Source organism: Ruegeria sp. BG8, assembly GCF_056538325.1.
Genome location: NZ_JBQFSZ010000015.1, coordinates 56,664 through 99,385, shown reverse-complemented (window position 1 = coordinate 99,385; position 42,722 = coordinate 56,664). Strand labels below are relative to the sequence as shown.

At 53.7% G+C, this 42,722-nt stretch carries 49 protein-coding genes, 2 tRNA genes and 1 pseudogene (1 of these 52 only partly in view); 26 read left to right on the top strand and 26 right to left on the bottom strand.

The window, feature by feature from the left end; all coding sequences use genetic code 11:
• The coding region (locus ACR0DG_RS20670; RefSeq protein ID WP_480707313.1) for a hypothetical protein at window positions 1–212 on the bottom strand (212 nt) is incomplete at its 3' end.
• Between ACR0DG_RS20670 and ACR0DG_RS20665 the strand changes: the two genes are divergently transcribed.
• A complete protein-coding gene (locus ACR0DG_RS20665) occupies window positions 205–1,752 on the top strand; it encodes a trimethylamine methyltransferase family protein (protein ID WP_480700244.1) in 1,548 nt (515 codons plus the stop codon). The two genes, ACR0DG_RS20670 and ACR0DG_RS20665, sit on opposite strands and share 8 nt — an antisense overlap.
• Before the next feature lie 161 nt (window positions 1,753–1,913).
• On the opposite strand, the gene ACR0DG_RS20660 is transcribed toward ACR0DG_RS20665, so the two are convergent.
• Genes ACR0DG_RS20660 through ACR0DG_RS20645 form a run of 4 tightly spaced genes read right to left on the bottom strand, consistent with a single transcriptional unit; the run spans window position 1,914 to window position 6,386 of the window.
• Window positions 1,914–3,254 carry an NAD(P)/FAD-dependent oxidoreductase gene (locus ACR0DG_RS20660; RefSeq protein ID WP_480700243.1) on the bottom strand — a complete coding sequence of 447 codons (1,341 nt, stop codon included), beginning with the start codon at window positions 3,252–3,254 and terminating at the stop codon, window positions 1,914–1,916.
• Window positions 3,251–4,747: an aldehyde dehydrogenase gene (locus ACR0DG_RS20655; protein WP_480700242.1), complete on the bottom strand. Its 1,497-nt coding sequence runs from the start codon at window positions 4,745–4,747 to the stop codon at window positions 3,251–3,253. The genes ACR0DG_RS20660 and ACR0DG_RS20655 overlap by 4 nt, the downstream gene beginning before the upstream one ends.
• Window positions 4,748–4,750: 3 nt before the next feature.
• On the bottom strand, window positions 4,751–5,668 hold the full coding sequence (locus ACR0DG_RS20650; RefSeq protein WP_480700241.1) for a dihydrodipicolinate synthase family protein: 918 nt from the start codon (window positions 5,666–5,668) through the stop codon (window positions 4,751–4,753).
• A gap of 7 nt (window positions 5,669–5,675) precedes the next feature.
• Window positions 5,676–6,386, bottom strand: coding sequence for a GntR family transcriptional regulator (locus ACR0DG_RS20645; protein ID WP_480700240.1), 711 nt, complete (start codon window positions 6,384–6,386; stop codon window positions 5,676–5,678).
• Window positions 6,387–6,540: 154 nt separating this feature from the next.
• Between ACR0DG_RS20645 and ACR0DG_RS20640 the strand changes: the two genes are divergently transcribed.
• From ACR0DG_RS20640 to ACR0DG_RS20630, 3 genes are all read left to right on the top strand, one after another.
• The gene (locus ACR0DG_RS20640) at window positions 6,541–7,491 is read left to right on the top strand and encodes a GlxA family transcriptional regulator (RefSeq protein ID WP_480700239.1); all 951 of its coding nucleotides are present in this window, start codon (window positions 6,541–6,543) and stop codon (window positions 7,489–7,491) included.
• A 410-nt stretch (window positions 7,492–7,901) separates the two neighbouring features.
• On the top strand, window positions 7,902–8,408 hold the full coding sequence (locus ACR0DG_RS20635) for a hypothetical protein (RefSeq protein ID WP_480700238.1): 507 nt from the start codon (window positions 7,902–7,904) through the stop codon (window positions 8,406–8,408).
• Window positions 8,409–8,519: 111 nt separating this feature from the next.
• A complete protein-coding gene (locus tag ACR0DG_RS20630) occupies window positions 8,520–10,157 on the top strand; it encodes a bifunctional aspartate transaminase/aspartate 4-decarboxylase (RefSeq protein WP_480700237.1) in 1,638 nt (545 codons plus the stop codon).
• A gap of 47 nt (window positions 10,158–10,204) precedes the next feature.
• Here the strand turns inward: ACR0DG_RS20630 and aspT are convergent, their stop codons facing one another.
• Both aspT and ACR0DG_RS20620 read right to left on the bottom strand, forming a co-directional pair.
• The gene (gene aspT, locus ACR0DG_RS20625; protein ID WP_480700236.1) at window positions 10,205–11,905 is read right to left on the bottom strand and encodes an aspartate-alanine antiporter; all 1,701 of its coding nucleotides are present in this window, start codon (window positions 11,903–11,905) and stop codon (window positions 10,205–10,207) included.
• 207 nt (window positions 11,906–12,112) lie between these two features.
• Window positions 12,113–12,187 (bottom strand) — tRNA-Thr (locus ACR0DG_RS20620).
• Window positions 12,188–12,270: 83 nt separating this feature from the next.
• Between ACR0DG_RS20620 and ACR0DG_RS20615 the strand changes: the two genes are divergently transcribed.
• From ACR0DG_RS20615 to ACR0DG_RS20570, 10 genes are all read left to right on the top strand, one after another.
• Complete coding sequence (locus ACR0DG_RS20615; protein WP_480700235.1) at window positions 12,271–12,426, top strand: hypothetical protein; 156 nt, start codon at window positions 12,271–12,273, stop codon at window positions 12,424–12,426.
• 6 nt (window positions 12,427–12,432) lie between these two features.
• On the top strand, window positions 12,433–13,701 hold the full coding sequence (murA, locus tag ACR0DG_RS20610) for a UDP-N-acetylglucosamine 1-carboxyvinyltransferase (RefSeq protein WP_480700234.1): 1,269 nt from the start codon (window positions 12,433–12,435) through the stop codon (window positions 13,699–13,701).
• Window positions 13,698–14,174: a DUF2948 family protein gene (locus tag ACR0DG_RS20605; protein ID WP_480700233.1), complete on the top strand. Its 477-nt coding sequence runs from the start codon at window positions 13,698–13,700 to the stop codon at window positions 14,172–14,174. Before murA ends, ACR0DG_RS20605 begins: the two co-directional genes overlap by 4 nt.
• 43 nt (window positions 14,175–14,217) lie before the next feature.
• Entirely contained in the window at window positions 14,218–14,724 is a 507-nt protein-coding gene (locus tag ACR0DG_RS20600) for a GNAT family N-acetyltransferase (protein ID WP_480700232.1), read from the top strand.
• 20 nt (window positions 14,725–14,744) lie between these two features.
• Window positions 14,745–16,046: a histidinol dehydrogenase gene (gene hisD / locus ACR0DG_RS20595; protein WP_480700231.1), complete on the top strand. Its 1,302-nt coding sequence runs from the start codon at window positions 14,745–14,747 to the stop codon at window positions 16,044–16,046.
• Window positions 16,047–16,137: 91 nt separating this feature from the next.
• On the top strand, window positions 16,138–16,971 hold the full coding sequence (locus tag ACR0DG_RS20590; protein ID WP_480707311.1) for a hypothetical protein: 834 nt from the start codon (window positions 16,138–16,140) through the stop codon (window positions 16,969–16,971).
• A gap of 69 nt (window positions 16,972–17,040) precedes the next feature.
• Window positions 17,041–17,520 (top strand): UPF0262 family protein, encoded by a 480-nt coding sequence (locus ACR0DG_RS20585; protein WP_480700229.1) that lies wholly within the window; start codon window positions 17,041–17,043, stop codon window positions 17,518–17,520.
• A 3-nt stretch (window positions 17,521–17,523) separates the two neighbouring features.
• Window positions 17,524–17,976, top strand: a complete 453-nt coding sequence (locus tag ACR0DG_RS20580) for an arsenate-mycothiol transferase ArsC (protein ID WP_480700228.1) — start codon at window positions 17,524–17,526, stop codon at window positions 17,974–17,976.
• A gap of 2 nt (window positions 17,977–17,978) precedes the next feature.
• Window positions 17,979–18,377 carry a ketosteroid isomerase-related protein gene (locus ACR0DG_RS20575; RefSeq protein ID WP_480700227.1) on the top strand — a complete coding sequence of 133 codons (399 nt, stop codon included), beginning with the start codon at window positions 17,979–17,981 and terminating at the stop codon, window positions 18,375–18,377.
• The gene (locus ACR0DG_RS20570) at window positions 18,370–18,963 is read left to right on the top strand and encodes a GNAT family N-acetyltransferase (protein ID WP_480700226.1); all 594 of its coding nucleotides are present in this window, start codon (window positions 18,370–18,372) and stop codon (window positions 18,961–18,963) included. Before ACR0DG_RS20575 ends, ACR0DG_RS20570 begins: the two co-directional genes overlap by 8 nt.
• Window positions 18,964–19,019: 56 nt before the next feature.
• Here ACR0DG_RS20570 and ACR0DG_RS20565 read toward each other — a convergent pair whose 3' ends face one another.
• Window positions 19,020–19,229, bottom strand: a complete 210-nt coding sequence (locus ACR0DG_RS20565; RefSeq protein ID WP_480700225.1) for a hypothetical protein — start codon at window positions 19,227–19,229, stop codon at window positions 19,020–19,022.
• A gap of 144 nt (window positions 19,230–19,373) precedes the next feature.
• Between ACR0DG_RS20565 and ACR0DG_RS20560 the strand changes: the two genes are divergently transcribed.
• The 6 genes from ACR0DG_RS20560 (at window position 19,374) to ACR0DG_RS20535 (ending at window position 22,500) form a co-directional block, all read left to right on the top strand.
• Entirely contained in the window at window positions 19,374–20,252 is an 879-nt protein-coding gene (locus ACR0DG_RS20560; RefSeq protein WP_480700224.1) for a carbon-nitrogen hydrolase family protein, read from the top strand.
• A gap of 87 nt (window positions 20,253–20,339) precedes the next feature.
• The gene (gene infA, locus ACR0DG_RS20555; protein ID WP_005978431.1) at window positions 20,340–20,558 is read left to right on the top strand and encodes a translation initiation factor IF-1; all 219 of its coding nucleotides are present in this window, start codon (window positions 20,340–20,342) and stop codon (window positions 20,556–20,558) included.
• An 11-nt stretch (window positions 20,559–20,569) separates the two neighbouring features.
• Window positions 20,570–21,148, top strand: coding sequence for a Maf family protein (locus tag ACR0DG_RS20550; RefSeq protein WP_480700223.1), 579 nt, complete (start codon window positions 20,570–20,572; stop codon window positions 21,146–21,148).
• Window positions 21,145–22,167 carry a ribonuclease E/G gene (locus ACR0DG_RS20545; protein ID WP_480700222.1) on the top strand — a complete coding sequence of 341 codons (1,023 nt, stop codon included), beginning with the start codon at window positions 21,145–21,147 and terminating at the stop codon, window positions 22,165–22,167. The genes ACR0DG_RS20550 and ACR0DG_RS20545 overlap by 4 nt, the downstream gene beginning before the upstream one ends.
• Window positions 22,164–22,346 (top strand): DNA gyrase inhibitor YacG, encoded by a 183-nt coding sequence (locus ACR0DG_RS20540; RefSeq protein ID WP_480700221.1) that lies wholly within the window; start codon window positions 22,164–22,166, stop codon window positions 22,344–22,346. Before ACR0DG_RS20545 ends, ACR0DG_RS20540 begins: the two co-directional genes overlap by 4 nt.
• Window positions 22,347–22,425: 79 nt before the next feature.
• Window positions 22,426–22,500: transfer RNA gene (locus tag ACR0DG_RS20535), tRNA-Phe, on the top strand.
• A 490-nt stretch (window positions 22,501–22,990) separates the two neighbouring features.
• On the opposite strand, the pseudogene ACR0DG_RS20530 reads toward ACR0DG_RS20535, so the two are convergent.
• The 12 genes and pseudogenes from ACR0DG_RS20530 to ACR0DG_RS20475 form a co-directional block, all read right to left on the bottom strand.
• Window positions 22,991–23,986: pseudogene (locus ACR0DG_RS20530) on the bottom strand (recombinase family protein); the annotation flags it as partial.
• A 20-nt stretch (window positions 23,987–24,006) separates the two neighbouring features.
• A complete protein-coding gene (locus ACR0DG_RS20525; RefSeq protein ID WP_480700220.1) occupies window positions 24,007–24,330 on the bottom strand; it encodes a hypothetical protein in 324 nt (107 codons plus the stop codon).
• Between the two features lie 127 nt (window positions 24,331–24,457).
• Window positions 24,458–24,745, bottom strand: a complete 288-nt coding sequence (locus ACR0DG_RS20520; RefSeq protein WP_480700219.1) for a hypothetical protein — start codon at window positions 24,743–24,745, stop codon at window positions 24,458–24,460.
• A 121-nt stretch (window positions 24,746–24,866) separates the two neighbouring features.
• The gene (locus tag ACR0DG_RS20515; protein WP_480707309.1) at window positions 24,867–25,115 is read right to left on the bottom strand and encodes a hypothetical protein; all 249 of its coding nucleotides are present in this window, start codon (window positions 25,113–25,115) and stop codon (window positions 24,867–24,869) included.
• Between the two features lie 55 nt (window positions 25,116–25,170).
• Window positions 25,171–25,449, bottom strand: coding sequence for a hypothetical protein (locus ACR0DG_RS20510; RefSeq protein WP_480700217.1), 279 nt, complete (start codon window positions 25,447–25,449; stop codon window positions 25,171–25,173).
• A 71-nt stretch (window positions 25,450–25,520) separates the two neighbouring features.
• Window positions 25,521–27,152, bottom strand: a complete 1,632-nt coding sequence (locus ACR0DG_RS20505) for a type IV secretory system conjugative DNA transfer family protein (protein WP_480700216.1) — start codon at window positions 27,150–27,152, stop codon at window positions 25,521–25,523.
• Window positions 27,149–27,625: a hypothetical protein gene (locus ACR0DG_RS20500; protein WP_480700215.1), complete on the bottom strand. Its 477-nt coding sequence runs from the start codon at window positions 27,623–27,625 to the stop codon at window positions 27,149–27,151. Before ACR0DG_RS20500 ends, ACR0DG_RS20505 begins: the two co-directional genes overlap by 4 nt.
• A gap of 4 nt (window positions 27,626–27,629) precedes the next feature.
• Window positions 27,630–27,899, bottom strand: coding sequence for a hypothetical protein (locus ACR0DG_RS20495; protein ID WP_480700214.1), 270 nt, complete (start codon window positions 27,897–27,899; stop codon window positions 27,630–27,632).
• Window positions 27,900–27,901: 2 nt separating this feature from the next.
• Window positions 27,902–28,126: a hypothetical protein gene (locus tag ACR0DG_RS20490; protein WP_480700213.1), complete on the bottom strand. Its 225-nt coding sequence runs from the start codon at window positions 28,124–28,126 to the stop codon at window positions 27,902–27,904.
• Window positions 28,127–28,226: 100 nt separating this feature from the next.
• The gene (locus ACR0DG_RS20485) at window positions 28,227–29,087 is read right to left on the bottom strand and encodes a helix-turn-helix domain-containing protein (protein ID WP_480700212.1); all 861 of its coding nucleotides are present in this window, start codon (window positions 29,085–29,087) and stop codon (window positions 28,227–28,229) included.
• Window positions 29,088–29,098: 11 nt separating this feature from the next.
• Window positions 29,099–29,644 (bottom strand): recombinase family protein, encoded by a 546-nt coding sequence (locus ACR0DG_RS20480; RefSeq protein ID WP_480700211.1) that lies wholly within the window; start codon window positions 29,642–29,644, stop codon window positions 29,099–29,101.
• A gap of 106 nt (window positions 29,645–29,750) precedes the next feature.
• Window positions 29,751–30,209 (bottom strand): recombinase family protein, encoded by a 459-nt coding sequence (locus ACR0DG_RS20475; protein WP_480700210.1) that lies wholly within the window; start codon window positions 30,207–30,209, stop codon window positions 29,751–29,753.
• A 295-nt stretch (window positions 30,210–30,504) separates the two neighbouring features.
• Here ACR0DG_RS20475 and ACR0DG_RS20470 point away from each other — a divergent pair, with 295 nt between their 5' ends.
• Window positions 30,505–31,026, top strand: a complete 522-nt coding sequence (locus ACR0DG_RS20470; protein WP_480700209.1) for a hypothetical protein — start codon at window positions 30,505–30,507, stop codon at window positions 31,024–31,026.
• Here ACR0DG_RS20470 and ACR0DG_RS20465 read toward each other — a convergent pair.
• The 4 genes from ACR0DG_RS20465 to ACR0DG_RS20450 form a co-directional block, all read right to left on the bottom strand.
• Window positions 31,023–31,964 (bottom strand): hypothetical protein, encoded by a 942-nt coding sequence (locus ACR0DG_RS20465; protein ID WP_480700208.1) that lies wholly within the window; start codon window positions 31,962–31,964, stop codon window positions 31,023–31,025. The genes ACR0DG_RS20470 and ACR0DG_RS20465 overlap by 4 nt on opposite strands.
• Window positions 31,965–32,212: 248 nt before the next feature.
• Window positions 32,213–32,650: a hypothetical protein gene (locus ACR0DG_RS20460; protein ID WP_480700207.1), complete on the bottom strand. Its 438-nt coding sequence runs from the start codon at window positions 32,648–32,650 to the stop codon at window positions 32,213–32,215.
• A 574-nt stretch (window positions 32,651–33,224) separates the two neighbouring features.
• On the bottom strand, window positions 33,225–33,944 hold the full coding sequence (locus ACR0DG_RS20455) for a hypothetical protein (RefSeq protein ID WP_480700206.1): 720 nt from the start codon (window positions 33,942–33,944) through the stop codon (window positions 33,225–33,227).
• A 348-nt stretch (window positions 33,945–34,292) separates the two neighbouring features.
• Window positions 34,293–36,026, bottom strand: a complete 1,734-nt coding sequence (locus ACR0DG_RS20450; protein ID WP_480700205.1) for a hypothetical protein — start codon at window positions 36,024–36,026, stop codon at window positions 34,293–34,295.
• Window positions 36,027–36,214: 188 nt separating this feature from the next.
• On the opposite strand from ACR0DG_RS20450, the gene dcm reads away from it, so the two are divergent.
• The 5 genes from dcm (at window position 36,215) to ACR0DG_RS20425 (ending at window position 41,097) form a co-directional block, all read left to right on the top strand.
• The gene (gene dcm, locus ACR0DG_RS20445) at window positions 36,215–37,459 is read left to right on the top strand and encodes a DNA (cytosine-5-)-methyltransferase (RefSeq protein WP_480700204.1); all 1,245 of its coding nucleotides are present in this window, start codon (window positions 36,215–36,217) and stop codon (window positions 37,457–37,459) included.
• Window positions 37,452–37,904: a very short patch repair endonuclease gene (locus ACR0DG_RS20440; RefSeq protein WP_480700203.1), complete on the top strand. Its 453-nt coding sequence runs from the start codon at window positions 37,452–37,454 to the stop codon at window positions 37,902–37,904. The genes dcm and ACR0DG_RS20440 overlap by 8 nt, the downstream gene beginning before the upstream one ends.
• A complete protein-coding gene (locus ACR0DG_RS20435) occupies window positions 37,901–39,145 on the top strand; it encodes a type II restriction endonuclease (protein ID WP_480700202.1) in 1,245 nt (414 codons plus the stop codon). Before ACR0DG_RS20440 ends, ACR0DG_RS20435 begins: the two co-directional genes overlap by 4 nt.
• Before the next feature lie 429 nt (window positions 39,146–39,574).
• Window positions 39,575–40,027, top strand: coding sequence for an antirestriction protein ArdA (locus ACR0DG_RS20430; RefSeq protein WP_480700247.1), 453 nt, complete (start codon window positions 39,575–39,577; stop codon window positions 40,025–40,027).
• A gap of 161 nt (window positions 40,028–40,188) precedes the next feature.
• Complete coding sequence (locus tag ACR0DG_RS20425) at window positions 40,189–41,097, top strand: Abi-alpha family protein (RefSeq protein WP_480700201.1); 909 nt, start codon at window positions 40,189–40,191, stop codon at window positions 41,095–41,097.
• Between the two features lie 166 nt (window positions 41,098–41,263).
• On the opposite strand, the gene ACR0DG_RS20420 is transcribed toward ACR0DG_RS20425, so the two are convergent.
• Both ACR0DG_RS20420 and ACR0DG_RS20415 read right to left on the bottom strand, forming a co-directional pair.
• Complete coding sequence (locus ACR0DG_RS20420; protein ID WP_480707307.1) at window positions 41,264–42,154, bottom strand: hypothetical protein; 891 nt, start codon at window positions 42,152–42,154, stop codon at window positions 41,264–41,266.
• Window positions 42,155–42,263: 109 nt separating this feature from the next.
• A protein-coding gene (locus ACR0DG_RS20415) for a relaxase/mobilization nuclease domain-containing protein (RefSeq protein ID WP_480700199.1) crosses the window boundary here: on the bottom strand, window positions 42,264–42,722 show its end. It continues 849 nt past the right edge of the window; 459 of the gene's 1,308 nt are visible here — the last part of the coding sequence; its start codon lies beyond the right edge, outside the window — the gene reads right to left on this strand; it ends in the stop codon at window positions 42,264–42,266.

The following is a 42,722-nucleotide window of genomic DNA, read 5'->3' as shown; positions in this document are numbered from 1 at the left end:
CTGCGCGACAAGCAGGGCGAAGGCGCCACACAAGCCGCCGAATAACCCAAAGCCAAAACAGCAATAAAACAACAAACGCCGCCCAAACCGGGCGGCGTTTCAACGTCGGGAAGGGGTGTCGCTTCCTGCAAGCAGATATCGCAATCAGTGCGGTGAAAGCTCTGCGAATCCTTCAAGGTTAATACAACAATGGAGGACTGCCCCATGAGCACCAGAACTGCGTCCCGCTCGGGCGGGCGCTCAGCCCGCCGCGCTCTGCGCACTGCACCGAATTTTGAAATGCTGCCCGGTCTGACCCGTGGCATCCCTCTGTGCGAGGTGATGGACGGGGCGCAAGTTGAACTTATCGACAACGCCGCGATGGATATTCTTGAAAACGTGGGCGTTCAGTTCCGCGATCCCATCGCTTTGGAAGACTGGAAAAAGGCCGGTGCAAAGGTCGTGGGCGAGCTGGTCTATCTTGACCGAAACATGGTGCGCGAACTGATTTCGACAATTCCGGCCCAGTTCACCTATCACGCTCGGAACCCGGCGAATAATGTCAAACTGGGTGGCAAGCATTCGGTCTTTGTGCCGATGACCGGTGCGCCCTTCTTGCGTGATCTGGACGATGTTCGGCGCAATCCGCTGCTGGAAGATCTGGCGATGTTCCACAAGCTGTCGCACATGATGCCGGCGCTGCACAGTTCGGCCCACCACATCGTCGAGCCGTACGATCACCCGATCAGCCAGCGACATCTTCGCATTACCTATTCGTCGATGAAGTATTCGGACAAAATGTTCATGGGTATGACGACGTCGCCCAAGAACGCCGAAGATGTGATGGACATGTGCGATATCCTGTTCGGAGAAGATTTTATCGACGAACATCCCGTGACCACAGGCAACTGTAACGGTAACAGCCCGCTGGTCTGGGATGAAACCATGCTGGGCGCGATGCGTGCCTTCTGCCGCCGCAATCAACCGGTGCTGTGCTCGCCCTTTGTTCTGGGTGGTGCGAACACGCCTGCCAGCGTACCCGCCACGGTAGCCCAGTTGACGGCTGAGGCGCTGTCGGCGCTGGCGTACACACAGGTGATCCGCAAAGGGTGTCCGGCGATCTGGGGCCACTACTTGTCGACCGTTTCAATGAAATCGGGCGCCCCAATGGCGGGCACTCCCGAGATCAGCCTTATGAACTTTATGATCGGTCAGATGGCACGGTATTACGATGTGCCATGGCGCACATCGAACACCTTGGGTGGTGCCAAGACATTCGACGCGCAAGCCGGGTACGAATCCGCAACAACGCTCAGCGCGGTGATGCATGCGGGTGCGAACTATATCTGGCACTCGGCGGGCTGGAACGAGGCTGGTATGCATTGTTCCGTTGCCAAGTTCGTGGTGGACGCCGAGCAATGCGCCATGGCCTACCGAATGGCCGAGGGGCCCAAATGGCATGATTTCGACCAGGCGCTGGCAGCGGTTCCAGACGTGGGTCCAGGTGGTCACTATCTGGGTCACCCACACACACAAGATAACTTCCAGCAGGCGTTCTTTATGCCCGAGCTATTCGACAACAACTCGATCGAACAGTGGCAAGCCGAAGGAAGCGTGGAAATCACCGCGCGCGCACTGAAACACGCCAAAAAGCTGTTGGGCGAATACCAAGAGCCAAAGCTGGATGAGGCTAAGAACGAACAGCTTCTAGACTATATCGCCCGTCGCGAGCGTGAAATTCCTGCAGCCGATGAGTTGAACCAGAGCTACTGATAATCTCCCCCGGAACTTACCCGCCCGAATGATCGGGCGGGTTTTTTTGTGGGTTCACGATCCGATACCCCGAAAGATAAAACGGGATTTTTATTAGCCGACTTGGTTCAGTCTGGGAAAGATGATCAGGTCTTGGGCGTATATGTTGGAAACCGACCTGATCATTCGTCCCGCGCGCGCCATTCCTTCCATCGCAAAACGGCGTTGGCTCCGATTTCCCGAAAGGGCTGAGGGGGCAGACGTTTCGGTTTGTCTTCGGCGGCAAAGTGTTGCGTGATGTCTGAGGTGTGACCGCAGGCGCGTTCGGCCGCCGCGATCCCGGTGAGCGTTCCTCTGGCCGTGCCTAGCCCGTTTTGGACGCAACCCGAGTAGACACCCGCTTCGACCTCGCCCGCAACCGCAACGCCGTTGAGGCTGAGGCACAGATGCCCGGCCCAGCGATACTCCATGCCCAAACCCGCCAGCTGGGGAAACCGCTGATCGAACTTGCGCTGCATAACCAGTGAGGCCCGCGCCAGATCGCGTGCGGTTGCTACCATGCCGGGACGCAGGGCCGCACAGGTGCGGGTTATGACCCTATTGCCACCTTGCCCGGAATCTATCCGCCGCATGGTAGTTCCCATGGGATCTGACGGCGTGACACCCCAGCGGGACTGGCCGCCCAGAACGCGCATTTGATCAACGGTCAACTCTGGTGACATCGAGGCGAACAAGAACAGCTGCATCAGCCGATCACGTTCGATACCAAAGCTTTCCAAATGTCCGTTGACCGTCAGGATAACCTTTCCGGTGCTGACCGTGCCGCGATCGGTGGTGACTTTCCAAGAACTTCCCTGTTTCGAAAACCCGGTGACAGCCGAGTTTTCGAAAAGGTCTACCCCTTCTCCCATCAACCCTGCAGCAAGGCCGCGAATATAGCCCGCGGGTTGCAACATCACCGTTCCCGGCGTGTAAAGCCCTGAGATATAGTGGCGCGATCCTGTCAGTTCCTGCATGTGTTGCGGGTCCAGCTTTTCGCTGGTCTCACCCAGCGAGGCCAGATGTTCGGCATAGCTTTCGTTATGCGCGTTTCCGGCTTCGCTGGCGGCCCCGTTCACTTTGCCCGACTGATCAAAGTAATTTGGGTCGATCTGGTATTGCTCAACGGCCTGTCGCGCAAAGGCTATCGCCTGCCGGTTCAGCGCAATCATTTTCTTGTCGTCGCCCGCGCCCGAGTAATCGTCGGAGGCCAGATCATGTGGCAGGTCGATCATGAACCCCGAATTTCGCCCGGCGGCCCCCTCGGCAACGCGCCCGGCATCCAGCACAACCACCTTTGCTGTGGGTTGCAATTGAAGCAGCCGACGTGCCGCCGTAAGCCCGGCAAAACCCGCACCGATGACGGTGAAGTCCGCCGTTATGTCGCCTGTCAGTTCCCGGAATGGGGCCTGCGCGCCAAGGATGTCATTCCACGCTGCAGGCCCACGATGTACCGGAAGAGTTTTGGCAGAGTAGGCGCTCAATCGACCGCCTCATCCGCATCGTCTGCCAGATCAATCCAGATGGTCTTCAACTGGGTGTACTGGTCGTGGGCATGTACCGAGTTATCACGACCCCCGAACCCCGACTGTTTGTAACCGCCAAAGGGTGTTGAGATATCGCCTTCGCCAAAGCTGTTCACGGTCACGGTTCCCGCCTTTATCGCGCGGGCGCCACGGATGGCCCGTTTGGCATTCGCAGTGAAGATCGATGCGCACAGGCCATAGTCCGTGTCATTGGCGATCTTGATCGCCTCGTCAAAACCCGAAACCTCAATCACCGACAGAACCGGGCCAAAGATCTCTTCGCGGGCCAAAACCGCATCATTCCCCGGCACTTCCACGACGGTTGCTTCGACAAAACCCTTGTCGGCCTTGCCCCCGATAACCACGTTTTCAGCCTGATCGAGGTAACCGCAGACCTTGTTGTAGTGGCCTTCGCTGACCAGCGCGCCCATCCGGGTTTCCGGGTCCAGCGGGTCGCCGATGTTCCACTGTTTTGCGTGATGCGCGATACGCTCCAGCAGTTCGGCCTTGACGTTCTTGTGCACGATCAGGCGCGAGCTTGCTGAACAGTTTTCGCCCATGTTCCAGAACGCACCGTTGACGATATGGGATGCCACACGGTCGAGGTTTTCTGCATCATCCATGACGATCGCAGGATTTTTGCCACCCATCTCAAGCACGACTTCCTTGGCATTGCTTTCGGCGGAATAGGTCAAGAATCGCTTGCCGGTCACGGTCGAGCCGGTGAACGAGACCATGTCGATATCCATGTGACGGCCAATCGGTTCCCCCGCATCTGCGCCACCGCCGGGAACGATGTTCAGTACGCCGCGGGGTATCCCGGCCTCCATCGCCAGTTCTGCAAGGCGCAGGGCGGTCAAGGTCGTCTCAGCTGCGGGTTTGACCACAACTGAACAACCTGCGGCAAGGGCGGGTCCGATCTTCCATGCCAGCATCAGCAGGGGGAAGTTCCAAGGCAATACCAGGCCAACAACGCCGATCGGCTCACGCACAACCATGGCGATGTGATCATCACTTGCGGGGCTGACCTGATCGTAGATTTTGTCGATCGCCTCGGCATGCCATTTCAGGCAGTGAATGGTTTCAGGCACGTCGACGGTTTCGCAATCGAATATGGTCTTGCCGCTGTCGATGCTTTCCATCACCGCCAGTTCGCGCGCGTTGCGGGTCATCAGCTTACTCAGCTTGATCAATACGTCTTTACGTTCGGATGGGTGCAGTTTGCTCCAGCGGCCATCGTCAAAGGCTTCGCGCGCTTTTTCGACGGCAAAGTCCACATCCTCGGCGCCGCAGGCCGCGATATCCGTCAGTTTTTCACCGGTGGCCGGGTTAACGCTGGTGAAGGTCTTGCCCGAGGCCGCCGGGCGAAACGCCCCGTCGATAAATGCGGCGTTCGGCAGGTCTAGACCTGCTGCGATGGATTTGTATTCGTCCTGTGTCAGCAATCCCATGCCTTAACCCTCCGCCACAATGTCAGCGATTTTTTGTTTCAACACGCGGGTCACTTGTTCCAGCGCGCGTTTGTCGTCTTTGTTCAGACCTTTGAGCGGCGCGCGCATGACGCCCGCTGCGATGCCGTTCATCGTAACGCCATGCTTGATCGTTTGAATGAACTTGCCACCTTGTTCCAGCACGTTCATCAGGGGCAGCATTGCCGACATGATGCGGCGACCCTTGTCGAAATTGCCTTCGACAACGCAGGCGTTATAAAGCGCCACATGTTCCGCAGGCAGGAAATTAGATCCGCCGCATACCCAGAATGGCGCACCCCAGGCAAAGAATTCCAGCGCCTGATCGTCCATACCGCAACCAAGCTGAATATGCGGATAATCGCGGGCCAGCAGATGCACCCGGTTTATATCGCCCGAGCTTTCCTTGATCCCGCAGAAATTCCGACTGCGACCGACGCGATCAAGGAACTCCTCGCCCATCATGGTGCCGGTGCGGTGGGGGTAGTTATACAGCATAACCGGCAAATCCGCGGCCTTGTCGATGGCCAGCGCATTCAACGCGTTTTCCCGGTCAGTCGGTACCGCGTAGGGCGGGCTGGCCAACAGGATCGAGTCCGCCCCGATCTCGCGCGCGCCAGATGCCAAGGCAATTGAATCCTGCGTCAACATCGCACCGGTACCTACAACCAAAGGCAGGCGACCATTGAGCTGCTTATGGGTAAAGCGCGCCAGTTCCAGACGCTCATCGACTGTCTGCGCATAGTTTTCTCCGGTCGAACCACCCGAGATCAGCCCGTGCACCCCATTCTCGACCAGATACTCGATCACGTCGGACAGCGCGTCCCAATTCACGCTGCCATCATCGTGATGGGGCGTAACCACCGGGGTATAAATCCCCTCAAATTTGAAAATAGGGTTCATTCCGTCCTCATGCAGGTTTCGAAAGCGGTGGAAGGCCCATCGGGACATCCAGCGCATCTGGCATCACGAACAATTCGATCTGATCGCGTGACAGGTTCCAGTGGTCTTCGGCCAGCTGCGCAGCTGTCGCCTCATCGTTCGCCTCGATGGCGGCGATGATGGCGTCGTGTTGGCGACTGGCCTCAGACAGATTTTCGCTCATTTGTGCCGTTTGCGGCCGGTAAAAGGTCATGCCGATCCGGGCATGGTCGATCAAAAGCCGGTTGAACGACGGCAACAGGTAGACATTGCCGGACATCTCTCCGGTCACGTCGTGAAAACGGTTATTGGCCAATGCCCGGTCTTCTGCTGAACCCGACCGCAACGCCGCCTTGAAGGCCAGCTGGGCATCTTTCAGGGCATCAATCTGCGCTGGTTTTGCGTTGACAGCCGCCAGCCGCAAAATCGCGCCATACACCATCGGAGCTGCAAGGAAGAAATCCCGCAGCGTCGTATAAGACATTTCCGCGACACGGGCGCTGCGATTTGTGCGTAACTCCAGATACCCTTCACCCGCCAGCTGCCGGAACACTTCGCGCGAGGGGGTTCTGGACAGTCCGAACGCATCGGACAATTCCACCTCGTCGAGATCCGCGCCGGGTTGCAGGCGCAAGGTCAGGATCGACACCTTGAGGTGTTCGGTCAACTCGGCCTTACGGGATTTGGCATCGTCTTTCATCCGGATTGTCCTGTCATGGTGGCCCGAATCGTGGTGGGCAGGTCTTATCCTTGCTGTATTCTAGAAAAATACAGTTTGTATACAAAAAAATCGTATCGTATTTGACAGCCGCAAAGACTCGGGCGAAAACACGCTAAAAAGAACGGAACATTCCATGCGCCAAACGCGCCACGTTACCTTCATATTGATCGAGGAGTTCTCACACCTTGCATTCTCTTGCGCGGTCGAGCCGCTTAGGATTGCAAATCTGGTCAGTGGCGAAAAACTCTATCAGTGGGCGCTGATCTCTGAGGATGGAGAGCGCGCAGTGTGCTCGAACGAAATGGTGACCCTCGTGGATGGCGGTCTGGATGATCTGCCCAAGACGGACCAGTTGTTCGTTTTGTCGGGCATCCACATGCGCAATCACGTCACGCGATCCTTGTTGGCCACGTTGCGGCGTGAGAGGGCAAGGGGCACGCCGATTGGCGCACTGTGCTCAGGTGCCTGGCTTTTGGCCGAAGCGGGTTTTCTGGATGGAATGCAAGCCGCGATTCACTGGGAATACCATGATGCGTTCATGGAAAAATTTCCCGAGGTGAACCTTGTGCGAAGCGTTTTCGTTGCAGATGAAAAACACATCACGGCATCTGGTGGAACTGCCACCGCCGATCTGATGCTGCACCTGATCGAACGGGATCATGGCGAGGAACTGGCAATCGCGGTCGCAGATCAGATGGTTTACAACGCTGTGCGCAACGCCACGGCCAAACAACGTGTGTCGCTGCAATCGCGCAACGGAATGCGCAATGCCCATCTGGCTAAAGCCATCCATGTTATGCGCGATTGTATAGAGTCCCCCGTGTCACCGTCGCAGATTGCCGAAGATCTGGGGATATCCACGCGCCAGTTGGAAAGGCTGTTTGGCAAGTACCTCAATACGTCGCCAAAGAAATACTTTATGGAATTGCGGCTGGAGCGCGCGCAAAAGCTTCTGCTCCAGACCGAAGCGTCCGTGACCGAAGTTGCGATGGCGTGCGGATTTGAAAGCCCCGGGCATTTCTCGCGCGTGTACCGATCAAGTTTCGGGGTCACGCCACACGCGCAGAAAAGCAAGATCGACTGATCGTAATTGGAGTAGGGGGAGCAGCTCTGCCCTCGGGTGCGTCGGCCAGACAGGCGCTCACCCCCAAGTCCCGCTCGTACCCCCTCGTTAAAATCTCACTGGTCAACTGATCTGCGGGATTAAGTGTTTCTCGCATCTAAAATGGGCGCAACTGTTGCCAGATCGTGTCAGCATTAGGGTTTTTTGAGAAACAAAATGGCTGTTTGCCCCATTTTGTTCTGGGCGCAATCGGCCACATTTTTGCCGTTTGGCTGATGTTAATGTTAGACAAGTTTGCGTTGAACGAAGGTTTGTGGCATTTTTGTAAAGCCAAGAAATGGCCTGACATCTTGTTAAATGGCAGAAAATCACATTCGAATGATCTTAAACATTCCCATGTCCTCATCAGGAATTAAAGCTGGAGGACCGAAATGAACTTAGAGACTCACGAAGCCGAAGTGTTTTTTGGCTCGCGCGGGCTGCCTGTTGAACAGCGCGAAGCGCAGATTTACGAGGTGTCGCAGGCTGCCGAAGCAGCGTTTCAAAAAATCTATCAAGCTGCTTCTTCGGGGGTTGGCTTTACCGGCGATTTTCAGAAACGCGTTTTTTCCATTTTCCGTTGGTATTTTCTTTCAGCGTTCTGCACGCGGATGTTGTCAGAGTCCGCGCATCGTCTGGAGCACCAGACATTGCAGGTTTCGATGGATATTTGCAGTGCCGTGAAAATGATCCTGTCCGAGCGTGAGGTTGAGGAATCCATGGCGCTTGTTCGGATCGAAAAGACATCACCAACCCTTGTGCGGGCCAATGATATCGGCGCACGCGGTCACACGGTGGGTTGGGTCGCTGCAGGTTTGCACGAAAAAGGCCGTGACTATCCGGGCGAGATTGAAAACTCTCTGGCAGGTGCATTGGCAGCCTCCAGCCGTCTCAACTAAAAGCGCCGCTTGAGGTGCCTCGATTATCACAGCATGGTTTACAGTGGCTCAGGTCCTTGCGTAGGCTTCGGGTGAATATATCCGACTGATTTTAGCAAAGGGTTTGATGCAATGCCTGAGACGCTGGACCTACATCAATTTGAAAATCTAAGTCCTTTTGAAATCAAGGACGAGCTTATCAAGCTGGCCCAGAAAGAGGCGCGAAAATCGACGCTTCCTTATCTGAACGCAGGACGCGGCAACCCGAATTGGATCGCGACAAAAGCCCGCGAAGCCTTTTTCCTGTTGGGTCAGTTCGCGATGACCGAAGCGCAACGCCACCGGAATGAGCCGCAGGTCGGTCTGGCGGGGATGCCGCAAGGTCCCGGCAGCTATGACCGCCTCAAGGCTTACTGCGCCGCCAGATCGGGGCAGGACGGAACCCCCGGTGCGGAAACGCTGTCAGACCTTGTGGATTTCGCGATCCAGAAATTTGACTTCACCCCCGATGATTTCGTTCTGGAGCTGACCGATGGAATAGTCGGGGATCACTATCCCATGCCGGATCGTTGTCTTGAACACAACGAGGCGATCGTCCACGAATACCTGATGTGGGCGATGTGCTCGGGCCATCGTCCAGACGCCAAGTTCGACCTTTATGCGGTCGAAGGCGGAACCGCTGCAATGTGCTATATTTTCAAAGCACTCAAGAACCAGAGGCTGCTCAACGCGGGTGACACCATCGCGCTGGGCACGCCGATTTTCACACCTTATCTGGAAATGCCTGTCCTCGAAGATTATGGGCTGAACGTGGTCGATGTGTCTTCAAAGGAAGAGGACCATTTTCAGTTGACCGATGACGATCTTGAGCAGCTGGCTGACCCCAAGGTCAAAGCGCTGTTTCTGGTCAACCCCGGCAACCCGTCCTCTGTTGCGATCAGCCCCGAAGTTCTGGCGCGACTGGTCGATTTCGTAAACACGCGGCGTCCCGACCTGATCATCCTGACGGACGATGTGTATGGCACCTTTGTGCCGGACTTCCAATCTGTGATGGGGCATCTGCCCGGGAATACGATCGGCGTTTATTCCTACTCAAAGTATTTTGGCTGCACGGGGTGGCGTTTGGGTGTGGTTGCAGTGGCCCAGGATAATATCTTTGACCGAATGATCGCTGATGCAGACGATGAAACCAAAGCTTTGGTGAATGCGCGCTATGCGCCGCTGACGCCTGATCCATCGAACTTCAAATTCATTGACCGGATCGTTGCCGATAGTCGGGATGTTGCTTTGAATCACACTGCTGGTTTGTCCTTGCCGCAGCAGGTCATGATGACGCTGTTTTCGCTTGTCGAAATGATGGACGAGGAAAAGGCTTATCAATCGTTCTGCTGGGGAATTCTAAAGCACCGTTTCGAGGAACTGGTTGATGGTATGGGTATCGACGTGCCGGACAACCCCTTATTCGACCACTATTATGGGATCATCGATTTCGAGTTTTGGCTGCGAAAATACGTGGGTGATGAGGTCGTCGAATGGATCAAAGAGAATGTTCACCCTTTGGATATCTCGTTCAAATTGGCGCAGGACCACGGGATTGTGCTGCTGAACGGGTCCGGCTTTGACGCGCCAAACTGGTCGGCCCGGGTGTCATTCGCCAATTTGGATGACAGCGCCTATCGCCAGATTGGGCGTGCGGTCCGTGCGGTCGCGGTCGGATATGTGCAGGCATACCGCGCCTCGAAAGGGTTGCCTTTGCACGGTCAGGAGTAAAAGGGTGGGTGCCTAAGGAGACGACTTGAGGCACCCTATCCTTCAACTCACGGGACAAATGCCACGACAAGTGGCCCCCATAGTGTCAGGAAGATATTTGCCACGGCGTAGGTCATGGTAAAGGCTGGCGTCGGGGTAGAGTTCCCTGTCTTTTCCAGCAAGGTTGCAAACCCGGGGTTACCCGAGCGGGATCCGGTCACAACCGCGCAAGCTTCGACTGGGTTCTTGATGCGAAGCGCAAAGTAGTTGATCGGGAACTGCACGATCATCGGCATCATCGTGACCAGAACGCCCAACAACAACAGCGTAATTCCGTATTGCTGGATTGCCTCCAGCGCGGGTTTGCCAGCGTTCAGCCCTACGACGCCGACAAAAACCGCCAGCCCAAAGCTTTGCAGAAAGTTGGCCGCACCCCGGTTCACGCCACCAATACTGGGCTTGCGAATGCGCAGGTAACCGATGAGCAATCCGGTAATCAGACAACCAAGACCCGATCCAAGTGCAACCTTGGTTCCGGCAATAACAAAGCTGATTTCGCCAATCAGGTAACCCGCGGCGACCCCGATCCCAAGTGCTATAAAATTCGTGACCGAAGCGGAGGGCGGCACATAACCGGCCATCTTTGCAGCCCGCTGCAACGCATCCTTGTGGCCAACGATGCTGACTTCGTCCCCTGCATGGATCTCGGTGTTATGCAAAACCGGGACATCATGACCCATCCGCGTGATCTTTGAGATATGGACGCCGCGCCGTTGATCAATCGTGATGGCCTGGTGCAATTCGCGCAGGGTCTTGCCGGCAAGTTTGGGGTTGGTGATCACCACGTTTTGCCTTTGTTCGACGATGGTCAGCTCCGGCGGGTACTCACCAACCTCGTCACCGGCCGAGCCTTGGAAGGCCGTCAAAGCGGACACCAGCCCTGACACCACAACCAGGTCCCCGGATTGGATCGTCAAATCCGGGGTGGCGTCCAAAGGCGCACCATCGCGCAATAGCTTTTCAACCAGCAGGTCGCCGTCATAGGTAGCCTCAATCGCATTGACGGCCTGACCAATCAGGGTCGAGCCTTCATTCACTTGATATGCGCGCGCGTCGAACCTGTTCATCGGAAGAAACTCGCCTTCTTCCAGCTTATGACCGCCGCCGCTGAGTTTTTGTGCAAGCTTTATTGCTTCTTGCCGCAGATCGCAGCGCAGGATGATCGGGATGATACTGACAGCCAGGATCGGACCGATTGAACCAAATATATACGTGACCGAGTATCCTACGGCGATGTTCGTCTTAAGTTTTGCAGCCTCGTCCGCGGCCAACCCCAAAAGGTCAATGGCGTTGCCCGCAGTGCCTATGATCGCCGATTGCGTTAACCCTCCGGCGGCAAGACCGGCGGCCAGCCCCTTGTCCAAACCGGCCCAACGGGCAATCACGATTACAAAGAACAGCCCCCAAAGCGTCATCATGAACGCTGCCAGTAACTTGGTCAGAGCCGATCGGTTCAGTGCCGCAAAGAACTGAGGTCCGCCGTTGTAGCCCACCATGAAAATAAACAGGGAAAAGAAAACGTTCTGAACATCCGTACTGAGTGTTATCCCGCCAATTTGGCCGACAAAGACAGCGACGAGTAGAGTGCCAGCAATGCCACCCAGTTCAAATTTCCCGACCCGAAATTTCCCCACGCCATAACCCAATCCCAAACACAGAAAGAGCGCCATGATAGGGTAAGTTCGAAGTTGTTCTGCAACAATTTCCATAGTCCAATCCTTTGAGGCGATCCTGTATGCCTATTTTGGGGCAAGCGTGTTACAGTCCTCATAACGTTAAGAAAACTGGTTGGTTTTTGAAACTGGTTTTCAGAAAATCACTGTACGCGGATTCTGTCAAACAGTGGTGGTGTCTGATCGACGAATGTCACACGTTTTCGGATCCGTGCATATTCATTGGATTGGTGGGTAAGGAAATGGTGCTGCTGGAGAGAATTGAACTCTCGACCTCTCCCTTACCAAGGGAGTGCTCTACCTCTGAGCTACAGCAGCGCTGTGGGCGGCTGATTAGACCCAAACGAAACGCGGCGCAAGGGTGTCTGGACGGTTTTTTTCGCCTCCTGTAGAGAAAGAGCATGACGGACAAAAATTCATCAAAAAAACAAGGCAAACCCGGTAACGCGCGCGAAGAGCGGCTAAAAGCAGCGCTAAAGGCAAATATGGCGCGTCGTAAGGCGCAGGCCAAGGCGCGGGCGGCATCCGGGGACAAGGCCGATAAAGACGAGGGATAAGAGCAAATGGATTCGATTCTGGTTACAGGCAACGGGCCGTTGAACGGTCAGATACCGATCGCCGGCGCTAAGAACGCGTGTTTGACGCTGATGCCTGCGACCTTGCTCAGCGAGGAACCGCTGACGCTGACAAATGCGCCACGGTTGAGTGACATCAAGACCATGACGGCGCTTTTGCAGTCGCTTGGGGCCGAGGTGTCCTCGTTGCAGGATGGGCAGGTCTTGGCCATGTCGAGCCACAGCCTGACAAGTCACACGGCAGATTATGAGATCGTGCGTAAAATGCGGGCGTCGAACCTGGTGCTAGGCCCGTTGCTGGCGCGTTTTGGGCAGGCTGTGGTGTCTTTGCCCGGTGGGTGTGCGATTGGTGCCCGGCCTATGGACCTGCATGTTGAAGGGCTCGAGGCGCTGGGCGCTGAGATCGACCTGAAGGACGGGTATCTACATGCCAAGGCCCCGGGCGGCTTGAAAGGCGCGGTTCACGAAATGCGCTTTGCATCCGTGGGGGCTACCGAGAATATCGTGATGGCAGCGACGCTGGCCAAAGGAACGACCGTCCTCAAAAATGCCGCTCGCGAACCTGAGATTGTCGATCTGGTGGAGTGCTTGCGTAAAATGGGGGCGCAAATCTCTGGGGAAGGCAGTTCAACGATCGAGATTCAAGGTGTCGATCGGTTGCATGGTGCGACCCATCAGGTCGTCACGGATCGGATTGAGCTGGGAACCTATATGCTGGCACCGGCAGTGTGCGGTGGTGAGGTTGAGTTGCTGGGAGGTCGTATGGCCCTTGTGGAATCTTTCGCTGCAAAGCTGGATGCTGCGGGGGTAAATGTGACTGATACCGAAAGTGGCCTGATGGTTTCGCGCAAAAATGGCCGTGTGAATGCCGTTGATGTTGTGACCGAGCCTTTCCCCGGATTTCCAACAGACCTGCAGGCGCAGATGATGGCGCTGATGTGCACTGCCGAAGGTGTGTCTGTTCTTGAAGAGCGTATTTTTGAGAATCGCTTTATGCACGCCCCTGAACTGGTTCGGATGGGCGCAAACATCGAAGTTCACGGTGGAACGGCGACTGTAACCGGGGTCGAACAGTTAAAAGGCGCCCCAGTGATGGCGACGGATTTGCGGGCTTCGGTTTCGCTGATTTTGGCCGGATTGGCCGCAGAAGGTGAAACAACGGTCAGCCGGGTCTATCATCTGGACCGCGGATATGAGCATGTAGTGCGCAAGCTGGAAGGCGTGGGTGCCAAAATCGAACGGATCAAGGGCCAATGACAGACGCAAGTTTTCACGACGGGCAAGAGTCGCCCCTGAACCTGGGGGCCGAAGATGCCGATGACCTGCAGGTGATTTCAACCCTCACGCAGGACGCGGTGTTCCCGATCACCGAGATGACATGGCGCCCCGCTGAGCGACGGTTCGGGCTGTTGCTCAACAGATTTCGTTGGGAAGACAAGGACGCTGCGACGCGTCGTGGTCGCCCTTTTGAGCGGGTGCAATCCGTGCTTGTCTTCGATTCGGTTCTGTCGGTCGCCAGCCAGGGCGTCGACCGCAGCGACAAGGATATGGTCATGTCGCTGTTGTCGGTAGATTTTGAAGCAGGGGAAGATGGTGCAGGTCATGTCATCCTGACATTGGCCGGTGATGGCGCAATTCGCCTGTCGGTCGAAGCTTTGGATGCCGCGCTCAAGGACGTTACACGCCCGTATCAGGCACCGTCTGGGCAGGTACCACACCATCCGGAATAAACGCGGCATAGCGCAGGCATTCTCTGGACCTTCAACGGGTCTGGTGCTGCGCCGTGCGACTGTGTTTGATGTCTTTCGCATTAGTCAGGTTCTTGTCCGTTCGATCACCTATCTCTGCGTGGCTGATCATCACAAAGACGCCGATTTGCTCGCGCTTTGGACTGAAAACAAAGATCCGCAAACTGTTCGGCGTTGGATTCAGTCTGGCGCCGAAATCTGGCTGGCTGAAATGGACGGGCAGGTCGCCGGTGTCGGGGGCCTTCGCAACCTGTCCGAAATTTCGCTGCTATATGTCGACCCTGCCTATGTGCGTCGCGGTGTCGGATTGGCGCTGCTGATCCGGCTGGAGGGTGTACTTGCCCAAAACGGTTGCACAGTAGCGCATCTGGATGCCACGGCCACGGCGCGTGAATTCTATCGCCGGTTTGGTTGGCAAGACACTGGTGACCCCGAAGATTGGCACGGTATTCCCCAGTTTCCCATGCACAAATCGCTAAGCGTACCCGACGAAGGGTTGAGCCCCTCAGCCTCGAACGATATGTCCCGGTGAAACGCCCGGAGTGCCAGACAATGCCTGTTTTTCTGAATACGACCTCGCCTGATTTTGAGACCGCCTTTCTTGCGTTGTTGTCGGCCAAACGTGAAGACAGCCCGGATGTTGACGCGGTCGTGGCGGAAATCATCGACGATGTCCGCGCCCGCGGCGATGAGGCCGTTATTGAGTTGACCGCGCGTTTCGACAGGCTGGAGTTGACGCCGGACACCTTGGCTTTCTCGTCGGATGAGATTGACGAAGCAGTTGCCCAGGTGTCACCCGAGGACCGTGCGGCGCTTGAATTGGCGGCGGATCGCATTCGGGCCTACCACGAGAAACAGTTGCCCGAAGATCACCAGTGGACAGATGAGACCGGCGCAACGCTCGGTTGGCGTTGGTCGGCTGTGTCGGCCGCTGGTTTGTATGTGCCCGGTGGGCTGGCATCATATCCGTCGTCCGTTTTGATGAATGCCATCCCGGCCAAGGTGGCGGGTGTTGAGCGTCTTGCAATCACGGTGCCCACTCCGGACGGGCAGGTGAACCCGCTTGTGCTGCTTGCGGCCAGATTATCTGGTGTAGACACGATCTATCGCATTGGCGGTGCTCAGGCGATTGCTGCGCTGGCTTATGGAACGGACAGCATCACGCCCGTGGATAAAATCACTGGCCCCGGCAACGCTTTTGTGGCGGCAGCGAAACGTCGTGTTTTTGGCAAGGTCGGCATAGATATGATCGCTGGCCCGTCCGAGATTCTGGTGATCGCAGATAAAGATAACGATCCGGACTGGATCGCGTTGGATCTGTTGAGTCAGGCCGAGCATGATGAAAGCGCCCAGTCTATCCTGATTACCGATGACGCTGTCTTTGGTGAAGCTGTTGCCAATGCGGTAGACAAACGGCTGGAAACGCTGGAACGTCGCGCCATCGCAGGGGCAAGCTGGCGTGATTTTGGCGCGATCATTACAGCGTGCGATCTGGAAGAGGCCGCTAGGTTGTCAAACCGTATAGCCCCTGAACATCTTGAGCTTTGCGTGGCTGACCCGGTGGGTCTGAGCGAAAAAACAATTCATGCCGGTGCGATCTTCCTTGGTCAGTACACACCCGAAGCTATCGGTGATTACGTGGGTGGCCCGAACCATGTATTGCCTACTGCGCGCTCTGCTCGGTTTTCCTCGGGGCTAAGTGTGATGGACTTTCTCAAACGCACCACGCTCAGCCAGATGACACCAGCTGCGCTGCGAGCGATTGGCCCAGCGGCCGAGCAACTGGCCAAGTCCGAGAGCCTTGAGGCGCATGGTTTATCTGTCACGGCGCGTTTGCTGCGTCTTAACGACTAACGCGATTCCCTATGGCTGATGTGCCACATGTTCATGGTGCATCTGATCATCTGGTCGGACGGGCCTTGATCAAAACTGCCGTTGCCGGACAGTGACGCGGCGCGCCTTGAAAGAAGGGTCGGACTTGGAACGTGTGGCGACATTGTGGATCGGTAAACGGTTGAGCTTTCTTGAGCATTTATGCCTCAAGTCATTCGCTGATGTCGACCAAAAGCCCATCCTCTACCACTATGGCGAACTTGAAAACATCCCCTCTTTCGTTGAAGCTCGGGATGCGCGCGAAGTCTTTGATGCACCAGAGATTTACCGCGATCCAATTGCCCGGTCCGTTGCTGTTCATGCCGATTTGTTCCGGCTTAAGCTGATGCAAGGCACGGATTACATTTGGGTCGACGCAGATGCGTATGCGCTCAGGCCATTCGAGACGCGGCAGGGCTATCTTTTCCCTGTTGGGAACAGAAAAAAGAAACGCTTGATGAACGGCGTACTTGCATTTCCTTCAGATAGCCCGGCGTTGAAAGCCATGTGTCGGTTTGCTTTTGAAAGTGATCTTGTTCCACCTTGGTGGCCGGACGAGCAAAAAAAAGCCTATTTAAACATCTTCGGTAAATCGACGTATTCAAGTTTGCCGTTGTTCAGTTTGGGGCCGCCGATGCTCTATCACTACGTGTCCCAAAGTAACGAGGGAGCGATGGCAACGTCGCGCACGGAGTTATACTCTATTCCTCCGCGACATCGCGGATTATGGAACGATCCGGATATCTCGAAACTAGATTTCCTTGAGTGGCAGAAAAAAATGTCGATTCATTTTTATGGGTCGTGGTTTCGGCGCATGTTCATTGGAGTGAACAGTTTTAATCCTGGGTCACTTCTGGACCAGTTATTGAAAAAACACGAAATTGACCCTGCGGATAATCCCATTTGACTTTTTCCTGCGTTGTTCAATGGGACTTGTTGCGCTAGGTCTGTTTCGACCTGAACGGACCACACAGCCATGACCCGTATTTCACATATCGAACTGGACGACCGTAACCTGCCGCCGCCGACACCCGAGATCGAGCAGGAACGCAAAGTCGCGATATACGACCTTTTGGAAGAAAACAGCTTTGCGCTGCCACAGCGTGATGGCCGTAGGGTTCCCGAAGGGCCTTATCACTTGCAACTTTCAATCCGCGACAAACGTCTGGTTTTTGATGTCGCGACCGAAGCGGCAGAGAAAGCGGCCGAGTTTCATTTATCGCTGGGGCCCTTCAAGCAAGTGGTCAAAGACTACTTTCAGATTTGCGAAAGCTATTTTGATGCGGTCAAGTCGTTGCCACCAAGTCAGATTGAAACAATCGATATGGCGCGGCGTGGCATTCATAACGAAGGCAGCCGCGTTCTGCAGGAGCGGTTGGAAGGCAAAGCCGAGGTTGATACCGATACCGCCCGTCGATTGTTCACGCTGATCTGCGTGCTGCATTTCGGGGGGTGACGGGTGACGCCTCTGCCGCAGTCGATCCTGTTCTGTTGCGACCACAACTCGGTCCGGTCCCCGATGGCCGAGGGCATCATGAAAAAGTTCTATGGCACCGGCACCTATGTGCAATCGGCCGGTGTGCATAACGACCTGGAAATTGACGGGTTTTGCATCGCGGTTTGCCATGAGATCGACGTTGAGCTTTCGCGCCACAGGTCGCGCTCTTTCGACGAAATGCAGGAATGGGGTGATGACCTAAGCTCATTCGACCTGATCGTTGCATTGTCACCCGCCAGTCAGCGCCGCGCTCTGGAACTGACCCGAATTTTTCACCTGGATGTCGATTATTGGCCAATAATGGACCCTACTGGGCTGGGCGAAACCCGCGAAGACAAGCTAACTCACTACCGACAGACCCGCGATCAGATCATACGGCATCTCAAAGACCGCTGGGGCGAACCTACGGAGTGAACATGAACCAAACCGTCACAACCTATTTCCAAGCTTTCAACGCAGGCGACGTTGATGGCATGCTGGCGTGCCTTTCTGACGATGTGGCCCATCACGTAAACGAAGGTCAAATCCGTGTCGGTAAAGAAAAATTTGCGGCGTTTTGCGCCCATATGAACCGCTGCTACCGTGAGAACCTGACTGATATCGTGGTGTTCGAGGCCGAGGGCGGCGCACGGGCTGCAGCCGAGTTTATTGTCAACGGGACGTATCTGGAAACCGACGAAGGATTGCCTGAGGCGAACGGCCAGACTTATCGTCTGCCAGCCGGTTCATTCTTTGACCTCAAGGATGGTAAGATCACCCGCGTGACCACGTTTTACAACCTGGCCGACTGGACGAAGCAGGTGTCAGGTGGCTGAGGTCACCGACGTCCGTGCCTTGACCGGGGCAGCGCTTGAAGCTGCTCTGGATGATGTGGCGCGTTTGCGGATCGAGGTGTTTCGGGCCTGGCCTTACCTGTACGATGGTCATCTGGACTATGAGCGTAAATACCTGCAGTCCTACCGTGACAGTGATAAGGCAATTGTTGTCGGAGCCTTTGACGGTGACCACCTGATTGGCGCATCGACCGGGGCACCTTTGATCGATCACGCAGATGATTTTGCTGCGGCTTTTGAGAATACGGATCTCGATTTGTCCGAGATTTTCTATTGTGCGGAATCTGTCCTGTTGCCTGACTACAGAGGGCAGGGTGTCGGGCACAAGTTCTTTGACCTGCGCGAAGCCCATGCCCGAAAGCTGGGTTTCTCCAAATGTGCGTTTTGCGGTGTGCAACGCCCGGCGGATCACCCGATGCGGCCTGCGTCTTATCGACCGCTGGACGCATTCTGGAAGGCTCGTGGGTATAACCCCTTGCCCGGGGTTATCGCGCAGTTCTCGTGGAAAGATGTCGGCGAGGAAGACGAAAGCCTGAAACCGCTGCAGTTTTGGATCAGGGATCTTTGAGGTCGTTCACAACTCTGGGGTGCGCCATCTAGCTGTCCTGCTCGCGCACCATTCTCTTACCGTTTACGGCTGAGTAACCCGTATTTGACGGCCCAGCCTCTAAACGATCGGCGTTTTCTCTTGGGCGTCTTCAGTGCATGTTTCGTCTGCTCACCGCTCTTGCGGTTGAATTCGAACACGTCGATGACACGCTCGGCGCAGCCGCAGGCTTCACCCATTCCAACCTTGGCAAAATAGAACTTTTCGAAGCTTTCCGGGTTTTGCATGATGCACCTCCTCTACTCATTCAACCATCTAGGACGACAGATGCAAATTCACATTCTCGTCGTTGATAGAACGGATAAAATTTATGTACACGATGCATCGTCCTCAATTATTGTCCGTCAACTCCAACGGCCAGGAACCCGCTGATGAAAATCGCAACCGCTGCTTATAACCTCGACTGGCTGTCGAGCTGGGCCCAATACGAAGACAAGCTGCATCACTGGGTGTCGGATGCCTCGGGGCAGCGGGCTGATTTGTTGGTTTTCCCCGAATACGGCGCGATGGAGCTGTCCACACTGGACGGTGCTGAGGTTGCCGGTGATCTGGAGCGTTCGATCCAGGCAGTGTCGGATCGAATGGGCGATGCTCAATCGCTGCATCGGCGGCTGGCTGAGGAATTTAAGGTATATATTCTTGGGGCCTCTGCCCCGGTCCTTGCCGGGTTGGACCGTCCGGTAAATCGTGCGGCGTTGTATGCGCCTGATGGCGGGCACGACTATCAGGACAAGCAGATCATGACCCGGTTCGAACGTGAGGACTGGGATATCGCCCCCGGAGGACCGCTCAAGCTTTTTGATACTGCGCTGGGCAAGATCGGTGTTCTGATTTGCTATGACAGTGAATTTCCCTTGTTGGGCCGTGCGTTAAGCCAAGCTGATCTGATCCTCGTGCCGTCCTGCACCGAGGCGCTTTCGGGGTATTGGCGGGTTCGGATTGGCGCGATGGCCCGCGCGCTTGAGAACCAATGTGTGACTGCTATGGCCTCGCTGGTTGGTGAAAACGAATGGTCCGAAGCCGTGGATATGAATACGGGAACCGGCGGTGTTTTTGGCCCGCCTGATAAGGGTTTCCCGCCCACCGGGGTTTTGGCCGAGGGTCAACTAAACCAACCCGGCTGGACATTTGCTGAGGTTGACCTTTCGGCTATCGCCCACGTTCGCGCGGATGGCCACGTACTGAACCGGACCCATTGGGATGAGCAAACGCCCCGAGTCGAATCGGTCACAATATCCGGCCTTTGGTGATTCCGGCCTTGAAATAAGCCCGAAATAGGCTCATTTAGGCGCACATCCTCGCAGATTCTGCGAGTGCAACGTAACTATGGAGACAACATGGCCAAGGAAGATACGCTCGAATTTCCCGGTGTCGTGAAGGAACTCCTGCCTAATGCGACGTTTCGGGTCGAGCTGGAAAACGGCCATGAGATCATCGCACATACGGCAGGCAAGATGCGCAAGAACCGCATCCGTGTTCTGGCCGGCGACAAAGTTCAGGTCGAAATGACCCCCTATGATCTGACCAAGGGTCGGATCAACTACCGCTTCAAGTAACGCCTGCCGCAATGGCGTTTATCTTAGGATCGGGCAGCCCAAGGCGGCTGGACCTGTTGGCTCAGCTTGGCGTGCAGCCCGATACAATTCGCGCTCCTGACATTGACGAAACGCCTTTGAAGGGTGAGTTGCCGGTTCCTTATTGTAACCGCATCACGCGGGCTAAAGTGCAGGCTGTTCAAGCGGATAGCGATGACATCACCCTATGTGCGGATACCACCGTGGCTCTGGGTCGCCGCATCCTGGGCAAGCCCGAAGACGCTGGTCAGGCGGCCGAGTTCCTGCATGCTCTGTCTGGTCGGCGGCACCGTGTGATCACCTCGGTCGCAGTGCGACGGGGTGACCGGGTATTGCAACGCGACGTGGTTTCTCAGGTCAAGGTCAAACGCCTGTCGGATGTTGAGATCAACGCCTATCTGGCGACCGGAGACTGGCAGGGCAAAGCAGGCGCATACGCCATCCAAGGCCCGGCTGGCGCGTTCATTCCTTGGATTTCTGGGTCATTCACCGGTATCGTTGGTCTTCCCCTTTCCGAAACCGCCGCCCTTTTGCAAGGCATCGGCTATCCCCTGTATCGTGAGGCATCATGAAGGGTCGCACTATCGTTCTCGACCATATCGACAATCGCGAAGCCGCTGCTTTGATGGTGGATGGCAAGCTGGACGATTTTCTGATCGCAGGGGATGCTCCTGCACCGGGGACGATCTATCGCGCCCGTGCTGACCGCCCAGTCAAAGGGCAGGGCGGGATGTTCCTGACAACGCCCGATGGTCCTGCTTTTCTGCGCCAAGTAAAGGGGCTGGCACCGGGCGCGCTGATTTGTGTGCAGGTAACAGGCTACGCTGAACCGGGCAAAGCCCTGCCTGTGACCGACCGCGTTTTGTTCAAAAGCCGGTATGCGATTGTGACACCCGATGCGCCGGGCTTGAATATCTCACGCTCAATCAGGGATGAGGAAGAAAGAGACCGTCTGCTGGAAATCGCGCACGAAGCCATGGATGGCAGTTCTTACGGTCTGATCCTGCGTTCGTGCTGCGTAGGTGAAGACGCAGCTGAGATTGCCGAGGATATCAGCGCAATGCTGGCCCATGCCGATGAAGTCATGAACAATCCCGGAACTGAACCCGAGTTGCTGCTGGAAGGCGATGGCCCCCATGTTCTGGCATGGCGCGACTGGACCGATCCGGCAGAGGTCGTCACCAAATCGGGTGGTTTTGAAACCCACGCGGTTCTGGATGCGCTCGACACCGCTCGCGGCATTTCGGAAACGTTGCCGGGTGGCGGGCATCTGTATATTCAGCCGACGCGCGCCTTGGTTGCCGTAGACGTAAACACGGGCGCAGACACATCTTTGGCCGCAGGCACCAAAGCAAATTTCGATTGTGCCAAGGCGTTGCCGCGTGCGCTGCGTGTCCGCGGCCTTGGTGGCCAGATCACATTGGACCTGGCCCCTATGCCCAAAAAAGACCGCCGTGGGTTTGAATCTGCCTTGCGCACCGCGTTCAAATCCGACCCGATCGAGACCATACTGGCCGGCTGGACGCCGCTGGGTCATTTTGAGCTTCAACGCAAAAGAGGCCGTCTTGCGCTTTCAGAGGTGCTGAAATGAGTTGTCCGATTTGTGGGGAAGATACCGTTACCAAGTACCGCCCGTTTTGCTCACGGCGCTGTGCTGATGTCGATTTGGCCAAATGGTTAAACGGATCCTATGCCGTCGCATCCCAACGGGAAGAGGACGTCGAAGAAGAGGTTTTGCCGGATGAAACACAACCGGCGCGTCCACATTGAAAAAATGTAAAAAAGGCTCTGGACACTGCCTGTAGCAAGTCATAGAACGCCTCCACCCAGCGGCAATTGCCGCTCCCGTGCCCGGGTAGCTCAGGGGTAGAGCAGTGGATTGAAAATCCTCGTGTCGGTGGTTCGATTCCGCCCCCGGGCACCATTTTACAATTCTCCTTCAAATCTCCTAAAAATCTAAACATTACAGATACTTGCGGAGTTCTATACCCGTCGTTTCGCTGATAGGGTAAACGCTCCGAAAACGCCAATTTCAGCACTAGTCTGCGGTGGTCTGGATTTCCAGAAACCCATATCTTCCAAGGGTTTGACAGGAACCTTAGGGCAAGTTCTATATTTTTGGATGCCGCGTACTTTGACACGTCGGTTTGCGCCAGCTTTTCCTGAGCAATTAGCTTTTCTTCTTCCAGGCGTTCGATCTTGCGCTCATAGGCCTTCGCGGCATGCACGCTTCCTGTTTCGCCGATGCGATCCAAGAAGGCGTCAATTTCCTTCTCCAGTTTGGATATGTGCTTTGATTGCGCTTTCTTGCGCACTGCAAGTTGTTTAGAACGCTGCGTCCAGGTATCCGCAAACATTGCTCTAACTATACCAATCAAGCCCGGAGTGGGCCGCATTGTCTTGAGCAGGTCTTCAAACTCGCCCTCCATGACATCGCGAGGGACCGACTTGCCGTACGACGTACAGGACTTTGTTTGACACAAGTAGTATGCGTATCGTCTTCCAGTCCCAGAACGAGACTCACAGCTGCGATAGGGCTTGCCGCAGTCGCCACAGCACACAAAGCCACGCAATGCAAACTTCTCACCAGGGTTCTTGCGCTGTGGAGCGATAGCCTTGGCTTTCAATCGTTCGTGAATCTTCTCGTGTGTCTGTACAGAGATCAGGCCGTCATGCCGTCCTTCTCGCAAGGCGATCCCCCATTTCGGTGCTTGTACAAACCCGGCGTACAGCGGATTGCGTAGGATGTCTGAAACCTTCTGGATGCGAAGGCCGCTGGCTGGTTTCGGGAATTCCGGTTCGGCTTGAAGGAATGCTAGGACTTCGCTCTGTGTTTCTAATAGCCCCGAGGCAAAACCTTCCAACGCATCGGTGACTATTGAAGCAATGGGTTCATCACGAACAAGGATTTTGCCTTCGCCGCGCGTTTGAACGTACTTGTATCCAGGCACTTTCTTGAACACCCAATAGCCATTTTCGATACGGGCCTTCATTCGGCTGACGGAGGTTTCGGCGATCTTCTCGCGCTGGTGCTGCGATACGGAGGCCAGCAGGTTCTCGACAAGCTTGTCGTCGCTGGTTGTCCCGAAGGTCACGGAGGGGCTTTCCAGCTTTCCCCCGGCCTTGTCCAACAAGTCGCGCAGCTTCCAGTGAACGGTCACATCGCGTGAGAACCGAGAGAGGTCGTCAATAATGACGGCATAGGGACCGTCCTCTTGCGCGAGCAACCAGCCGAGCATCTCCTGCATGGCCGGGCGGTCCAGCATGCCACCGGAGACTCCCTTGTCATGGTAGACCTTGACGACCTCATACCCCTTGCGCCGGGCATAGTCTTCACAGCGATGCTGTTGCGATGAAAGCCCATCACCCTCATCAAGCTGCTTAATGCTCGAAACCCTGCCATAAATCACTGCCTTGGTCGGTACTTGTGTCAATCGAAGCCTCCCTCTGCCCTCGTGCTCTGCGTGGCAGTTTTCTTGTTAAAGCATTCGGGTAAGTCAGAAGGCAATTCTACCATTTCCGCGCTGGTTTCGGGGGCCGTTTCATCCTTCTCCAATTCTTTTCCACAGGCGTTTTCTGCGGGTTTGACCTCAAACCCCAAATCCACAAACGACACCACCAGCAACCAGAGCGCCTCAAGCACCTGTTTTCGTTCTTCGGCGCTCATATCAGAGCCATCGAGCATGGCCTGATACTTATCCACATCGAGCGTGAGCGTTCGGCGGGTGGGCGGTGTGTCGGTCTGAGTTGGCATCTCGATTGGTGTTCCTTTCTAGCTGGTGTTGGCTGCCATGGGTTTGTCCTCTTCCAGAGCAAACAAGGCGGGCATTTTGCCCGCCTTGCCGCTACTCAGTTGGTACGCAGTGAACGCAGGCGGGGTGTCATCTCCCACGACTGGGACCTCGGTCCTGTTCATAGTGGCGCGCTTCATCCTCACGACGGCGCTCCTTGAATTCTCTGAGTGTTAGTCGGCCATCAACAGGCATTGCTTCCATTTGCAAATCGAAGCCTTGGCCGTCCTTGTGTGCCCAGGCGGCACCCAATCGCGTCCAGACAGCGTCCTGATCCGGTCCACGATCTTTGACCGTGTAGCCGATGTAGTCCGGCTTACGCCCACCATCGCGGTGCGGCGTTCCTTCCTGTCCGTTTCTGTTTTCTCTTTGGGTCATCTCGATCTCCTTTCTGGTTTAGAGGATAGGAACAAAACAAGAACATATAATTTCACAATTGGCAAGAAGTATATATTTTACATATACTTAAATGTGAATTGGGGCGATGAAGATGTGGATTCTAGCGGACCACGCGATGAATGTAACCAACGACTGAAGCGACTGCGTCAGCCATGTCGTAGCCCATCTCCGCCTTGGTCAGGCGGGCTAGACGGATGATCTCTTCTTCTGTGTAGTGCGTCGCGTCCAAGATCAGATCGAGCGTTCTCCAGGTGAGGACGAAGCCATCGACAGTTATTTTCCCGCCTCCGGGTGTGCGAAGGGATCGGGCTTTTCGCTCCAGACTGGCTTCAATTTCTAGCTCGGTCATAAATCGGATCATCTTCAGATTGTATCAAACCTCCTGTTTTTCATGCAAATTTAGCTCACCGACCGCGCTGGAAGTCTTCGTGAGCGCGGCCCTTCATGCGCCCGAGCCGCTCGCGCAGGAACTGAATGCGGCGTTCGTTTTCGGCATGGCCCGACTGATCGACCTCGCGCCGGGTTGTTCCACCCGGTTCGAGATGGAAGTCATGCGTCGGTTCTTCACGCAATTTCTCGCGGGCTCTCAGCTCTTTCTTGGTCACAGGTGTGTCGGTGATCCGCTTGTGGCGGTCATGGGCCTTCTTGAAGTCTTGGCGGAACTTCTCTTTGAGATGGTCCATTCCTTTCTTCTCCTTGTCGTAGTATATGCGCGGTTGCTGCCGCTTGGTCTCCCTGAGATCACTTTTCGGGCTTATCGAAGCCTGCGTGGATTGGGACGGTAACCTTCGACGTACTTCCATGTGCCATGCGCGTATTGCGGCAAATGAGCGAAGGCCTCAGGGACCCGTTCCTCAATGACACGGGCGGTCTTCTGACCCCACCGTGTGGCTATGCGTACGCGGTCATCTGGCGGATGGAATGGGTTTGGCAGGTACTTTCCAGCGAACTCCCGGCGCGCAAAATAGGGGAGCTTACGGGCATAAAGGGGATGAACGTTTTTGCCGGAGATAAACGCAATCTGGCGGTCCTCAGGCATACCCATGATTTCATCCGGCGTCATTAGAAGTCGTGCCTGCTTGCTGCGATGGCGCTGACTAAACCCATGCGAGCGCATGTTACTAAAGGCCCGCATCGGATCACTGCCATTCACGAAATCCATGGCAGCTTTGAACCGTTCACGCCGGGCGGCTTCTTGTTGAAGCTGATCGTCATACTCCAGCGTTTCGTGACCGAGCATGTCAGAGACCATCTTGGCGGTCTCATAGTCGCGGACACCAAAGAACTGGCGCAGCACAGATGAGCCGAGAAAGGTCTGGAGACCGGATTGGCCGTAGTGATCGGTGATTTGCCCGACGTCCTGAAAGAAGCTCCAGGTGGATATACCGCTCCCGCGTCCGAAAGTGATCGCCTGCTTGAGGCCCTCAAACTTCTTGAGTTGGCCAGCCTCATCCATCAGCAGTTGAATGCGCGGCGCAGAAACGTTGCGTGACCTGTAGAGCATCATTGCCGTAGAGACTGTTCTGAAGGCCGCGCTCCAACGCTCAAGGTAGTCAACCGGAACGACAACGAAAAGCGAAGAGGGTCGAGCCGGATTACAGAGGTCTGCGAGACGGAAAGTGGGTCTCTCCAACGAGGCCTGGAGCATAGGGTCATCCAGAAAGTTCAGATGGCCTGAGATTTCCCCAATGATCGATCCGAACTCACGCGGGCTTTCCACTTGTTTGGTGATCATTTCGCCCGCTGCCGCGCGCACGCCAGCCATCGAAGATTGTAGCATGAAACCCAAGAAGCGTTCCCATGCATCGCGATCACCTTCGATGGTACAAATTATCCGCCAAATGCTGGGGAACGAGACGGAGCCGTCACGCTCCACCAGAGCCTTGACGATGTTCTTGAGCCACTCGTGCGCGCGAAGTTCAAAGTATCGGCCATCCGACGAGCCAGACATTGGCAGCAGACTAGCAACGATGAACTCGCAATCTGCGTGAAATGTCCGGTTGTTGATATCTAGTATTTCGAGCGGCTGAATAGCCTGAGACCCCAGGCCGTGCATGCCCGTCGGGTTCCAAATCCACGCATAAACACCCGCAGTGGTAAGCGCCGGAAGCGTCACAGATGCGATCTCCCCACGTGGATCAAGAACCACTCGCGGTTTAGTGGGGTTCGCAAGGATTTCTGGAATCAGGATTTGACTCGTCTTGCCCCCACCACTCCCGCAAATCGAGATGAACGGCGCGTCAGCATCCAGAGATAGCGGCTGTCCATGTTCGCCATAGCCAATGCGGCTCCCTTTGCCATTGTGCAAGCCCGCTCGACGCTCACCCGCTGAATTCTCGAAGCGGGTACTGCCATAGCGAAACCGCTCGTTGTTCTTGGCATTCATGAGCCCGTGCCCGGATTGTAGGTCAGAGAACCGCCGATTGCCTTGGAAGCCGACTCCAGTGCACGGTAGCGCATTTCGTCGCTCATCCCGTTGTTCGGGTCAGTCACTGCCAAGATAAATTTGTAGTATCGGTCGGTTTGTGCCTCTTCTTGTCTTATGCGCACGTCGCGGATCATCTGAAGACGTGCTTCGAGCACCTGACTGATATAGTGAAAAGCGGCTGCGAACACCGCGCCAATTGCGGCAAGAACTCCAATCAGTTTGACCGTACCAACGATGCGACGTTTGGTTTCGGCACTTGCAGCAATCTGACTTGTGCGCACCCGTTCATCCGCCTCAATCTGAAGGCGTCGCTCCTCAGCCTGGGCTTGGAGTTCCAATTGGTGCATACGCAGTTCGTGGGCGCGCTGTTCTTCTGTCTTGCATCCAGCCAGCGCGAGGCAAACGGCAATACCTGCAACGATGCGTCTCATGGCCTTACGCCCCCGCAAGCCGCAGGATTGTCCCTGCCGCGAGCCCGGCGAGCACAAGCTTGAAGAAGCCATGCACCGGAAAGAACACCAGAGCGGCGGTCGCGATGCCCCATCCCACCTTGTAAAGATCAGTGAACCCGTGGCCGTAGCTGTTTTCCAGCAGGGGTGTAACCCAAGGTTCAGTCGCACTGTAGATGACGGGAGCACCTAGAAACGCTGCGATTCCGGCGAATGTGACGGCGACAGGGGAGATGCCCTGTTTTTGATCAGACATGATTAATCTCCAGTGTTGATGGTGTATGGACAGACCGGGGCAAAGGAGCCGTCATCCTCTGACAGGAAGTCCAAAGGATTGACCGCTACGAATTTGCGGCGATCTTCGAGGGTGTTTTGATCAAGGCGGGCGTGTTCGCCCTTCGGATCAAGGACGGTAAGCGGATTGAACGCGGTCGCGGAGTCCGCTTCGTGCTTCCGTTCGGAAGCCTTTGCAATGGTCTTCATATTCGCAGCCCCGGTTAGGGACAGCGACCCGGATCGCCGTCATGTGACGACTCAGCAAGTTATGCTGTTGAAGAGAGAGTGGGGGATTTTTCCCCTACTGTCAACTGGGTTCGGATTTTACCTTGGGGACAAGCACTAGACGAGCTTCATAATCTAAGGCGTCCGCATACTTCTGAATCTTCCGAAGAGTGGGACTGTGATCCCCGTCTTCGAATTGACGAATATCCTTAGTTGCCATGCCGGTCGCTCTGGAGGCCGCAGACTTGTTAACGCCTAAGTCCTCGCGCGCCTGTCTGAACATCTCTCCTACGGATTTAGCGTCTGCCGCTGCCTGTAGTTTATCATCTTTCAAATCGTTTGGCGGAAAAGCCCGCCGTGCTTTAACTTTAAGTTTCTTTTTTGATCTTCCTGTAAATTCTTTCGCGAGAAATTCGTGAACCTCTCTGAATGTTTTTTCAAAGCTATGCTTCAGATCGTTGAAAATCACACTGTTTGACAAACTCAGAAATTCATCTTTGAATATCTTTAAAACATTGATTATAGTTGTTTTTTCTTGCTCCGTCAAACGGCTATAATTCTCTTCTTTTTCTAGTTCTGTCTTTGTTTTTTTGTAAGCAGATCGTGAGTACAGAGGCAAGCTCTGCAAGCGATTGTAGCTAGCAAAGTCGAGAAAATCTCTATTTCGATTTACCAGACTCGCCAAATATACGTAATTTCGAAGATGCTCGACCCAAACTGTCGTATCTTTGTCTTCTGCTTCTTTTAGAAATGTAAGATACGCATTATGCGTCTTCGTGAGTTCGGATGCAATTAAGGAAAAAAATCGGTCGCCTTCACTTTTTGAAATCTCTCGTTTTTTATTTTCACGGAGATGGTTCACAAACTCTTGGGCTTCTAAGATGCTTTTCGGTGGACTTCCCAGTTCGGCTTCTTCTATGGGCCAAAGTACTTTCTCTGCCATTCTGATCCTACCTACCTCAGCCGCACAATCGTGCTGTGCGATACGCCATAATCCCTGCCGATCTCACGGGCACTTTCGCCAGCTGCCAGCCTCTCCAATGCCCTACCACGTTGATGATCTGAAAGCTTGGGCTTGCGACCGGGTTTGATACCCTTCTGCGCAGCGATCTTCCGGCCTTCCTCAGCTCGCCGGACAATGCGCTTGCGTTCGTCACAGGCAATGGCCGATAGCAGCCCCAACAGTGCTTTGCCCAGATCAGTTGTCAGATCGAAGTATCTGCGGTCGAGCACTTTCACAAGCGCCTGGCGTTCTGCGATCCGGGTGATGATGTTGATGCCATCCTGATAAGAGCGGGTCGCCCGGTCCCATTCTGCTACGACAAACACGAAGTTGGTCCCAAGCGCGTCTATGGCTTTTTCAAGCTGGGGACGGCCCCTGACGGTCTTTCCTGTAGAATTGTCAGAGTAAATCTTATCGCAGCCTTCCGCCCGCAAAGCGGCGATCTGGCGATCCAGATTCTGCCTGGGGTCGCTGACGCGTGCGTATCCGATCTTCATGCCTCGAGGCTTAGCATAGAGCAATCTATTTTGCACCGTAAATTTGCACCGCGTTTCAGTGTTTCGATATCGGTAATTTTTCGGTGCGGCGCTTCCGTTCAGGCTCTCAAGCCGCCAGTCGTGGCCTTCCCGGCAACCTCCCTTCCTTCGCTGCCTCGGCCATCCCCGCCAACGTCCTTTCACGGATGATCTCTCGCTCTAACTGGGCTACTGCGCCGAGGATGTGGAAAACAAACTCACCCATTGCCGTTGAGGTATCGATCTTCTCGGTCAGAGACTCAAAAGCGCATCCGCGTTCGCCCAGATCATTATTGAAATCGATCAAATGCCGCAGCGACCGCCCCAGACGATCCAACCTCCAAACGATCAGTGTATCGCCCGGCCCAATCGCAGCCATCGCGGCATCCAGAGCAGGGCGGCTCTTCTCCGCACCCGATATCCCGCCATCCTCGAATATCTCATCACATCCGGCGGCGCGCAGCGCCGAGACTTGTAATGCAAGGTTCTGTTCTACGGTAGACACGCGTGCATAGCCGATTTTTCGACTCGTAGTGTTTTGGTTCATGGGAAAGGCCCTCATCAAGTATGTGTTGAAACAAGCTTGGAGACCGCGCATCCCGCGCGATCCCTGCAACACACTCTCTGAGATAAAAAAGGACCCTTTTTCGGATATCGGCGATTTTGCCGTTTCCTGAGCCTTCGCGTCCACCAAAACCACTATACATCAGTGGCTTAACTTTCAAAACGAAACGTACCACAAAAAACACCCCTCTTGCAAGAAAAAGGGTCCTTTTTCTGGCTTAAGATCAATATGTTAAGCTATATAAAGCCCAACTCCGCCCAACGAAGGAACGAAGCATATGGCTTTGGAAAAACTCAGAGAAAACTTCATTGGACGCGCCGTCGGAGCGGGAATGCTTGGCTTGGCTGCGATCACACCGCTATCTGCCACCGCGCAGGATGCGAACCCCACAGAAGCCGCCGTTTGGACGGACGAGCTTCGTGAATTGCACGCAGCCAGAGACGCTGCGAATGAGCACGCATCCATTCATGGTGCCGCCATACTGCTGCATGTGGGGATGGACATCCAAAACCATCCGCAACGCGACGCGGTTCTAGAATGGGTTGCTGAAACCTACAAAGGCCACTTTGCGCCGCACGGTATCGAAATTGAGGTCTTTCCGAGTATGAACGATGCCCCTGCATCAGGCCTAGAATATCGCGTTGGCCCAAAACCCTACACACCCGTAGGGCAACCAGATCCATTGTTGGACCTGCAAACAGGTGTTGACCCGGCAATAGTCGCGGATGTTGCTCAACAAGCGGCACTGCAGCGTGAGTTGGCGCTAAATATCCAGCCCGTTGTCTCACCGGGCGGCTAAGTTGGCCGGAAGTCACTTTCCAAAGTTTGATCAACAGAAGGATTGTCACCGCTCTTATTGGTTGATGCCTCAGCGAACTGATGCTTCATATCCTGAGACGCGGCACTCAATGTTGGTGAGAAGCCTTCCAAGAATGACGCACTATTGGCATGTGCAGCGGCGGACTCAAATTCGCTATCCCTAAAGCCGTCATGCCCTTTGTCACCATCGACAACAAGCTGCTCTGATTGAGCATTGGTGGCGTATGCATCGGCGGCGTTAAGGCTGGCGGCAATTTCAGATTGGGCTTCCGCTCTCACAGTATCAAAGTCTTCGCCGCTATTGAGGCGCTGGTCCTTGTCATTGACGCTTGCGACAATTTCCTGTCTGAGTTCATGATCACGAAGAAAACGCGCCACAGGATCATCGCTATATTCAGGTTTGATTGACCCGTCTTCGTCCAGAATCTCTTCGATAATCTCTTCCATGATCCGACGCTGATATTCCATCTCACTCTCACCAGGGCGGCGTTCCGGCAAGTCGCCTAGAATGTCTTTGGCATAGTCTTCAAAACTGCTTCCGGTCTCTGCTTCAATGTCCTCAATGAGCTTGGCCAGTTCTTCATCTGATGTGCCTGCGACAACGTTTTCAGCAATAAACGCGTCAAGCTCGCCCTGTTGCATCAGCGCGACCCAAAGGGCAACATCATTGCCTGCACGCTCGGCGGCATTTTGGCGAGAAGCAAGTTGCTTGGCAGTCTTGGTCTGAGCATCGGAATTGGCGCGACCGGATACACTGACAACGGACCCGCCCGGCAAACCCAATAGCTCTTCTTGTTCCCTTGCAGATGCACGTTCACTCATCTCTTTGGAATGCAGGCGTTGCGGATCAATCTCTACACCAAGTGCAGGTTTGCCAGTAATATCCTCCATATTGGCCCTGAAGGCGCTCAAACTCATAGATCTCTCCCCAATTCACACGACAATCCCATGCGGTCTGTTAGCCGACCATTGTTCAATTGGGATTGAAAAAGCTTCCAGAAGCAGAGCACCTTCCAAAATCTACGTTGGCAACTTCAAGCCAAGGGCGCAACTTCTGTATTTGTGGTTGCTCAAACCGAGCAATAACTACGCTATGAGTGTAGCGAAGATTGGTTAATATTTTATTATGGAAATAGGTGGCATTTTAGACAAATGCGCTCGAATATTCACGCTTTGTTAAGAGTTTCAATCAGGTTTTGCAGGAAGGCCCTATGGGACTTTCGAATGGAGCGCTGTTTCCCGGTTCTGATTTTATGCAGTGTGACAGGACCAAGCCCTTCTGGGGCGTGATTGGCTTTCAAAAGATATGGAACCGAAAGACTGGTTTGATCCAATGCGGCGTTAAGCGCCTCTACCAATTTCGGTTCCAGCGCGACACGCGACGCGGACTTGTCATAGGTGCTGGCACCGTTGCTTCCCTCGGGTAGTGACTGAAGAACTTCCAGAACGGAGGAGAGGATTTCAGGATCGACGGTCTTGAGAGTGTCATTGTAAAGGATTGACGAGATCATTCCCGCTGTAACACGGTCATGGCCGGGTAATTCTCTGGCAACGATCTGGCTCTTGATCGCATAGGCACCCCATCCTGAGTTCTTTTGAAGCATCTGCACTCGTCTGCAAACCTCGCGTGAGAATGTTTCGCGTGTGCTACTTTTCCTGATCATGCGCGCCCCGTTGCTGAAAATACATCTTACCATCAAATATCGGAGCGGTTGAGCTAAGCACCTTAAAATGAAAAACTTCTCCACAAATCTAACCAACGTAGCGAATGAGTTGCGCCGCGAATTGGTAACAATGGGATTTAGTCTTTAACAGCGATCAAATTCTTGAGTTCTTTTGCTCTCTGGCAAATTCGCGAAGGGCAGGTTGAAGTAATAAAGCTCTAGAATTAGGTCATAAATATTGACATATTTTCGTGATCTGCTATTGTTTGTAGACTGTGCGCGAAACGGATCAAAAAAGAGAAAGGGCCTGGGAGGCATTTCAAAAAGCAGCCCAAAACGTCCAAGAAGGTGCTTACAGCTTGGAGTTACTACGCCATGCTCGGGTGTTTTCAACGGCACCGCCCGAAGAACATGAAGGCTGGGAGATAGGAATTCTTGCCGCAAGTGCTCAAGGGAACACGCAGGGTGTAATTAGTTTTGGTAGACAGTTATACGATTGGGCACAAAAACACGGCTATTCTTCGGTACTCACATTTCTTGCATCATCCGCGCTGCTCGCCGCCTGATGCTGGATGAGTTTTTCCAACATAACGGTGCGTTCTTTTGCTTCTCTGTTGGGATCAAGGATAACATTTATCAGATGCTCATAAGTATCGTCTGAACCCACATTTGAAAAATCCGCATTGTATATCGGAGGCACTCTGGAATACTCGGATTCCGTAGGCGCGTCTGCCATTGGCAAAGTTAGCTTGTCTTCCTTGATTTGCCTCCAACCGGCCTCAAATGCCCTTGCCAATTCATCATCGTATCCGCGCGGGAAAACGTTGCGCCGAATGAACTCTCGATCCCCAAAAGAAAGATTAACCTCATTTGCCCATGAGGATTCTCCCAATTTCTCTGCCATAGTCTTATGCTTTTTCGAGCGATGTGCGCGGTACACCACGTTGAAACGCATAAACCAATAATAAACTCGCAACATCTCTTCTCTCGACAAGTTGTCGAACGGGTGAAGTTTGCGCTCAAAGTCGATGAACTCAGTATTGACCGTTAAGACCTGATTAAATCCTTGCCAGGCCAAGTTATGATTGTAGGTACCCTCGCTCCTAGCGCTTCGTCGATCATACAAAAAGATGCCGACGATAACGGCGACGGTGATGGCAGATATGAGAGGGGATAAAACGGAAACGTAGGCTTCCCAGGATTCCACAGTGGTTTGAGGTAAAACGTTATCCATACCTCTGTATATAAAGCCATTTAACGATAATTTTAGACAACATAACTTCCTTGTCAGCCCGTGTAACAAAAGACATCGGCATAAGTGCGGGCGTGAGACGCGCTTGCGCCCCGGAGCTGAAAACTGACAATTCTAGAAATCTTGATCCAACGCCAAACGTATTCTCACGCTGCACTTGTGGCCCTGTTAGAGTGCTACCTCTGGTCATACCGCTTTTTTTTTGAGTGTCCGTCTTACGCAAGATGTGCGTGGTAGTACCACGCATCTTGTGCTGCGGGCGGCTTCGCCGTCCTCGGCAAGGAGAGCGTGCCGCCCTCCGTTGCATCCTCCCTGCAATAACCCGAAAGATCAGTCTTCATTGACGGTGAAAAACTGAATGCTATCCAATTCGAACTGTCTTTCGCTCCATTCCGTGCTTTGGACATTTCTCCTGATTTCGTCTCTGACAATCCAGCCGAACAAGGCCTCCAACGTTCGTAGTTGCCCATGCCGACTCTTCAGTTTAGCGACAGCATTATTGAACTGAAACCAGGTGCAGAATGTCACGTTTTCCGCGTTTTCGAGCTCAAATCCGAAATGCGCAAAGTTCTTCGAAAGAACGAGAAGGTAAATCTTTGGCTTGCTCGATTCTTCAGGCAACCCAAACTTGTTGCGTATTTCATGGTCACTTGCCTGCGATAGCCAGTTTTGAGTCGCCTTGATCCACTTTTCACACTCAGCAACAAATCTCCTGGATCGATTTATCCTTGCGTTTACCTCTGATCCAAAGCTGTCCTGAGACTTGAGTTGAACAAGCACAATAGTGTTGGATTTGTTATCAGCGGCTGACAAGTCGATGTCTGTTAGCTCTTTACCATCTGCCTTGAGTTTCACATTTCTCTTGAACTTTACGCCGCTTACACAACTACGCAGCACTCTTTCGGTTGCGCTCTGAAAGGAATGTTCGCGGGTTTGCTGGTTTCTGTCGTAGTCCTTGGGGAAGTGATGCCGCAGACCGTTCAGTAGAATTTGCAATGGTTGTTCTTGTGCGCCAGCTATGCTCCGGTAGACGCTCGTATCCGAGAATTCGAACAGCATGGGGGCCGGAGCCCCATTGGGTTTCAGTAATTCGATGTTTTCGCGGCGCACGGAAAGGACGTTGTATATTGTCTCAAGTTCACTGCGCGTTGTGAATGTGAAGCCCGAAAAAGATGGGCCATACATATCGAGCGCATGCCCCATATCCTCAATAAATCCTTCTTTGTCTGATGAAATGGTAAGAATGTTTCTTTGATTGGTATCCGGGCTCTTCGCGAGCAATTCTCGGCAAAAGAGCTCGTGTTTTAGAGCCAGAGAATAGATATAGACGACGGCAAGAACATACTTAGAGAATGTGACCCCACCAAACTTGAGGTTGAACTTAAATGTGTCGAAAGCTGAACTGGTGGACACATAAAAATAAGCCAGCCCGAAGAAGTGGTCGTCAATAGTTGGATGCGCTTCGTATCCGATGAAATACTTCCGATACGCAAAAACCCGATCTCGCGCCAGTTCGGATAACTCTTTTTCCAGCCCCTTAGTGGATTCCAGCGCTTGGTATGCGTTTTGGTAGATTGCTAACCCTTGCTCTCGAAAGTGCCTTTCAACCGCCTCCTCATACGCATCGTAGTCAACCCATGTCTTTGGCAGTACGAATGAAAAGGAAGATTCTGAGTTTTGACTGAGTTCCAAATCTCCGATTTTGGAGGCAATCGCCAGCCTTCTCCCATGTTCAATGATTCCAAGCCGAAGTATTGTTGCTCGGGCTCTGGAAGCCAGTGCCTCATTGTGCACAGGCATTATGGTGGGAACCGTGTAGCTCTTGTGGCAGGAAAGAGCGATTGAAAGAGCGCGCGGCAGTCCGAGCCGCAACAAGTAGTGAAGCTCAATGAAGTCACCACTGAAATCTTTGCCTTGGTTTTCCTTGTAATTCAGAAAAAAAGAATCGTATTCGCGCAGGGCATAAACTGGAAATAGTCCGGCAGAGTCCGTGCTAAGCTTTTGTCTGACCTTGCACTCCTCGACCTCCAGGGCATCCATCAAGGTGTCAAACGGCTCGTTCACAATTTTTCTCCGCGGTCTTTAAGTTTCACCTTCATGCTACCCCCGGTGCACGAAGGTACCTGATCGCTCACACGAATTCATGGGGATTTTCCTGGATTCTGCAATATGTTCACTTTATGTTCGAGTTTATGTGTGGTACTCTGGGACTCAAAGTGACATGATGTCAAAAAAATACCCAGAGAGGTCACATGACAGATACAGGCACCTTTCACGCGTTACGTGAAAAAGCGGGACTAAGCATTGACGAAACCGCTGAGTTGATTGGAAAATCTCCCCGAACAGTCAGGCGTTACGAGGATTGCGGTGACGAGGACGGCAACGCACCCGCACTTGTCATGGACGCGCTGAAACGCATTATCAAAGAGCGCTCTGAGCAGGCTGGTCGTAACCAGGGGAGTTTTCGCTTCATCGACCTCTTTGCGGGTATTGGCGGCTTACGCATTCCATTTGAAGAACTTGGCGGAAAATGTGTCTTCACGGCGGAGTGGGACAGATTTGCCCGAACGACCTACGCTGCCAATTTCCCGGATGGGGAAGATCATGAGTTTGCCGAGGATGTCCGGCCTTATGCCAAAGACCCGGCAAAAGTACCTGCACACGATGTCCTGCTCGCGGGATTTCCTTGCCAGCCTTTTTCGATAGCAGGTGTTTCCAAGAAAAACTCGCTTGGACGTCCTCATGGTTTCATGTGCGATACCCAGGGCACATTGTTTTACGACCTGGCCAACATCATCAAGCACCACAAGCCCTCTGTTTTTCTCCTTGAAAACGTCAAGAATCTTGAGCGCCATGATGGCGGTAAAACTTTTGCTACCATTATGCACGTGTTGAAAAAAGAACTGGGATATGAGGTACATACACGGGTAGTCAGTTCCGATCCGTGGGTTCCGCAAAAACGCGAGCGCATTTTCATTGTTGGCTTCCGGGAGCCATCGTCATTTGATTTCGACCAACTTGATGTTCCTGATCGACGCCAGCCAGTCCTTGGCGACATTCTGGAACCCCGGGTACTTGAGAAATATACGCTGTCTGAAAAGCTCTGGGGCTATTTGCAAGGCTACAAGGAGAAACACCAAAGCGCAGGCAACGGGTTTGGCTTCTCCTTGTTTGGACCAAACGATGTGACCCGCACCCTTTCGGCTCGTTACTACAAGGACGGTTCAGAAATTCTAGTGGAGCAGAAAGGCAAACGACCGCGACGTTTAACGCCTCGTGAATGTTCCCGGCTGATGGGGTTCGACACACCTTCCGGGCACAGCTTTGAAATCCCGGTCTCAGACACACAGGCTTACCGCCAGTTTGGCAATGCCGTTGTTGTGCCGGTGGTTCGGGCCGTTGCGGAACTCATGAAACCTCACGTGTTTGAAGCCGTTGCGCTCGAACATGACCTTCCATTGCAAAAGGAAATGATGCTGAGAACTTCTAGTGGTTGATATTGTAACGAGGGAAAAGAGATCGGAAATGATGTCGGGCATTCGTTCGACAAACACAAAACCTGAAATTCTTCTCAGGAAAGGTCTCTTTTCCAGAGGCTACCGATACCGTTTGAACGTTAGAACGCTCCCCGGCAAGCCGGACCTCGTATTCTCCCGCTATCGGGCTGTCATATTCGTAAACGGATGCTTTTGGCATGGCCATAGCTGCCATCTGTTCAAATGGCCATCTACGCGTCCTGAATTCTGGAGAGCAAAGATTGAAGGGAACATGGCACGTGACCGAAGAGTATCAGGTGAGATCGAAGCTCTCGGCTGGAGACAGGCCCGCGTTTGGGAATGCGCGCTGAAAGGCAGAACCCGAATTGGCGTGGCCAATGTCGTTGAGACTTGTGACAAATGGTTGAGAAGTGAAAGCAATTTTCTAGAAGTACGTGGCTCATGAAAAAAGGTTTCTTGTCAGAATACTTTACTGGCGCGGGTACGAAAATCCTCACGCGCGTTGATGCAACACCAAAGTCGAACCAGCACGAAGTGGGGGATGGCCATCAAGGGCAAGTCTTGATGCGCATTCTCGGGGATCAACCAAGAAAGCGGAACAATCGCTTCAACGCTAAATTTATCTGGTTGTCCGATGAGCAGGAGACAATCACCGAAGAAGGTTTGCTCTCATGGTACGACACCCGTGAGAACCAGCCTCATAGAAGCGCTGAATGGCGATTGTATTACCAGACGAACCCGGTAACCAGGATGATGGGAGAGGGTGACAGGCTATTCGTCGCTCGCCGTCCCGACGACACGGTTTTCTTTATCGTTGTTCCGCAGTCCAGCACCATTGCGTCCCAGTTGATGTGGTTGTTCGATCTCGAATACCAGCCTGACTTTGGCGAATTCGCGGTACATGAAATCGAAGACGGCAATGACGCTACGCTGGACTTCATCGCACGTCTCATTCTCGATGAGATCGGCGTTGAGTATGAAGATCCAAATGCCAACACAATTGATTCCATTATCGAGAGATTTGGATTCGAGTTTCCCTCGACTGCCGAATTCAGTGATCTTGCGCGCCTTACTCTTCCAGAAATAGATGCACGTGATGGTTCAGATGAAGCTCTTGTCGCCTGGCTGGATCATGAGGAAGCAATGTTCAGGCGACTGGAAAACCGAATTGTCGCAAGAGATATTGAACAGGGCTGGAGCAAGGACGGGAAAACAGACGTGGACGCCTTCATTAAATACTCACTTGGCGTTCAGAACAGGCGCAAGTCCCGAATGGGGCACTCATTCGAAAACCATCTTTGTGCGGTTTTTGATGCATATGAACTAAAGTATGATCGTCAGGTGAAGACAGAAAAAGGCAAAAAACCCGATTTCATCTTCCCCGGCGAGCGCGCGTATAATGACGAGAAATTTTCTGTCGAACTGCTGACGATGCTTGCTGCAAAGTCCACGTGCAAGGATCGGTGGCCTCAGGTTTTGCCCGAAGCGGAGAGGATACCTCGAAAGCACCTTGTGACCCTTGAACCTGCTATCAGCGAGCCCCAGACGACAATGATGAAAGACTCAGATGTGCAATTGATCGTGCCTGCGAAGATTGCCGAGAGTTACACGAAAGAGCAGCAAAGCTGGTTGTATTCAATCAGGGATTTCCTTGATCTAACTACGCGTAGACAAAACCAGAGCTAACTAGCGTCAAGACATTGATCTTAAGTCGACGTTGATGGGTAAGTTATTATTTTTGCTATAAAATAATTGTAACGATAGCAATGGGCTCTGTCGTTTTATTGACTTTAGCAAGCCTTGGAACGCACCCTTTCGGGCCGGGCTCTCGTGAACCAAGCCGCAAGCTTGCGTCTTGGCCATTCGGCTTCGATCCCTTGCGCAGGCTGGGGCTGCCGCCCCTGGCGCACTTCACCAAAAATAGACGGTCTCCCGAGGCTCGCGGGACCCGCCCGCTGCGCCCGCCGTCGATTTTTTTCTCCGTTTGCCCCCCGCTTCTCGGCGAAAGCCAAGGGTTGCATGAGCAACCCCTGTTCCAAGGAGAAGAAAATGGAGACTACGCACTCAGATATCAGGATTTATGTGGCCTGCCTTGCGGCCTAAAACAACGGACATCTGCACGGTGTTTGGATCAATGCAGACCAAGATGCAGAGGCTGTTCATGAAGCCATCGGGAAGATGTTGGCGGCATCACCCATAAATGATGCAGAGGAATATGCCATCCATGATTTTGAGGGGTTCGAAGGCTATACCCTATCCGAATATGAGGGGGTTGAGCAGGTCTGCGAAATCGCGTCATTCATCAGCGAACACGGAAAGCTGGCAGCAGGGATTCTCGAACACTACGGCAGCCTGTGCGATGCACGTAGCGCGTTCGAAAATCACTATGCGGGGTGCTATGAAAGTGCCGCAGATTTCGCCCAGGAAATCACCGAACAAACGCAAGACATTCCCGATCAGTTGGTGCACTACATCGATTATGAAGCTATGGCGCGGGATATGCTGATCAATGATGTTTTTGCGATAGAGCTTGGATTCAGAGAAGCTCACATTTTCTGGTGCCATTGATATGACGGTCGATTTGCACGGATTTGCATAGCATGGCAGCATCGGGCTCGTTCTGATTTAACTGCTGCGTCGGCGTTTCTGAAGCGTTTGATACCTTGAAAAAGGTACAAGTGATCGTTTTGTTGTGGCTCGAAGAAAGATGCCGAGGCGAGATAGGGCAGATGAGCGATAACAACCTAAAATTCGAATGGAACGATGACAACAAAGGAATAAATGTACCGGCGAAAGTGACCGACGCCTTAGTTGACCTTGTCTCGCCGTTCACATCCTCGTTTAGACAGATTGCCAATCGCATTGATCTCTGGGGTGAGCGGCAAAGCATCATCTACGTTGCTGAGACGGTGCGACTGTCAAAAGAGATTGCTGAGCGTGAAGGTATTCCAATCACACCAAAGCCGCCAAAGCTGATCGCAGAGTGGACCCGAAATGTAGCGTTGGAAGACGATGAGTTCTTGCAAGACAAATGGGCAAGATTGCTGCTCAACAGCGCAGAAGAATTTCGATCCCGCGATGTAATTTTTGCAGGGTACCTATCTCGCATCGGCCATGCGGAAGCGCATGTTCTCGATGACTTGTGGCAAAAGACCGTTTGGTCGGAGCGTAACCCCGATTTAACGCTGCTTCAGGAAATCTCGGGTGTCGGTAAGGGTTATCCTATGCCGCAAAAAAGCTACCTGTCGCTTATTGGCATCAAACTTCCAAACATTCCGGTGGAGCAACCAAATTGGGAACAGTGGAATGAAATTGCATCAAATATCTCCTCCAAACTGCATGACCTTGGTGGGTTTCCTTCACAGGTGACACTACGAAAATCCGTCGCTCATCAAATCGATAGTGGTGGTTACGGATCGCCAATCGGTCGATCATATAGCGAAACCAGCGAACTCACGTTAGCTCACGATTTGCAAGCTATTGGAATTTTAGACCGCTTTGATTTCACCATCCCGAAACCCCTTGGCGTGAACCCATTTGAACCCGACGTAGAGGTGACACTGCTCGGCCCTAGCCTAATGGGTGTTGAATTTCTTCGCGCTGTTTCTGCCCCTCTTTCCTGCACTGTTCATCTATAGCGCAAAGTGGCGATTTAGACTGTCTCTAATGTGTGAATAGGCTGGATGAGTTGATGGACAGTACCAGTCTTGCGACGGGTACTTGTATTCAAACGCTGCGGGAACTCTGAAAACTACCGATGTTGCGTTAGTAAGGGTCTGAACTACGACGCTTGCTGATACGTGGTCAGAACTCGGCTCTCAGATTCAGCATCTTGGCGTCGATATGATCAACTATCCTATCAGTAGTTGCGAGCGCATCACGCAAATAGGTCTTGTCAAAAAGCGTCAGCTTTTTTTCATCCTTCGTCACACCGTTGCGATGAACACAATCATGCCGAAGTGTCGCGTAGCTCCGCAATGTACTCAAATCAGCGTCGGTTGGCGTCAACGAAAACCCAAACGCCTGAGCATACCAAAGAACAACGCCTTCTGGTTTTTGTTTGCCGCTCTTGTCGGTTTTGCCACTGCCAAACTGATGATACAGGCGCGATTTGAGATTGTATTCGATCAGCTTTCTTACATGGTCAGGATCACTCAGCACGTCAGATGCATTGATATCCGCCTCACGAATTGATCCATCCTTGGCCGCGAATTCGGCAAGGCGTTTTGGATGCTCACGTAAGCCGGTGATCAAGGTGTCACACAGATAGGCTTCAAGGAAGGTCAGTATCTGCGCAAAGATCATGCGGTTCATGAGGCTTGATCCATCATCATCCGCCTGCTCGTCGATCAACGCACGCAACTCATCCCGATTGAATTTAAAAATTGATAATGGATCATCTGGGATTTCATACCAGTCTTCGGGCGGACGGTCATAGCCGGGCGGGTCGCAAGACACCTCAGTGTCAGGATAGTCGGTCAACTCGATATCGCAATGCGCCGAGCCAGCTCGTGCATCACCATCAAATACATTGCCGCAGCCCTCGCACGCGATTTCGACATGACCCTCAGAAACCATATCGCGCGATTTTTCTGTGGTGTAATCCGGTTCTGGAACTTCAACTTCCTGATAAATCTCATCCCCACAGGCAGGACAGATCAAAAAGGCCCTCGAAACCCAACGTTGTTCGTTCAAGATTTCTTCTATGTAGTGTTCTTTGACCCTGCCCAACTTCTCTCTTTGCTCCTGCCAATAAAACGATTTCAAGCAGTTGAAGATACAAGGTTTCTGAGCGGTTGGAAAGTCAACGCTCGATGCTCGGGCCATCTCTTGAACGACCACGTTTAGTGCGATCCGAAGCTTCGCGCCGCATCCGCTTGAAGGCCTCGCGATCTTGTTCCGTAGCTTCATTTTGACGAAGGGAGGCGGCGTCGACTGCCAGCTCTCTTTGCACCTGTTTGAACTCATCCCGGATGCGCTGTTCGCGCGCATTGGTTTCAGCGCGGGATCGCTCTTGCGCCTCTACGATATTCCGCCGTTGTAGGGTATCGCGGGCGTTTGATGCATCTGCCTCACGGGCATTTTGTATGAGCGTTTGTTTGCGCTTGCCTGTCAGGCGATCCAGCAAGCCTGCAAGACCTTTGCGCAAACGCGCGTCCCGCTCGGCTTGCTCTTGTCTTTGCCGTTTTGCTTGTTCGCGTTTGAGCCTCTCGCGGTGCTGACGTTGGGCGCGGGCTTGCTCACGGCGTTCCCGTTCTAATCG

Coding starts and splice junctions, on each gene's coding strand:
- ACR0DG_RS20665 (WP_480700244.1), top strand. CDS start 205: ATGAGCACCAGAACTGCGTCCCGCTCGGGCGGGCGCTCAGCCCGCCGC.
- ACR0DG_RS20655 (WP_480700242.1), bottom strand. CDS start 4,747: ATGGGATTGCTGACACAGGACGAATACAAATCCATCGCAGCAGGTCTA.
- ACR0DG_RS20650 (WP_480700241.1), bottom strand. CDS start 5,668: ATGAACCCTATTTTCAAATTTGAGGGGATTTATACCCCGGTGGTTACG.
- ACR0DG_RS20645 (WP_480700240.1), bottom strand. CDS start 6,386: ATGAAAGACGATGCCAAATCCCGTAAGGCCGAGTTGACCGAACACCTC.
- ACR0DG_RS20640 (WP_480700239.1), top strand. CDS start 6,541: ATGCGCCAAACGCGCCACGTTACCTTCATATTGATCGAGGAGTTCTCA.
- ACR0DG_RS20635 (WP_480700238.1), top strand. CDS start 7,902: ATGAACTTAGAGACTCACGAAGCCGAAGTGTTTTTTGGCTCGCGCGGG.
- ACR0DG_RS20630 (WP_480700237.1), top strand. CDS start 8,520: ATGCCTGAGACGCTGGACCTACATCAATTTGAAAATCTAAGTCCTTTT.
- aspT (WP_480700236.1), bottom strand. CDS start 11,905: ATGGAAATTGTTGCAGAACAACTTCGAACTTACCCTATCATGGCGCTC.
- ACR0DG_RS20615 (WP_480700235.1), top strand. CDS start 12,271: ATGACGGACAAAAATTCATCAAAAAAACAAGGCAAACCCGGTAACGCG.
- murA (WP_480700234.1), top strand. CDS start 12,433: ATGGATTCGATTCTGGTTACAGGCAACGGGCCGTTGAACGGTCAGATA.
- ACR0DG_RS20605 (WP_480700233.1), top strand. CDS start 13,698: ATGACAGACGCAAGTTTTCACGACGGGCAAGAGTCGCCCCTGAACCTG.
- hisD (WP_480700231.1), top strand. CDS start 14,745: ATGCCTGTTTTTCTGAATACGACCTCGCCTGATTTTGAGACCGCCTTT.
- ACR0DG_RS20585 (WP_480700229.1), top strand. CDS start 17,041: ATGACCCGTATTTCACATATCGAACTGGACGACCGTAACCTGCCGCCG.
- ACR0DG_RS20575 (WP_480700227.1), top strand. CDS start 17,979: ATGAACCAAACCGTCACAACCTATTTCCAAGCTTTCAACGCAGGCGAC.
- ACR0DG_RS20565 (WP_480700225.1), bottom strand. CDS start 19,229: ATGCAAAACCCGGAAAGCTTCGAAAAGTTCTATTTTGCCAAGGTTGGA.
- ACR0DG_RS20560 (WP_480700224.1), top strand. CDS start 19,374: ATGAAAATCGCAACCGCTGCTTATAACCTCGACTGGCTGTCGAGCTGG.
- infA (WP_005978431.1), top strand. CDS start 20,340: ATGGCCAAGGAAGATACGCTCGAATTTCCCGGTGTCGTGAAGGAACTC.
- ACR0DG_RS20550 (WP_480700223.1), top strand. CDS start 20,570: ATGGCGTTTATCTTAGGATCGGGCAGCCCAAGGCGGCTGGACCTGTTG.
- ACR0DG_RS20545 (WP_480700222.1), top strand. CDS start 21,145: ATGAAGGGTCGCACTATCGTTCTCGACCATATCGACAATCGCGAAGCC.
- ACR0DG_RS20540 (WP_480700221.1), top strand. CDS start 22,164: ATGAGTTGTCCGATTTGTGGGGAAGATACCGTTACCAAGTACCGCCCG.
- ACR0DG_RS20525 (WP_480700220.1), bottom strand. CDS start 24,330: ATGCCAACTCAGACCGACACACCGCCCACCCGCCGAACGCTCACGCTC.
- ACR0DG_RS20520 (WP_480700219.1), bottom strand. CDS start 24,745: ATGACCCAAAGAGAAAACAGAAACGGACAGGAAGGAACGCCGCACCGC.
- ACR0DG_RS20515 (WP_480707309.1), bottom strand. CDS start 25,115: ATGACCGAGCTAGAAATTGAAGCCAGTCTGGAGCGAAAAGCCCGATCC.
- ACR0DG_RS20510 (WP_480700217.1), bottom strand. CDS start 25,449: ATGGACCATCTCAAAGAGAAGTTCCGCCAAGACTTCAAGAAGGCCCAT.
- ACR0DG_RS20505 (WP_480700216.1), bottom strand. CDS start 27,152: ATGAATGCCAAGAACAACGAGCGGTTTCGCTATGGCAGTACCCGCTTC.
- ACR0DG_RS20500 (WP_480700215.1), bottom strand. CDS start 27,625: ATGAGACGCATCGTTGCAGGTATTGCCGTTTGCCTCGCGCTGGCTGGA.
- ACR0DG_RS20495 (WP_480700214.1), bottom strand. CDS start 27,899: ATGTCTGATCAAAAACAGGGCATCTCCCCTGTCGCCGTCACATTCGCC.
- ACR0DG_RS20490 (WP_480700213.1), bottom strand. CDS start 28,126: ATGAAGACCATTGCAAAGGCTTCCGAACGGAAGCACGAAGCGGACTCC.
- ACR0DG_RS20485 (WP_480700212.1), bottom strand. CDS start 29,087: ATGGCAGAGAAAGTACTTTGGCCCATAGAAGAAGCCGAACTGGGAAGT.
- ACR0DG_RS20480 (WP_480700211.1), bottom strand. CDS start 29,644: ATGAAGATCGGATACGCACGCGTCAGCGACCCCAGGCAGAATCTGGAT.
- ACR0DG_RS20475 (WP_480700210.1), bottom strand. CDS start 30,209: ATGAACCAAAACACTACGAGTCGAAAAATCGGCTATGCACGCGTGTCT.
- ACR0DG_RS20470 (WP_480700209.1), top strand. CDS start 30,505: ATGGCTTTGGAAAAACTCAGAGAAAACTTCATTGGACGCGCCGTCGGA.
- ACR0DG_RS20465 (WP_480700208.1), bottom strand. CDS start 31,964: ATGAGTTTGAGCGCCTTCAGGGCCAATATGGAGGATATTACTGGCAAA.
- ACR0DG_RS20460 (WP_480700207.1), bottom strand. CDS start 32,650: ATGCTTCAAAAGAACTCAGGATGGGGTGCCTATGCGATCAAGAGCCAG.
- ACR0DG_RS20455 (WP_480700206.1), bottom strand. CDS start 33,944: ATGGATAACGTTTTACCTCAAACCACTGTGGAATCCTGGGAAGCCTAC.
- dcm (WP_480700204.1), top strand. CDS start 36,215: ATGACAGATACAGGCACCTTTCACGCGTTACGTGAAAAAGCGGGACTA.
- ACR0DG_RS20435 (WP_480700202.1), top strand. CDS start 37,901: ATGAAAAAAGGTTTCTTGTCAGAATACTTTACTGGCGCGGGTACGAAA.
- ACR0DG_RS20425 (WP_480700201.1), top strand. CDS start 40,189: ATGAGCGATAACAACCTAAAATTCGAATGGAACGATGACAACAAAGGA.